Below are 55,637 nucleotides of genomic sequence, written 5' to 3'. Positions count from 1 at the left end.
GCACTGATGGATCGGGTGGCAAGGGCTGGTATGCTCTGCCAAGTGGCGGCGGGGTTCCCACTTCGCGCGTGCTGACGATCAACGGCATTTCACAGGATCTATCGCTGGATAGATCGTGGACTATATCCGCTGGCGTCTCCGGTAGCGGGTCTTCAAATTATATCCCAATGTGGAATGGATCTACCTCTTTAACCAATAGCTTGCTTCAATACGTTGGTGGCGTACTTATCCGAATGAATGGAAATTTCGAGGTTGACGGCCTCACTTTCTTTAAAAGGGTTACGGCTTCCGAGCGCCTATCAATGAGTATCTCATTAGGTGGTCAGGTATACCAAACTGACGGAACGGAGGGTGTGTATGTGTACAAATCGACGGGTTGGGTCTACGTAGGATAATCAATTTTTTCATCAATAAACTAAATCAAGACCAATGCAAACTACTAACAGAAAACTGATCGAATTTTTCAACCTGGCAAATAACTATTTGCAAGCCGCTGAGGAGGCCAAAGAGAAGGATACGCCACTTAGCGATGCGCTTACCGACGCAATCGAAGAATGGAAACCTCAGATTGAAAAGTACAACAAACAAGTTAGCCGGCTCCGCCGTAAGCACGCCGAGAAGGATAAGAAAACGACCGTACTACTTAAAGACGCCAACGGCAATTACCTGTTTACAGAGGAGGGAGAAAACAACCTCGATGATGCTATTGAGGATCTTTTGGATGAGGAAATCCACATTGAAACCAATTGCATCGACCAGGTGCCGGCAGATTTGCACCGGGGCTATCTTAAAGGCTTCAAAGGCTTCGTGATCGCTGCGAATTATCAGCCAGCACCGATTGAATAACTAAGAGTAAATAATAGTAGACTAGTATCATTCATCAACAACTAAAAACCATTTCATGAAACAACTGCTGATAGCGGTACTGCTGGCGTGTAGCCAGTTGGTAACCGCGCAATCGATCGATCAGATCATTGATTCGAAAGTCAAGGCTTCCGAGGCGAAGCAAAAGGCGTACGTCGATAGCCTGTTCAAAATCAAAGGCGATGGCGGCGACACGCAGAACCCGCCGAACGGATTGAAGCCGTGCCCTCGCGGACCAAAGCCCGAGGATATTTACAACATCACATCCACTTCCGCAATGGTGCTATGGGATGGTGAAGACGTGCGCGGATGGGATTATTCGATTTACAAAGGTTCTACCCGCGTAGCTTTCGGATCAGTAAAACCTACCGGCAACCGGGAGCCAATTACTTATGCAGGACTGGAACCAGGCGAATACACGTTGAACGTGCAGGGGAATACCTGCAAGAGCGACGTGTACAGCAAAACGTTTGTAGTTCCGAAGCCAACAGGCGAAGGTAATGGAGGTGACGACGGGAATTCTGGTCCGCCGCCTGTAAACACCGGGGAACGAGGCATTACAATGAACCTGACCGGCTACGGCTTTGATGTTTCAGCGCCGACCGGGATCAATAAGGATTGGCTTCCGCGAATTGAAGCGTTTTGCAATCTGACCTACAACGGGAAGAAGTTCCGGGGAATAGACGCTATCCGGGTCAATATGAAGTGGCACGATTACGAGCCACGAAAGGACGTATTTCGTGATGATAAGCTACTCGATGTTATTAATTACTGTAAGCAAAGAGGCCTCAAACTATCCATTGCGCTCATTCCGTGGCGTGCGATTGGTGATGATTACTTGGGTCGTTCTGAAATGCTCGAACATTTGCCGGATCCAAACTGGAAGCCCTCTGATGACGAGCCGACGCAAGATTTAGTATGGCATGACAAGGATCAAACTCCGGTTAGAGATAAAACCTACCTGCCAAGCTTTAACAGCACCACCGGTAGGGAGAGGTTCAAAAATGCAGCCCGGCACCTGGCCGAGTTCATGGCAAAGTATCCTGAGTACGTTGACTACATTTCGACCGCGACCAGCCCTGGTGAAGAATATGAAACGGTTATTGTGCGCCGGGCAAATAATCAGCTGCTCCTTACTGGATATGGACAAATCGATCTGAATGCATGGCGGGACTATTCCGGAGGTATGGCTGTACCTTATCCAGCGCAGAATAACGAGGAACACATTGCCTACCTATTTACGAATTCGGAAGCTGGCAAAAAGTGGTATGAGTTCAGAACAAAGGGACTGAAAGATTTTCACGCTGCATTTGTACAGGGAGTCCGGGAAGGAGGAAAAGGAAAGGTGCGGAGCATGGGCATGTATGCCGGAGTCGGTGCGCCAAGCGGAACCTGGACCGGGCTTTACAAGCTGAATGAGATTTTCAGCGCTGGTACGGCTGATCAGCCCGATATGATTTACAGTTCCGAGGGTGATGCCGGCAGTCAGAATAGCAAGCTGATGGCAACCGACCTGAATGCGGCCACATTCCCCGGTGCAGCCAAGGTAATCGAATTCGATCCTAACGATTTATCGGTAGATCAGGACTGGCAAACTCGCGAGGATGAAGACGTGAACGGCGACATTCTCTATTATTGGGTTTCTTCCTTTTTCAAACGAGGTGGCGACGATGCGAGTTTGGCAATGGCGTTCTACGCGCCGAAAATCAACGCCCAGCTAGGGCCCGCGCTTTACAGGATCCGTCAAGAATTCATCGACGGTGATAGCGGCATGACGGGCATTGCCCAGGGCGATGGTTTCACATTTACGATTTCCAGGTATGCAGGCTTGCAGGAGTACCGGGAGATGTACAGCCAGCGCGGCGGAGGTGTCAACAAGGTTGTCAAAATCTTACTGAAATGAAGCTCAACCATTGGAAGATCATCGCCGGGCTACTGGCGGTGATTCTGGTTTTCGCCTGCATTCAATGGTACCGAGGGTTCCGACAACCTACACCAAACCCGGATGCGCCCGATTTCGCCGATACAATCCGGGAGAGCCAACGCCGGGCCGATCAGCACGCCGATACGGTCAAAAAACATCATCCAGATTATGAAAACAAACTTGAAGGGTATCGTAAAAGCGCTGTCCCTGATTCTGTGGATCCTTCCGGCCGTGAGCGTAACAAGCTGGGCGCAAGAATCGAATCAGCCGCCAAAGCGGACAGCATTCGAAAGCGCACTCCTCGATAGCGCTTATCGCTACGAAAAATTAAAGCCTACTTTTTTTAGCCTGAAATCAGCCTATGAGTCCCAGACCAAAGAAGTTACAGAGCTACGAACCGCCATGCGTCTGCAAAACCTGCAAAACGAAATGCAGAAACAAAATATTGAAGCCTCGCGCAGCCAGGAGAGGAATACGGGTAAACGAAATTGGTGGCGAGGATTCCGCTTTGGGATCGGCCTCGGGGTAACGGGAGGCATATTACTTGGTTTGAAACTATAACGGATAACCCGAAATGGAAGAATTATTTAAACGGTTTGGCGTGCCTGCGGAGATGTGGATCATTTCCTTTTGTTCCGCGTCTCTGATAACCCTGTTCAGGATTTACGAGACAGAGGTTCCACCATCTAAGAGGCGAGTCATTTCAATGGTGATCATGGGGCTTGTGAGCGCTCTGGTAGTTCCTGGCGTGGTAATCCAAGTGTTCAACATTCAAAACCCGTCTGTTTCGGCGGTGATCACCGGAGGTGTTGTTTACAGCTTCGAGCAGGTAATGCATGTAATCAGGGCAAAAATTGTAAAGAAAATAGATACCGATGATGGAAATCCTGTTTAATGTCGCGCACACAGCATTGTGTGCCTTCATTCTCGTATTGACTATTCTGTCGCATATGACACTGAGGAGGCGCAGAACTGATACCATTGGGCGCAAGCTGTATCGCTGGTTTTTGGTCCTCTTTTGTGTTGCTGGCTTCTGGATCGGGCCTAAGGCGCCCACTTTCACCTTTTTGTTCGCGGCAGTTCTCACAGAGAGGCTGATCGTCTACAAGGGTTGCAGGGCAAAAAAGGACTGGCTAGGGAGGTTTTTAGTAAAAATTAATTGGTAATGAATTTCGAGCAAGCAATAGGCTATGTATTATCCGAAGAAGGTGGATTTACAGCCAAGGAGAGCGACGCCGGCAACTGGACCGGTGGTAAGATCGGCAAGGGCATTTTGAAGGGAACCAAGTTCGGAATATCTGCGGCCAGCTACCCGGATGAGGATATCCGTAACCTGACCAAAGACCGGGCAAAATTCCTGTACAAGCGGGATTTCTGGGATGAAATCAAAGGCGACCTACTGCCAGGGAAAATAAGTCTCCATGTGTTGGATTTCGCAGTGAATGCCGGGCCAGTTGTGGCAATCAGAGAGCTGCAACGTGCGGCCGGCGTAGTCGTGGACGGACTGATAGGCCCGAAAACCTTAAAGGCGGCCGCCAATGTGGATGCGTGGAAGTACTCAGAAATGAGGATTTGGCATTATACCGGCCTCGCAAAAAAGAAAGCAGCCTACCGGGACTTTCTCGCGGGCTGGCTGCTGAGGAATCAAAAGATAACCAGGATATGCCTGGAAAACTGACATTCGATTTAGTTTAGGGAGTAGTACATAAAGAAGGGGCTTCATAGGCCCCTGATTTATTTTGCTCCTTCAAAATTAAGATCGATCCCTTTATCCGATCCGTCTTGCCCCCAATTGCCAATCTTCCCCATTGTCCATTTACTCCTGTCAGTTTCACGAGAAGGAGGTAACATAAACCCTCGCACGTTTTCATTCGCAACTGGTTCTCCGCTGCTCAACGGCCAAAACTCTTCACTGACAGGATATTGCGATTTTTCGTATTGAGAAACCATGTAGAGGAGATCGGAAGCCCTGTACTTACTAAAAAAATTTGTTGCAAGTATCTGTAAGGTTTCCGCATCTCTCGGCTCGCATAGCTGCCGAAGGTCTGTAATCATCGCCCCGAACTCTTCGTGGGAAATTGACGGTATTTTTGTCTCTGGCATGTTGATCACTGTTATGGTGTAACTTATTCAAAAAGGCAGCACCCGGCGCATGAGAGGTTCGAACTCTCGTCTCCCCGATCATGGCCGAGGATCTTACCTATTCCGTGGGCCTACCCATCCATTACGAATGCGCCGGTGTGCTGTTGGCTGTAATTTAACAATGACTACTGTATTTCTCGAACCAAATCATAAAAATCCATGCTGGTATCGTCTTGACCTGTGTACTGTCCATCCTCATAGTACCAAAGTGGACGATACTGATCACCTCTGAATTCTTTTTCGCCGTATTGGTTTACGCGCATTTTGTCAATCTTAACGACCGTTTCGTTGTTATGGGCCCGAACATACCTCGGATCGCGGACTTCATAGGATTTGCCGACTTCGAGTTTGAATTCAACATTCTGGATAGGACCTTCAACACATGGGGCAACAGGCGATGTCGCAGCAAAGAATTCGTGCCCAGGCCTATCCAGAATATACCAGTCATCCATATTGTTGAAATCCGGATTATCAATTTTAGCCATAATTACGTCCCCGTCGAATAACAGTAAACCGTTGAATGTTGGGCATACCTCTTTAACCTCCCAACAGCACCCGGCCTTAATTCGATGAGGTCGGCAAGCAAAAAGCGCCAAGAATACTTCTATGGAGCCGCTCCCTAGTTTAATGGGACTAACTTTTTCCTTTTTAACCCAATTCACACCAGTAAACTCCCATTTGCAGCCCGACTGTGTGCTAAACAAAATGTCCCCGATAGATGGCGGACGCCCCAAAATTGATTCTATTGTTGTTTCCATGGTGTGGCTCCGTAGGTGAGTTCTGGCACATCGTAAACCTGCCCATTATAGCCAATTTTCATTCCTGAAAGCTGGCCGGCAAGATCACTCAGGGCTTCATCAGGCGTGTTCCCATCTGCGGACGCGGCGATAATGTGATTATTAACGATCAAGTCCAGCCCTTCGCAAAAAGTGTAGAACTTGAAATTGCAGTGTTGAGGCGGATTATCCCGGATATGAACCGAGATATCGAAGCCTATTTTCTTTTTATAATCGAGTAAATCCATGATTATTTAGTTTGTATTGGATGATTCATTTAAAGCATTGATCAGCGCATCGGCAATCCTTACACATAAATCAGGAAGGTCTAAGACATATGGGCTAATGCCGCCTCGTATAGATGAATTCAACACTTGAATCGCTATCGACTCTCGCTTTGTGAACCCTCCAAACTGTTTATCGTGGTAGCCCATCAATGGGTGTCCGGAGTGAACAGCAACCTTACACGGTGTCGCTGGATCGTTTGGGTTTGTTTTCATTGGATAATTGGGATTCGATTATTTTGCTACGGCGGCTATTTTGATTTAATGAATTGCTCTCCTTGGAACTCCATCAGTCCTTCCTCGATGATACGGCCACTAAATGGCACATCGAACGGGCCGAATACCTTAAAGTCAGGATGCTCATACAGGTATGTCCATTCCTCCTGAACGTTATTGACCAGATAGCCGTGATCATCCCGGATCGAGATGTTTACAATGTTAGGAGCCCGGAAAGACAGGATTTTATGCACGTCGCGGTCACCCTGCCGGAAAAGGAAAATCTTCCATTTAGTCCCGTTCAAGGTTCGCTGCACCGGCACTATTACGGCCTTCTCCTTGCAGGATGTGGCCATTGTTGCAGACAGGAGGCTGAGGATAAATACGGCTTTTTTCATCGATGTAACTGGTTTTGGTTTGTTGTAAATGCTTCTGATAATTTTCGAGTGACCCGAACTCTTCGATCATGTCATCGATATGTCGGACGATGCTGCCCATGGGATCAATATTTAATCCGGTTGATCGTCCAGGTCGGGTGTTTTTTCCGTAGTTCAGTAAGTGAGCGTTTGGAATAGGCGATGTATGGTCGCTGCCCGGGTTCTATGATCTGGAACTTCGGTAGGCCCTCATAGCGCCGACTGATATTGCCGTCAAACACTTCCTTGTTCTGGATGAAGTTCTGCTTGGGGGCTGGATCTTTTGGTTTTGATTTTACTGTGCCTCGTTTCATGTTGTGCGCGGAATGAGGGTTATGTCGGTGAAATACTCTTCCATGTCTTCGGGATTCAGCGCCAGGCATAGGAATGGAAACCCATGCCCATCACTATATACCTGCATCTTTTTTCCGCCCTCCTTCACAAGGCGGAAAAATTCGATGATGATACGGAGCTGGGCTCCTGCCGGAGCTTGGCAGATTGGCTTAGTCGTTGTTACCATGGCCTTTGTAAAGTGGCCCGGTGCGAGTTGTAGATCCATTGCTTATTGTGTTTGTTGATTGGATGATTGATTGCTTTTTCATCAGGATGAGATAGATAGCATCCCTCTCTTCATCGTTGAGGCGGCCAGTGATGCCGGAATTGTCCTGGATAAACTTGCGGCCTGCTTCGGTCCAGGATTTGCCTTTTAGTGGGCCTTTTGGTAAAGGTTTTTGCTCTATCACCTGGTATCCAGCGCCGGACAGGATTTCGGAAAGGTGTTTCCCCGTAGCCTGGTTTTCTCCGACATTCTTGCTGATCCGGTCAGATTTTCGCTTTGAAAATCCTTTTCGGAAGTTCGATTTTCTGTTGAGCCATCCCGCTTCCAGGATGATTACAGTGTCTTCCTTTTGGCAGAGCATTGTGACGCGCAAAATGAGGTCTGAGAACGAAACAGCCTTGTGGTACACCCATTGGCCAGATACGTCCCAAATGGCAAGGCCAGAGCGCTTTAAATCGGGATCTATCCCGACGATGTGCTTTACTTGCATGAATGATTTTTAAGATTGTTGATGTTCATCGGCAGGTGTTGCCAGTTCAATACACAGGTATTCAACTTTCTCTTTGATTGCGTCGAATAGATCCGTGAGTTCTTGCTCACTGAAAAGCCTGTAAAAATCCAGTTGTTCCCGGATTAAGATTCGTTTTGCCATCGATACGATAGCTTCTTCCCGGCTTCCGTTTTCTGCACGCTGGATCATTTCCATGGTGCTCTCCACTGCGCTGCGGGCGTTGACCAAGTCGCGGCTTTGTCTGGCTTCTTCGAGTAGTTCCAGCTTGGCGGTATCCATTGCCTTCCACTTGTCTTCGCTGTCAAAAACAAGCTGGTCCACCTTTTCGAGGAACCGATAAAGGACATTGCCGTAGTCTTCATAGCTTCCGCCATCCAAAACCCGTTTCATGATGCTGAGAAAGAACTCATGCGACATTTTCAGCTGCTCTGAGTCTGGAATAATCCACTCATCCGGCTTCACCTGTTGGGCGTGCTGTGCTAATTTTTTCATCACCGGCTTTTTTGTCTCCTCGATGTAGGCACGAATCCATTGCACGAAATTGGAGGGCGTGAAAATTACCGGATCGTCTGGGCGTTTCAGGTAAAGTCCATCGAGTCCGTTTTCCAATGCGGTCATAATCTCGCGCTCGGTCAATCCCGGAAATTTCATCAAGTCGTGATTTAATTCCCGGCTGAGGATGGCTTGTTCCTGCGGGTCTTTCGGGCGGCTACCGAGCCGGGTAGCGGCTTTGAGCATGATGGCCGTGATGATCATCGGGATTTGTTGCCCGTTCATCTCCGACAGTCTTGGATTATTCTCAGAAGCTGAGGAGGCTCGGACAATTGCGTTCTCGGTTCTGGTAAGCTTCTCTTCGGCTACGCTCCTGAACGTTGCCGGCTGTGATGTTATCAGCTTGTTCATAGGTTTTGAAGTTCTTCATAGGTGTAGAATCCGCCTTCTTCGGCGATTTGCTTGGTGGCAGCGGCAACGGTGTGAGCGGACTGAACCAGCTTTCCAGCCGAACTACCCGTACCGATTTTGGCCTGCTTTTGCTTCCAAATCGACAGGTAGCTCAAAAAGTGACGCTTGGAATCGAGCTCAGACTTCCACTCGTGCCCCAAAACTCGCTTCTCAGCGATAAACTCTACCAGTGCGGCATCGTAGTCCGGCATGTCTACCTTTCGCGTCATACAGGCCGTTTCTCGAAACGCTTGATTGGTTCGGAGGAACTCTTCGCAGTCGTCGATCGTAAGGGGGGTGCCGCGCAACTCGGGGGGATTAGATTTTTTTTTCAGGTCTTCTAATTCGTCCTGAACATAGGTCGGAATCGCGGTCGCGGAAACCTCTTCCTTCCCTCTACTTTTATTTACTTTACTTTCCTTTACTTTACTTTGTGTACTTAAACCCTGTTTTGACGCACTTTTTGTTTCATTTCTGGCAGTTTCTGCAACATTAACCCGGGTTTCTGCTGTAATAACCTGGGTTATTTCAATCAAGATAAATTCAGGTAAAATGCTGGCGGAGCGCTTTGCTACGACGTATCGCTCCTGAATTTCCGTCGATGTGAGCACCTTATTAATGTCATAAAGTCCGCGATCAAAAAGGTCCAGTGTTACGCAAGAATCGATCACATCCTGTACGTCCTTTTCGGTGATCGACGCACCTATGAAATCCGCGATGTCAAATGCCAATTCGGAGTCGTAGCGGATGAAATACCCATTGCCGCCATAGATGAGGCATAGAAGGTAATCGTACACTACTGCCCCTTTAAGTCCATGGGTAGCCATTAGCCGCCGGATCTTGCGGTCCGAGTACATGTTCGAATCCTTCGGAAAGTATTCTAGTCCTGGTTTTGGTGGGCGTGCCATATTGAAAGGGTTATTTCTTGATTCTTAATCCGAGGCTTACGGCCTCTTCCATGCTCATTACGTCATGGATAATGATGTGGCAGTTCCGGCAGACAGGCCGCCAAAGGCGTTTTACATTTAGTAATATTCCGCGACCGGCGAGATGGTGTACGTCGGTAGACCGTTTCGTGCATCCGTCCAGTTTTGCAAAGCATACCGGGTTGAGGCGGATAAACTCTTTCGCATCCACCCGGTATGTTTCCTGCTCCTTTCGGCGCTTCTTGCTTACTTTCCTGATCGGCTTACGCTTGACTCCTTTCTTGCATGAGTGCTTCATGGCATACCGCTTTCCGCAATGCTCGCAGTACTGCCAGTTTACGGTCTCCGGCATGGTTACTGAGTCGTCGTTTGGGTACGCTCCGCCATCACTTCGCTCAATGGGCGCATGTTGGCAGAAATTTCAGATCCGTTGTTTTCCTCAGCGGAATACGGGAAAACATCGAGGATCGGTGTAAGGTTGATATCAGTCACTTCGTAAGGAATCAGGAAGTTGCGAATGCTTTCGTTGATCCGGTCGAGCGCCTGCTGAATGCCCTCGGCGTTTACGAGCATGTGGTTTACGATTTTCTTTTCCTTACCGCTGCGCTCATCGACTGAGAAGTAAATGAGCTTCGCCTTGAACCATTGCTCGCCCTCCTCGTAGGTGAAAATGTCAGCCAGGCGCATGCGATTGATTGCCGTTACATTGAAATCGCTCGCATCGGTTTCGATCAGCTCGTAACACTTTGCCTCTGCTTCTGTGAAGGATACCGCGTCGATGAGATACGCTTCATCGATCGTTCTTAAACTACCCGCCTCATCCTCCTTTTGATAGCGGATTTTTGAAAAATACCATGATGCCATGATGTTGGTGATTAGTGGTGAAAAGTTGATTTGAAATGCAGCGTCAGGGGTTCGACGCTGTTAAAGTTTACAATTCGATGAATTTGCCGGGGATGCCGCACATGCGTAGGATTTCTTTGTCTCTGGATCCATACGCGACCAGGACTGACGGCGCACCGGAGTTAGCAGGTGCGACGCGGCCATTTACATCGTAGAAATACAACCGGCCTTGAATGAATAACACGGCGCTTGCTTTGCGCCACACCCACCGAAAAAACATATCAGTTTCAGTTCGGGCAAAAATCAACGCCGTGCCCTGGTTGTGATTCGAAAGCTTTTCCAGCCATAGCGAGGCTTCCTTCCCGTATGGAGGATTACACCATACGCGGCCAAACCATTGCTGCGCCAATCCGTCTTGCTCCTTTGAGAAGTGAACACGGGCGGTATTCCAGGGCCGTGCAATCGGACTGCACGGATCCAGATCAAACGTTCCGAGCTTTTCCAAAACAGCAGGCGGCGTAAGCCACTCGTCATTCTTCATCTTTGCGCTCTGATGCGCTCCCATTCCATTTTTGCGGGACATAAAGGTTCGGCTCGGTTAAAGTTTACAATCGTGGAAATGTTGAATTGCTTTGAATATCTGGTATGCGACCTGCGGTACAATCGCGTTGCCTGCGGCCTTTATCGATTCGTTTCGCCACTTTGAAACGGTAATTCCGTCCAGTCCGGAGGGAAACCCATCATTTCCAGAACGAACCGGGGATTGAGTTGGGAAGTCTTCCCAGGCTCCCCGACCATTCCGTGGGTCGAATGCGCCAATGTGTCGTTCTGCCGCTTCTCGTTGGGTCGCGTACAACCTCCTTTCGCGTCGCTGCTGGCTGTCGGAGTCGGAAGCATGATCTTTCCGTATTCCGGACGTTTCGAACTGTGAAACTTCGCCTGTTCGAAATCCTGATAGGTTGCCATCGAATTTGTTGGGGTTGGCAAAAGGCCGTTCACTGCTTGACCCGGTAATCCATTCCTCGGATCTGCTGAAATCTGGCCGCGCTTCTCCGAATCGTTCGCTTTGGGCGTAGGAAGCAGGCCCCTGCGAATTACCGCCTGCCCCAATTTTTCCGCGTGCTTGCTGGCTCCATTGTATTCCTTGCCCGGCGCAAATGTTCCGCTCGCATCGAATACCTGAGGAGTGGGCAACAAACCAAATCCTGTCTCTCCTGTGAGGGGCTCCGACGGCACAAGCTGGAAGTAGAAACGGTGTGACTTCGTAGCCTTCATTTTCCAAGTCAGCCTGCACCTCGTCGAAAACCAACCCTCCATTCCAATTAGTAAGCCCGCGAACGTTTTCGCCCACAACCCAGCTCGGTTGAATCTCTCGAATTGCTCTAAGCATTTCCGGCCAGAGGTGGCGGTTATCTTCCTTTCCAAGTCGCTTACCTGCTGTGCTGTATGGCTGACACGGGAATCCTCCGGAAATAATATCGATTGACCCTCGGTGAATAGCGAAATCTGTCTTTGTAATGTCATTGTACGAAATGGCGTCAGGCCAATAATGATTGAGAACTTTCTGCCCGAATGGGTTCCACTCACAGTGAAATACGTTTATCCAGCCCATCCACTGCGCAGCGAGGTCAAAGCCTCCAATGCCCGAAAACAAGCTACCGTGATTCATAGGGGTTCGGCTCGTTTAAGGTTAACAATTAATCCCACAGCCTTTTTGCTAATTCAACTTTCTGAGTCAACTCCTTCACTTCCTTCTTAGCGTATGTGAGTGAAAACGAGTGGCTGCGTTCGATGCTCCCATCTTTCATGCCCTGATGATTCCGAATCGCCTGTTCAAGTTTAAATTCATAAAATTCTAGGCTTTCAGGCATGGAAAGGTTGATGGTACTGGCTTTCCGCTCCCAATAATCAGCTCGGGCGCCGTATTCAGCCGCTTTGTCGGAAAACTCTACCGATTTGTCCATTCTAGCATGATTTCGTTCTATGAGCGCTCTATGCCTTTTTTCACTATGGTGCCCCACCTTTATCGGCTCCGCAAGTGCAAGAAAGTCCTTTCCTTCGTGAGAGGCTTCCCAATATTCTGTGCTCTTTGAGTTCGCTCTGGCGCTTGCATTGTTCAAGCGCTCTGCCTTGCGTTTTGCCCATTCCTGAACATTAAATCCATCAGCCCGAACGATCGAGTAAAAGAAGAAGCCATCCTTTTGGTAGATCAGATTAAAGACGATACACTCGTGCTCCTGACCATATTTTGTTTCCAGAATAATCGTAGATCCTTTTTCATGCTGTTCCTCGCATTTTGCCAAGAATACATTTGGACAATATTTGCTGTAAGTGTTCATAATTTCTCTTGTTTTCTCTCTGGGTAATATTCCGGGTAATGTCCTTTTATGGTCATCGACATTACCCGGAAAAACAGGGGGCGATTACTGGTAAGGATGTCCTAGCATTACTGGCATCAAAAGCAATTGCACAGACTTTGCATGTTTTGCCTGCGGGATGAGGATAACCGGCTTGTTAGGTGCGGATAGCTGCATTGTGACTGATCCACTGAACGGCGCCAGTGCCTGTGTTACAAACTTTGCATTGAAACCGATTTTCAAGGGCTCCAACGCCTGTTCGAGGCGCAGCGATTGCTTGCTTTTAAATCCGTAATCCAAGTCCTCAGAGCTGAGGCTAAGACTATCTCCCGAGAATTCGAATGCCATTTGCTTTGTAGTAGTGTTCGCAAACAGCATGGCCAGCTGGAGACGCTGCTTCACTTGGGCGATATCAAGCGAAACCTGGAAGAGGAACGACTGAGGCATCACCTCTTTGTAATTGTAAAAGAACGCATCAATGCACCGGCAAAGCACTATGCAATTTTCAAACCTGACAATGGCATTGCCCGAACGATATCCGAAGGACACCTCCTTGTCCTTTAATGACGTGCTGTGCAAAACGAAATCAGCGAAATTTGCATGCAGTAAAAACGGCAGGATGGTTTCCGTGGCTGGTGCATTGGTTTCGTATTTTGTCAATCTGTGCCCATCAGTGGAAACTAGCTTGATACTTCCCTCCGCAATATCGAAGTAGATTCCAGTCATAGCGGGGCGCAAGTCGTCGGTAGAAACTGTGCGGCGAGTCAATTTAAGGCCTTCGCGCAGCTCATCCATGCCGATCCTGAAATGCTCAATGGGAGACCAAGATAGTTTAGGATAGTCGATTACCTTGTGCTGTTCTGAAAAATGGAACTCTCCCCATTCAGTGGTAATAATCATCTCGAAACCGTCCTCTTCTGTCCCTTTGGACTGAAATGCCATTCTCCCCTCCGGAGAAAGCGCAACCAGTGACTTGATTTGACGGTAGGGTAACAGGAATGAACCAGTCTTGCAAAAATCCACCTCCTGGATTGATGTGAAGACCGTGGTAATCAAATTCGATGCCGTCAGGTGCAAGGTACCCAGCTCAAAATGAAAGAGCACATTGTCAAGGATTGGAACAATAGGTGTTTCGCGGATGACTTTGGTAAACAAATTCAGCGCGCGTTTGAGATCGGCGACTTCAACAGTGCCGCCGATCACTCTTACTTTTTCTGCAACCATGCTATTTTATTGGTTTTGTGTTTGGGATTGCACTTCCAGGTCCGCGCAACGCTTAATATCAGCCATTGCAACATCATTGGATTCATAGAAGCGCGTAGGACTTACGCGTATCTCGGATGAAGCTTTGTAGATCATCATTGCGGCAAATGCGGTAGTGGTTTTCTGTTCCAGCTTTCTACCTTCTTCGCCGGCCATAAACACTACCCACCCGGCGCGGCAATGAGTGGTGTCGCACGTATGCCATGACTGCATATCCAGCACATTAGGGGCGGAAACTGCCTCCAATACTTTCTGGTGAATATTTTCTATCACTGGATACCTGGTTCCTTCGGGCGCCTTCGCTGAGGATACTGGCGCTGCATTTGTCAAATAGGAGCAGCGGGAGCAGCGGGAGCAGCCGGAGCAGTCGGAGCAGTTCCAGCAGCCCTTATTCGTCTCGTTCTGCTTCTCGAAATCCGGGTTTTCCTGCGCAAATTCAGCGGAAACTCCGTTCACGGTCTTGTCTTCCCTTTGAATGAATTCAAAGTAGCCTTGGAAAATTTGTGTTGCCATTTACTTGGAAAGGTTTGAAAGTACGTAATTGATGAAATTGTCAGGGATCGAATTCCCCGCGGCTATCAAGGCAAGCCTGATGAGGAAAAACACGCAAGCGGTTACAGCGGCAATCTCGATGGAGTAGAATACATTGATTGCCGGCATCCTCCGTATGGCCTTTTTCATAGAAACCGTAGTTTTAGGGTGATGAAGTGGAATTTGGCACGCTAAAAGGGCAAATCGTCGTCGTCCTCAGCAGCAAACGGCAATGTGGCGGTTTGTGCAGGAGCAGGCATTGTTACCGTCGTTGAGGCAGTCGGAGCATGTGATGGAGCGGCGGCCGGCTGATACGCGCGATTTTCGATTTCCTTATAGTACGCATCGAGCTCTTCATAAAGCTCATCGCCACGCTGCGACATTTCTTTTGAAAGCGATCCGCCAAATTCGAACAATGGCCACGAGAACGGCTTTTCATCATAGAAGTCCTCTCCGTATTCGATTACGGAAATCCATTCGTCACGCTGGCGGCGCTGGTTTTTTCCAACCGTGTCGCCCCATGCTTGTAGTCCTTTTCCGCGGATGCGCAGGCAAATCATATTGCCGTCGGCATCCATCGCGTAAATGATCTTGGTGTAGTGGCCACCGAAGGCGTTAACCTCCTCCTTGATTTGCGACCAGAAGCCACTTGATAGAACATTGCCATCTTTCAGGCGAACGTTCAGTGTTTCTTTGCTGACGCTGCGAACCTCGTTGCTGAGGATTTGCTGGTTTGTCTGCTTATCTACGCCGGTAATCCTGATCGACTGGCGGAGGATCAAAAACTTGAAAGGTAGCGGCGCCGGTATGCGTGCATCCATGTCCTTATCGTAAAAGCAAAATGCATTCTCATCGCTGCGCCAATCGTAGAAGCGCTCGGCAGGGTTTGACGGTCGGAATTCGTCGGCTCTTCCCATGTTGTATTTGGTTATAGATTTAAAATTTGTAGAAAACGGATTTGTATATACGTAAAGACTTTTACGATAATTCTGAGGTGCGGCGCTGGATAAGCGACTTGATTTCTGGTGCACTCAAGAATGTGTACTTCTGCTTTTTCAGCCAGAGGATTTCCCGGAGCAGGAACTTGTTTGCCCGGCACTGTTCATTGGTGTGCTGGCGGATAATTCCCTGCCTGGTCCACATGATCACTGTTGGAGGTGAAACGGAAAGGATACGCTGTACCTCGCTGGCATTGATAAATACGTCTGGGGCCTCTTCTGGCTTTGGCTGCATTCCTTGCAATGAGCTATTCAGCTCCTGCATGAAGGCATACTGCTCGTTCATGTGCTGCTCGATACGTTCAAGGACGCTCATGGTATTTGGTGTTTTGGCTTCAATGAGATTTTTTGAAACGCTCCCGGATGAAAGGGGCGGCTATCGCTGCCGATAGCATGATCACGATTATGAAGGTCCAGGTCATAGCTAAGCGGCTGCGAGTGCGCGGCGCTTTTTTCTGGCCTCCTTTTCCTTTTTGAGCCGGATCTTTTTGATGATACGGTAAATCTGCTCGAAAGAGGAAATGTACGTTCCTCCGATTTTTTCGGAGTGCTGCTGAATGTGCTTTACCGCGGCGTAGGACGGAGTTCCATCCGATAGGAGCCTCTGGTATTCAGAATAGATTTTCTCGTTTCTGATTGCCAGCTTCTGGGTTACGGTAAGTTCGACGGTTGCCTCCATTTTGGATTGTATGGTTGTGAATTAAACTATGATGCCTGTTGACGGGCCGCCTCGGCAAATTCCTTCAAAACAGGATTCAAAAGGCGGTGTATAAATTCCTTGCCGGTTTCAGTCCACACCAGGTAGGTGCGCGTTCGGGTTTCGTTGGTCGACCGGCTGATAAACGGGAATGTTCGTTGTTTGGCCAGTCCCTTATTTTGATAGCGTGCGTAGAGAACGAAACTGCCGTCGTGCCGGTACTGCACCTGCATTTGGCATAGTAGGTTGTTCAATTGTATCGCTGACAGGCCTAAACCTTTGGCGATCGTTGTAGTGGTCCACTCATCCACTGAGGAAAGAACCATGTCGGTATAGGCTGCTTTCGGACGGAGCTCTGCATTTTCTTTCAGTAGTCGCTCTTCCGATTCTACCTTTTCCGCCAATTGGCGTAGGGCCTCAGCGTGTGTGGTCGGTAATGAGTAAACCGGCTGGGCATTCTCCCGGAGTCGCTGCTCACAAGCGATAAAATACTGTCGTGCTTGCTTCCCTCTTTCGCTGCGCTGGATCATTGAAATCTCTTTGGCCATTTCGATGGTGATCACAAAGTCGTCCAGTTCTTGTCTTGCCAGGGTGTTAAAAACTTTACACCCTACGTAATCAGTCCCTTCGATGAATCCGTATCCGAGCTGGCGATCAAACCAGTTATTGAAACGCTCGCTCGGTCCAAGGAACTGGTAAAGATCCCGGGCAGAAACGATATCCCTTCCGCCAGTGCTTTTTCCGATTTGAATTAGTTCTTGCATTATGATGAAGTGTTTGGGTTTCTAAAATTCTAGAAAGGCATCCATTGGGTTACTCAACTTTGAGTAAGGGTTCGCAAAATCGCGAATCCCTGCGGTTCCGGTGTTTTCTGTTGCGGCACACCGGAAAGCCTACTCTCGGTTAATGAGGTGAATGCCATGGTCATTCGCGGTAATGGAGGGGCTCGAACCCTCGACCAATAGGTACTCATGCCAGTTACTAAGATCATCAGCGGTTTCACCGCCTCCCCATTATCATAACTTAAACACATCCCTTGCTCTAACCAACTGAGCTACACTACCACCTGCCTTTACAATCTCCGCCTATTCAACGGCACGCAAAGGACTTGCTCTTTAATTTCTTTATACTGGCAGCATGCAGCCGCCCACTGCCAGTATCACTATTCTTAAACCCTTAACCTTTCAATACATGTGGCCTTGTCCAAGAACTTCCTCTGTATCTTGTTGTTGAGGATGGTCGACATCTACAAATGACTTTCCTTGCTTCGCCGACCAGTTGGCCAAATCTGATTCCAGAGTCCGCGACTGGTTGATCGGCTTTCTGATGCTGGCGCTTCGTTCTTCTGATAGGATGTATTCCCCAAAGGAAACCATGTCTGCTGTTGTGTATTGGCTCATTGTGATATGAAGTTTATTGATGAAATGTTTCTTGATTTTACCTATTCACCATTCATGTCAAAAATACCAATCAACAATCCGCAGTACCGTCTGACCAGAACGTTTGCCTATACGACACCGCCGATATATCTTTGTCAGTAATTCGTTCATGACATATGCAAATATAAGTCAAATGACTATAAAATGTCAAGTCAAATGACTCGTATTTTCTCCTATTTTTTACTACACTTTATAAATGGCTGATAAAGAACCTGTTGCGATTAAAGGTATTAGGTTGAAAACCCTGCGAGATGCGCTCGGTTTAAGTCAGCAGGAATTTGCCGAAAGGATAGGTACGCACCAAGCGAACCTGGGGAAAATGGAAAATGGCAAACGCACAATCGGGTCCAACGTTGAATTTAAAATATTGAATACCTTTAATGTAAATCCCGATTGGTGGCATTTCGGCATTGGAGGGCTTTTCGAAAACGAACAGAAACCAGAAGCGAAGCCGAAACCAGACAGGAAGTTTGAATCTAATGCTGAGCCAATTAACATTCCAGACACGCCGCTTGAAGTGATAAAGCGCCAAGATGGGACCGAATTCCTTGATATAGGAGAGGGTAGGTTTTTGATGGTTACACCTTTGGTAGAGCAAAAAGCCTATGCTGGATACGTTTCCGGCTGGGCAGATACCGAATTTGTAGAAGAGTTGCCTAAGCATGCAGTAGTGGTTAATAAGTTGCATTTTGGAACATACCGAACATTCCGGGTTCAAGGTGACTCGATGGATAACGGCACTAGGGAGTCCATTGCGGAGGGTGATTTGGTAACAGCTAGAAAGCTGCATAAAAAGTACTGGCTGAGTAAGCTACATTTGCACAAGCGTTCGAAGTGGGTGATAGTCAAATATGACGGCATCATTACAAAGGAGATTGTGGACCATGATGTTGACAACGGGATATTGCACTATCGATCGTTGAACCCGGCTTACCCGGACGACTTTGTTCACTTGGATGAAGTACAGGAATTGTATTATATTGTCATCAATACGCGAGAAATGGAATGAGAATTATCCTTGCAATAGTTATGCTTTTCTTTGGGTTAATTAGTTATGGTCAGTCCGTGAATGTGTCGGATGTGACTAAGGGAGCTAATTGCGCTGTATTAAAACCAAAGGTATCTGGTTATGATGAGATTTATAAAGCGATAGGCGCTTATATCACGGATAAAGGCTATGCATTGGGAAAGGCAGATAAAGATTTGGGAATTATCACGACCGAATACAAACAATCGAATTGGGGGCTTTTGAAGCTACAATTTGTCATTAAGGATTCAACGGTGCATTTGACCGCCCAAAGCATGGCCACTGGCCTTGGTATTGACCAGGTGAGCAATATAGGTGCCCGAGGTAGTTATGCGAAAACGCGCTTCATCGAACTATACAAGATAGCAAATGCATTTCCATCCTCGGCTCCGGTAGAATTTATCATTAAGTAGTAACTAGTTTCTGGAAAAACGGGTGACTGGCAAGCTCGTCGGCGGTCTCTTCCTCGGACATATCCAGGTATTTGTTGAAGGCCTCTTCTGTGGCCCATCCTCCGATAGTCATTACTTTACTTCTTGCAATGCCGCGTTTGATCATATTAGTGGCGCCTGATCTGCGGGCAGTATGACTGGTAATAGTTTCGGCCTTTGATTTTACTTCGTGGACGCGCTTGCCTCCTTTGGTGTAGGTAACCACTACCTCGCTGTTGATGCCGGCCAGCTTTGCAATTTCCTTGATGCGAATATTGATGGTCATGCGGTCCACGTGCTGAGGTAGCTCGCCGTTGCGCTTTTTTAGAATCTCGGACACGACCCAGTGAACCGGGATTACGACGTTCGTGCCTGTTTTCTGGGTTTTTCGATAGATTTTACCATCTTGGAAGTGGCCTTTTTCCAACTTGCTATAATCGGATACACGCATTAGGGAGAACGCGCCGATCAGGAAGGTGTCTCGGGTGTCTTCATAGGTGCGCGGATACCCGGAGAGATCTACCTCATATATCTTGATGAGTTCCGACTCCTTTAACGCGTAGCGCTTCACCTTTTCTTTTTTGGCTGAAAACTTTTTGCTACGAAAATGGTTGTACGGGTTGATCCCGTCCTCCTGAGCCTGGATGAGGATAATGCGGAGGGCTGCGAAGTAGGTGGATATGGAATTCTGCTTGTATCCTTTCTCTTCTAAAAAGGAGTTGAATTCGTCTCGAAAGGCAAGTGTGATATCCGAGAAGTTTAGCTTTTTCTTTTTTGCGGCGGCGTATTCCTTGATGTTGATCACCGCCGCCTCGACAATCCACCGATCCGAAGAGCCGATATTTTTCTTAAAATCAACAATGTAGTCGAGGTAGGCCATAAAGGTGCCGACCTTTTTCCTCTTAGTCGCCTTGTCTAGCTCCTGATCCATCAATTCACGTAGCAGCTCTCGCGTAATGGTATCGCCTGCGGCCATTGCCCGGAAATAAACTTGATTGATTGTAGCCTCTACCCGGTTGAGGTAGGCATTGCATTCTGCCGCTTCTGGAACACTTCGTTTTTCCCGCACTCGCTGCTTGTCGGTGCTCCAATCAGAGGGTAGAACCGAGAAGCCGGTTGCGTACTTGAAAGGGGAACCAGCGCCAAATGAAAAGGATAAATTGATAGGTGTTTTTTTGTCGGAGTTCGCCTCCTTCAAGTAGAAATTTACGGTAGCCATTGTGTTTGGTGTTATGTTGATGGGGGACGGTTTCGGGGGAAGCCGCTTTTCAAATCTACATAAAACCATTTCAATCTGGCAATAGTGCTATCTTTTGTAAAGTGCCTAAAAACGCTTCATTTTATGTTTATTTAAAGACTTTTAAGTTTGATTAAAAATTAATTTCACTTTCAGTTCTTAAACTGGTTTAAGAAGATCCTCCGCACGACTGGCGAATTTTGTCATAGTCAAAACAAAATAATGTCAATCATGTCAAAAGTTGTTAAACATCGGCTGGACGTCTGGAAAGAGGAACCTTCTTATTGGACCCACATGGCGGCCATTGAAAAACGGATCTACGCCTCCACCATTCCCCGCAACCTCATCGAACTGATCAAGATCCGCGCTTCGCAGATCAACAAATGTGCCTATTGTATCGACTACCACACCACCGAGGCATTGCAAATCGGCGAATCGGCCCGGCGGATATTTGCGCTCTCCGCCTGGAAGGAAAGTCCGCTATTCACCGACAGTGAAAGAGCCGCCCTGCAACTCACCGAGGAAATCACGCACATTTCTGTCGACGGTGTGGCCGACGCGACCTACGAAAATGTCAAAGCGCATTTCACAACAAGCGAGATCGGTGATTTGATGATCTGTATCAGCCATATCAATTTCTTGAACAGAATTGGGATTTCGACGAAGACGGTGGCGCTTTAACAGCAGGAATGTGAGTTGGAAATAGCCGGGCGTGTGCAACAGCAGGCTCCGGCTATTATTTTGTTGCAAACGAGATAGGCAGGTTGTATTTGACTCTTTTCGGCTTACTGTAAACTCTCCCCGGTTTCCAGCGGGGCATCGATTCAACCAGCCGTATTGCTTCTTCGTCGCAACCGTATCCGAGTCCTTTCAAAACGGTCACCCCGGTGATTTCGCCCGTCGTTTCAATGTAGAAACTGGTAAAAACCCTTCCTGAGATACCTGCTTCTTTTGCCTCTGAGGGAATGTGAAGGTTGGCATCAATAAATTTGTACATTGCTTTGGTACCACCAGGGTATTCGGGTTGTTGTTCGAAGCCGCAGCCAAAGACAGCAGGTTCTATTGCCCCGGCTGTTTTAGCAGGAGTATCATGCGGTACAATCGGTTGCTCAACGTTCAGAACGCCGGTGTCGACTGGCGGCAAAGTTTTGCGAACCTGCGCGTGGGCGCCTGTGAGGGCGCATAGGACTAATGCGAATGATAAAGAGGATATGAAATGGTTCATGATATTATATAATTTACTTAAATATATAATAAAATATAATTCAATCCAAACAGGACTGTTGCTGAACTAAAAAATCCTGATTCCTATGATCGTCCCGCTATTCAAAGTAACAAACATGACCGAAGCCATCCGGTACTACACGGAGGTGCTGGATTTCCGGATGACGGACCCGAACGATAGCGCCGATTCGCCGGTGGTGGATCTGGGCCGCGACGGCTGGAATATGCAGCTGACCACATCCGAGAGCGAAAGGCTGTTCGGGTCGGTCGTTTATTTTTGGGTGGAAGATGTGGATGCGTTGTTCGCGAAATACCTGGAACGCGGGCTGGATACTTCGCTAAGGGCCGGGTCGCCGGTGCATCAGGGACCTGTGGATCAAACCTGGGGGAGGAGGGAGTTTTATGTCACGGATGCGGATGGCAATACGATCCGGTTTTGCAGTAGCCAGCACATTGCCTGACCCGCCAGCCGGAGCGAATGCATACCGGCTGGCGGAGCAATTAACCTACTTTGAAATCACAAACCGGTAAGTCTGCACGGTTTGCCCTTTGCTGATGCGGATCAGGTAGGCGCCGGGTAAATATCCGGTGAGATCGAGACGGGCAATCGGCGTTTTGGAAACCTGTTTCGATGCCAACGTACGGCCATCGGAGCCGATGATCGACAGGGAAGCGCTGGTGTTGTCGTCTCCCAGGAATACATCCAGATGTCCGGACGCGGGGTTAGGGCCGATGGCGAATAACTTTTCCGTAGGTTTCCGCACTGAAATAATGGAAGAAACCGTCGTGGTTCCGTTGTGATCGACCTGCCGGAGGCGGTAGTAAACAGGCCCATTGATAGCCTCGTTATCCATCCATGCGTATTTCCTTGCAAGCTGGGTAGTTCCGAAACCATCTACGCGAGCAATCAAGTGGAAGGTCCGCGCGTCGGCGCTGCGCTCGACTTCGAAATGGCTGTTGTTCTCTTCCGCAGCCGTTTCCCACGACAACATGACCGCATTATTCTCTGCATTTCCTCTGAAATAAACCAACTCGACGGGAAGTGTTGGCGATTGTCCGTTGCTGTACTCGTAAATGAGTTTGGGACGGAGCGCATCCGTAGCGTAATTCCTCGACCGGAACGAGCTGTAAACATCGGTAGTGGCGGCAATCCTGACGGTTAGGATGCTGTCGGACGAGATGCTGCCTAATGCGGAAGTGATATCGAAATAGACATAACCAGCCGTTGCGGGTGCGCTGGCACTGGCAATGGAGCTGCCCGCCTGTGGCTTGTTGTTCCAGTTCACGCCGGTTTCGTTCCATGGTGTGGCGCTGGTGGAATAGTTATTGGAGGCCACCGCGAGGTTCCAGCCCGTACTAAGGCCGCTTTCAATGCCCCAGAGCCGGATTTTGGCATTGGAAACGTGGCGATGCATGCCGTGCAGGTCGAACGCGAGGTATATTTCCTGGGTATCGTCCGACTTGTTGCGGGCGACCAGATAACCCTGGGAGCCAAAGTTGTTCGCCGCATTGCCGTTGCTGCGTACGTAAGAGTCGGCGGTAGTGAGCAGGGAGTCTTTCAATGTTTGCGGAGTTGGGGTATTGCTGCCGTAAATCAGCACTTGCGGCCGGTAGAGTGCATTGGCATTTTCCCGTGCATTGAAACTCGCATCGGTTTTGCTGATAATCGCCGCATCGGTGGTCGTCGGTTCCGAAACGATGTGCAGCGACAGGATTTTGTCGGCGGCAAGACGGCCGATGACCGCGGACGATACATTGAAGCGGATGGTGGAGCCGCTTACCGTGCCGGTCATATCGCCCAGGCGGGTGGTATGCGCCGGCTTGTTCGCCCAGGTGATGCCCGTTTCGGTCCAGCTGTTGTTCTCCACCAGGTAGAATGCCCATTTGGTACTGGTAATCGAAGTATTGGCATTGTTTACCCGCAATTGGAGCACGGCGCTGTCCGGGGTGGAGGTTACGGTGCTCAGGTCGAACTTGATGAAGGTCTCGCGGTCGTACCCGGCACTTTCTTTTTTAACGGTCAGGACGGCATCGGTGCCGTAGTTCGTGGTCGCGTATGCGGCCGTACTGCCGCTGCCGCCGCTGCGTACGAAGGCGTCGGCCACGGCGGCAAGGGTCGAGAGAGGTTCAACCGGTTGCTGGTAATCCGGACTGCTGGTGGTAATATGGGCTTCCACGGAGCTTCCAGCGTTAGCACCTGCCGGCAGGGTGATTGCAGCCGCTTTCATCGTCGCGAACTGGTTATTTTTAATACCCATATAAACCTGCTGCGCACTCTGCGCCGGATCTGCGATATGTACCGTTACGTCGTTGCTGCCCGCATTTTTAAGTATTATTACGCAGGCTTTGTCCACTTTCACGGTCACCTGGTCGGCGGTGAATTCACCTGCCTGGTAAAACACGATCTGCCAAATGCCCAGCGCATTATGCCGTACCGCCTGAACCGCCGGGGTATTGCTGAGAATGCTGATGTCGGATGCATTGTAGGCCTGCATTTCAGCCGCCGAAGTTTTGCCAGGGAGTACGAAATAGGCGTAAGAGGCATTACTCGGCGCAATGCCATGTTTGAACCACAATTTAAAAACATCGGCAGAGACCGATGCCGTGGAGCCTGTGGTGTTAATGGACGACCAGCTGCCGGTCTGCGTCTGATTGCTCAGCGAAACGAGTCCCGCCTGGGGGAAATAATAGCCCACATTGCCTTGCAAAGCCCATTTCAGGTTGCCGGCATAGTCGCGTGAGCCGCTTGCCAGCACGCTTACGTTGTTAGAGGCGTCCGATACCGTTACGTCGGTTTGCAGAAGGCATTGGTTGACGGTGGTATTGATGGCCTGGGCGGCCGACGAAGTGATGCCCGATCCGAGGCAAACGATCTCATTGTCAAAATAAAACCATGCCTTTTTGGCGGTTGTGCCGTAGTCGTTCATGGCGAATGCGCTGGCCCCGTAAACGCCGTCGGATACACCGCCTACGAACGGCACAGTGCCGAAATTTACGCCCCAGGAAGCTCTCACGGGGTAGGTAGTGATCTCAGGGACCGTGGTGCCGGGAATTTTGTTCCATTCCCAAACCGGGAAAATATTGTAATACTCATCCCCATTTACGGCAATGTAATTCACGCCCTCCGTCAGATAATACCCCTTGATATTCTCCCCGTTGCCCATTTCCGATTTGGCATTCCGGTTGGAAATGCTGCGCTGCCCGAACATGTAGCCCGGCCGGTGGTGCACGGTGTAATCGGTGCGCCAGTAATGCACGTGTTCGGGCGAGACATTATAGGAAGGAGGCTGCAACCCGCGCATCCGCTGGATCGCATTGTCGTACTCGGTGGCATATGCGGGAAGATCGAATGCTTTTACTTTTTCGATAAGCGCGACGTCGGCCTTGCCCGCATTGGCACGGCTCACACCGCGTCCGTACAGGTTATAGTCGGCATAGGCGCCGCGGGAGGGTTTTACAAAACCTTTTCTGACAAAATCCGAGAATATAGCCAGCTTGTCGCTCGAAAATGCGTAGGACGTACCGGCCACATACACCGCGATGTTGCTGATGCCCGACACATACTCGCGCCCGTACCCGTACACATACAGCTGCGGGCCATGCGCGGTGTAGGAGTTGTCGTTCTGGATGCCCTCGCCGGTCGTAATAACGATCGAATTGGTTACCGCGGTAATGGCCTGGTTGAGCAGGCTCTGGTTTTCGGTGAGGCAGGCACGCATGATGTAATGCTGGGCGACGTCGGTGAGGTTGGAACCGTCCTTAGCGGGCGAGACCGTGATTGATACCCCCTTGGTCATCCAGGCAAGCATCTGGTTTTCCAGGGTTTGGGAAATGCCTGCGGGTGATTTACGAAGGCAAATGAGCGTATTGCCAATGTCTTTGGGCACGCTGATCGACAGGTAGAACCAGTTGGTGCTACTGGGCGTGGGGCTCAGTCCCAGCCAATAGTTCATCACACCTTCGATCTTGGCTTTCAGATTGGCGTCGCCGTAATAAGTGCTGGTGGGTTTGGAATAGGCTTTGGCGAGGGTGCCCATTCTGACCAAATGGTTGCCCGGTGCCCAGTCGGTTTGGGCCGTGGATGCGTAATTGATATCCGGCCAGGAGAAATCGGGTTGTAAAGTGCTGAGAAGGGAGGCTACCTGCGTGTCGACCGTCGAAGCGCTGGTGGTTTGGAAATTGTCAAAAATGCGGTCAGAAATGGTGGTGAAATCGTTCTGGCCGTGCGCCTTGTTCCCCGGCAGGAAGGTGATCACCGCCAAGAGGAAAAGCATTTTGGTAAAGGACTTACATTGTTTCATGATGTTTTGAAATTAAATGGATAAGCCTGTTTTTGACAAAATATCAAGAGCGGGGCCGGACAAAGCCGTACTCCGCTCCTGGCAATATAGTTAATTCATCCAGCCGGGATTTTGCTGCAAATTGGTATTTCGTTCGATTTCCGATTGCGGGATCGGCCAGGTGTTCAGGAAGTCGCCGGACCAAACGTAAGGTACGACCACCGTTCCCCAAACCTGTTTCACCCCGTTGCCGGTGTAAAAGACGGTTTCTTTCAAAGTACCCCAGCGCAGCTCGTCGAAGTAATCGATGCCCTCGTTGACGAACTCGGCGCGGCGCTCGTTGCGGATGCGCTCGCGGAGGTTGGCCTGCCCGGTCACGGTAGTGGCTGCGTTGGAATTGAGCAATGCCACACCCGCCCGTGCCCGGACCTCGTTCACCAAAGCCACGGCGTCGGTGGTGTTGCCTTTTTCATTCAACGCTTCGGCCCACATCAGCAGGACATCGGCGTAGCGGATCAGCGGGAAGTCGGTGGCGCCGTAGGTACGGTTCTCGATTTCCACCCCTGGCGCGCCTTCGTAAACGAATTTGCGGTGGAGGTAATAGAAGAGGTTACCGGTGTCGGTACGCAGATCGGCGATGGGCAGCCCGTTGGCGACGCGGTAAGGCCAGCGTGACACGACCGGTGTGGTGCCGTTATACGAAGCATATGGCGTGATGACGTTGGCCTGCAAACGCGGGTCCCGGTTTTCATAAGCCTTCGAAATCCTTTCTTCATTGCCGGTAGGCAGGTAAAGGCTCATATCGAGGCCTTTGGCGGTCATGGCGGCGATTTCCGTTGCGGTGAGGTTGTTTCTCAGGAAGTAAACCTCCCTTTTGGCAACAGGCATGGCATTGTAGCCGGGGATCACCGAGTCCCAGTTGAATGGGCTGCCATCTTTGTTTTCATACAAATCGACGACATTCGGCGATATCAGGTAAGTGTTCCAGCAGGAGCCCGTCGAAGAGCGGGTACCGCAGAAGAACTGCGTGGTGGAGCCGTAACCGCTCACGCCCATGTGCTGAATGGAGAAGATCATCTCATCGCTCTGCTCATTGGCCTGCTTGAACAGCAAGCGGTAGCTGTCGGCACCGGCGCCGGAGAACAATGCGTACCCGGCCGCTTTCACTTTCTCGAAGTCGGCAATGGCGAGGTCCCATTGTTTGGTATACATATAAGCCTTGCCTCTCAAGGCATATGCCGCGCCTTTGGTCACATGCCCGAATGCCGCATTGCCCTTGGCATATTTGGCAGGCAATGCAGGCTCGTTAATGGCGTCGGTGAGGTCCTTCACGACCTGCTCCCATACCTTGGCCTCTGTTTCGCGGCCTTTGGTGATCTCTTCGAGCTGAACCGGTTCGAGGTAAATCGGCACGCCTTTGAAAAGCTGGTTGAGCCTGAAATAATAGTAGGCGCGAAGGAATTTGGCCTCCGCCATGTATCTGGCCTTCTTTTCAGGCGATGATGGCGACTTTTCGGTGAGGTTCCTGATGGCGTCGTTCGCGCGGTGTACACCTTCGTACAACTCCGACCACACACTGCTGACATTGCCATTGCCCACCGTGGCCGTACCATTCATGAACGCGTCGCCATCGCGCTGCTGGCCACTCATGCCCATGCGGTCGAAATGATAAAGCTCTCTGCCCGAAGCGGAGCTGGTGCTGATACCGAGCCGCAATGCGTTGTAGATGCCGGTCATGCCGAGGTCGGTGAGATTGTCGGTCGTCCACATGGTGTTCGACGAAATGGAGCCATAGGGGCTGGTGTCGAGCAGGTCAGGCTCGCAGGCGCTCAATGCGAACAGCGAGAGCGCCGGAATACCGATTTGGCAGACTTTTCTTTTGAATATATGGATAGGGAAATTCATGATACGGATTGGAAATTAAAGGGTTACATTCACTCCCAGTGAATATTGCTTCATGGTAGGATAACCTACGCCGGCGCCGATCTCCGGGTCGAGGCCCGGGTATTTGGTGATGATCAGCAGGTTTTCACCCGAAAGGAACAGCCTTGCGCGGCTTATTTTCAGCTTTTTGCTCCAAACGTCGGGGATCGAATAGCCCAGTTGCAGGTTTTTCAGCTTGATGTAGGAAGCGTCGTAAAGCCAGTTGGTGCTGGAAGTGGTGTTAATCGCGTCGCCATTGTATTTCAGCCTCGGGAATGCGCCGGTGATGTTGTTGTTCGGGTCGTTGGGATTGGCGTCGTTGTAGTAGTAATGGTCGTCGGCCACGCGCTGGGCAATGCCGTTTCCGTCGCGGACGATGGAATTGTTATATCCCTCGAAGTTGTAGTAATACTGCATACCCGCCGAACCGGCCCAGATCATCGACAGGTCGAAGCCTTTCCAGCTGGCATCCATATTCACCCCAAAAACATATTTCGGGTTGGAGGTTGTGCCGGTAAACTTCCGGTCGTAACTGTTGCCGTAGTTGCCGTCGCCATTCAGGTCGGCGAAGATGAAGTCGCCGTAGTAAAGCTGCGCCTTGCCCACGCTGTTCACAGGCGAGAACGAGTAGCCTGCCGCTTTCATGGCGTCTACCCAGGCGAGGTCGTCCTGTGTACGGATCATACCGTCCCCGGGGCCTGCATTGATATCCACTTCACCGCCAGCTTTGTAGGTGCCGTTTCCGTGGTAGCGCTCGCGCAGGTAGAACTCATTGATCGCACGGCCTTCCAGGATGCGGTTATCGCCGCCGGTCGAAACATCACCCAGGTTACTCACGTAGCTCCGTGTTCCGTCGGCATTGGTCACCCATTGTTCGTTGAGTTTGCCTTTGTAGGTAGTCACCCGGTTGATGTTATAGGCGAAATTTCCGTTGATCGAGTAGTTTACGCCCCCAACCTTGTCGCGCCATCCGAGTGAGAATTCAATCCCGCGGTTCCGGACGGCGGCGGTGTTTTGCGTAGGCGCGGAGACGGTTCCGGCAGTAAGCGGAATGGGCGGGGTGGTGAGGATACCGTCGGTGTATTTGTCATACCATTCCAATTCGAAGCTGGCGCGGTTGTTCCAGGCATTACCGTCAAGGCCGATATTGGTCACCGTCGTCGACTCCCATCTCAGGAACGGATTGGCGATTTTGCCCTGGGCGAGGCCGGAAGCGATGGTGCTGTTGAACGAGTAGTTGACTTTCCCGTAGTTGGCCTGGTAGTCGTAATCGCCGGAGGCGTTGTTACCCAGTTTACCCCAGGAAGCGCGTAATTTCAGGTTCGGAATGTGGTTGCGGAGGCCGCCGAAGAAGTTTTCCTCCGAAATGCGCCAGCCTGCCGAGAAGGACGGGAATGTTCCCCAGCGGGTGTCGGGCGAGAACCGTGAAGATCCGTCATAGCGGATATTTGCTTCAAACAGGTATTTCGAGCGGAACGAATAGTTGAGCCGCCCGAACCACGAACGCATGGCGCGGTCGTACTCAGTGCCGGTGGTATTGGTCATGTCGGTCGCCGAGCCGAGGGTAGTGACGGTCCAGTCGATGAGGCCTGTTTTCGTCGCGTCGATATCGTAGTAATTGTAATAATACTGGTTGTAACCTGCCAATGCTCCGATTTCGTGATCGCGTCCGATGGTAGTATTGTAGCGGAGCACGTTATCGAAGGTGATCTGGTAGTTCTTGTTGTAGGTATACCGGGTGCTCATCGTGGTCGGATCGTTGGTTTGGTTCACGTCGTCAGCCACGTTGTTGGCAAAATTCCAGCGCAATACCGGGATAGCGTGCGAATTGTATTCCGCAAACCGGATCTGATAGTTCATTTTGGTTTCAAACTTCAAGCCTTTGAGAATGTCGACATTCGCGAAAAGCGTGGAGTTGAACCGGGATTCCGAATCTTTCCCGCCGGTGGTGTTCAGGTAGGCCAGAATGCCGTTGGCGGTCTGGATTTCGTCCGCAGCGGCAGGAAGTCCGTAACGGCCGTCGTAATAGGGTATAATGCCCGGCACGGTCTGGCGGAGGAAGTTGAATGCATTGGCCGTATTACCCATGTCTTTGGATTGGGTCTGGGCAAACGTCTGCGTACCCACGGTCACGGCATTGCCGATCTTGGTTTGCACGTTGGCGCGCAGCTGGTAGCGTTTCAGGCCGGTGTTCTGCATCACGCCCGGGTTGTTGAGGTAGCCCAGCGAGATATTGAACAGCGACTTTTCGCTTCCGCCATTCACGGAGATATTATGGTTCTGGACCACATTGTTTTCAAAAATCACCTTTCCCCAGTCGGTATTAGGGTAGGCGAGCCAGTTGGGAACGCCGTTTACATTCAGTTCGTCGGGGTGCTGTTTGGCATATTCCCAGGTCTGGATGGTCTGGTCGGAGTAAATCGGTACAGCGCGGCCGATATTGGCGGCACCTTCATTGAAAAGGCGCATATGGCGCGGGTAGTCGGACACAAATTGCGGCAGGTTGCTGGGGCTCGCAGTCGAGAACAACCCGCTGTAAGAAACGGTAGTCCTGTTTTTCGAGCCTTTTTTGGTGGTAATGAGGATCACCCCGTTGGCAGCCTGGGAACCGTAAATGGCCGAAGAGGCCGCATCTTTCAAAATGGAAATGCTTTCCACATCGTTGGGGTTTACGGCGTCCATAACGCCTATAATGCCGTCGATGAGTACCAATGGGCTGTTGTCGTTGAGGGTACCAGTCCCCCGTATGCGGATCGTCGCGCCGTCGTCGCCCGGCTTGCCCGAGCTCTGGCGTACATATACACCCTGGCCCAGGCCCGCCAGCGAAGAGGAAAGGTTGGTCACGGGGCGACTTTCGATGCTTTTGGAGTCGATCGTGGCCACGGAGCCCGTCAGGTTTACCTTTTTCTGTTCGCCATAACCGACCACGACAAGCTCGTTGAGGTTGCTGGCCAGGGGCGCGAGGCTGATGCTGAACTCCGTCTGGCTGCCGATCTCTTGTTCTTTGGATTCATAACCGACAAAACTGAACACCAGCGATTTGCCGGCGAGGTCGGTGACCGTCAGCTTAAACCGCCCTTCGGCATCGGTTACGGTCCCTTGCTGGGAGCCTTTCAGAATGACGCTCACTCCGGGAAGACCCTCGCCTTTTTCGTCTGTTACTTTACCGGCCAGTTCGGCCAGTGCTTTTTGAGCGAATGTCCTGTTCGAAGTTGCCGGCGCGTCAGCCGCCAGCGAGGCAGTGCCCGGGGCAGACAACAGGGATAGCGCTACGAACGCTGCGCCCGCGCGCCCGCGAAGGTGCCGCATGGGCGGGAGCGGGGAGGGTGGGGTATTTTTTGTTTTGGTAGAATACTTCATCGTATTTCCCGGGGTTTGAAAGTGGATTATTTTGTTTGATAGAAAATTGTTTAAACAAAATTCCGCGAACCGGGCCGTCTCACGGGGTGAAAATCCATTTCGAATAGGGGTGTTTTTCAGCGGCGGGATAATTTTATCGTATTTTAGTACCAAAAAACAGTGGGCAGAAATGTGCCTTGCAGGCGACAAATGATGAGGTTAAGGACATTGCTCCTGGTAATAATTGCTTTCTGTTCCGGATCGGGTTTAACCGCGCAACGACAGCGGCCGCCGGAACGCCGGGCGCCGGATCGCCGGGCGCCGGATCGCCGGGCGCCGGATCGCCGGCCGCCAGCCCATCGGTTGGTCTTTAACAAATTGAATGCGGAAAACGGATTGTCGCAGAACTCGGTGCTGGCCATCGTGCAGGACCCAAAGGGATACATGTGGCTCGGCACCAGCTACGGGCTCAACCGTTTCGATGGGCGTAACTTCAAAATCTATCAGCATGAGCCTTCCGTAAAGGGCAGTTTGAGCGGAAGCTATGTCCTGTCTGCGCTCAGTGATTCGAAACGTACACTGTGGGTCGGTACAAGCCACGGCCTGAACCGCTATTTACCCGAAACGGACACATTCGAGTCCGCGCTGGCGGGGAAACCCATGGAGCCGGGCAGGCTCAGCAATAATACGGTTAACTGCCTATTCCAGGATAGTCGCGGGATCGTATGGGTAGGGACGGGCAATGGCCTGAACGAACTCTATGACCGGAAAAACTTGCGTTTCAGGCATTACTACTCGGGAGGATCCGAGCCTATACTTGCCGGGGACGATATACGTACCCTATTCGAAGACTCCCAGGGGCGCCTCTGGGTGGGTACCACTACGGGATTGACCAGCATCACATTTAGCCCGAAAGAGATGCGTTTTAGGAGTTATGTGGCCGGGATGTCGGCAGGGGAGCCCGCGGTCAACGAGGCTACGGATTACCCGGTCGTCGGAGGGTTAAACGACGGTTTTGTCACTGCCATTGCCGAAGACAAACAACATAACATCTGGATCGGGACGAAGCATGGCGGGCTGAATTTACTGGACAAGACCGCGGGGAGATTCACATATTACCAGAAAGGGGAAGGGGTTAACGGCCTCGTTCACAATAATATCCGCAAAATATTCGCTGATAAGACCGGCAAGCTCTGGATCGCGACGCTGGAAGGGCTTAGCATTCTGGACCCCGCCACGCGCACATTCACTACCTACCAGCACGAGCCGGAGAACCCGACGAGCCTCAGTCAGAACTCGTTGTACGATATTTTTCAGGATATCAACGGCTCGGTGTGGCTGGGTACCTATTACAATGGCGTGAATATTGTGTATTCGCACGAAACGCCATTCAAGGTTTATCAGGCGGGAAAATCGAAATACAGCATTAACCATAATGTCGTGAGCGCCGTCGAGAAGGACCGGGCCGGAAACCTGTGGATCGGTACGGAAGGGGGCGGTTTCGACCACGTCGATGTCCGCACCGGAGCCGTCCGGAATTTCAGGAGCGGAGCGGGCGCGACGGGCATGACGTCGAACCTGGTAAAAGCCATCGTGCAGGACAAAAAGGGCGATTTGTGGATCGGCACGCACCTCGGCGGTTTGAATTATTACGATGCCCAGCGACGCGCATTCCGCGCATTCCAGAACGACCCGGCGCGGTCGGGATCGCTTAGCTCGGATAACGTCAGTGCGGTTTTCGAAGACAGCCGCGGGCGGTTGTGGGTCGGGACGGATCAGAAAGGAGTGGACTTGCTGGACAAGCAAACCGGGGCTTTCCGGCATTTCAATGTTGGCACACCGGCCCCATTTAAGCTCAGCGGAAATTTTATCCGGAATTTTTACGAAGATTCGAAGCATAACCTCTGGATCGGTACCAATGAGGGCGTGAATGTCCTGCGAAGCGATTCGGGCGGTATCGAATGGATCAAACCGCGGGGAGAGACCCCGGAGAAGCGGTTTCCGAAAGTGATCAACTGCGTGTTGGAGGACCGCCGCGGGATCGTCTGGATCGGCTCCTACTACGGTGGGCTTACGCGCTACGATCGCGCCGGCAATACCTTTATCAATTTCACCCGGAAAAACGGTCTGCCGAACGATAATGTGCTGGGAATCCTCGACGACGAGCGGGGAAATCTCTGGATCAGCACTTCCAACGGGCTGTCGCGGTTCGATACGGGCAAGATTAATTTCAAGAATTACACAGTCGCCGACGGACTACCCGGCAATGAATTTATTTCCAATACCCATTACAAAGACGCGTCGGGGGAGATGTTCTTCGGCGGGCTCAACGGGCTGGTCAGTTTTCTGCCTGCCGCGATTGAGACCAATGATTTTGCCGCACCGGTCGTTTTCACAGGCTTGAAACTGTTCAACACATCCGTGCGCATCGGCGGGCCCGACGGGTTGCTTCAAAAGGACATCGGCCTCACCCGTGAAATCACATTCACGCATGCGCAGAACATTTTTACCATCGATTTTGCCCTGCTGAATTATATCAAACCCGAAAAGAATGCCTACGCTTACCGGCTCGACGGCTTTGAAAAGGACTGGAACTATGTGAAGACTTCGTCGGCTACCTACACGAACCTCGCGCCGGGGACCTATACTTTTCTGGTGAAAGGGGCCAATAATGACGGGATATGGAGTAAATCGCCTAGCAGGATCACGATACACGTACTGCCGCCGGTTTGGAAAACCTGGTGGGCTTACGGCCTGTATGTGCTCGCGGCGCTGGCAGTCGTACTTTTTGTAACCCGGTATTTTTATATGACGGCGCTTTTTAAGCGGGAACACGAGCTGCACCAGGTCAAACTGAATTTTTTTACCAATGTCTCGCACGAGATCCGCACCCACCTTACGCTCATACAGGGGCCGGTGGAGGGGCTTATGCTGGCCCGCCAACACGACGAAGAGGTGCAAGCGAACCTATCGCTGGTGCGGAAGAATGCCAACCGCCTGCTGCGGCTGGTCAGCGAGCTCATGGATTTCAGGAAGGCGGAGACCAACCATCTCGCGCTGCATGTGGCGCGCCACGACCTTGTGCCTTTTCTGCGTGGTGTTTTTCAGGATTTCAGCTTCGTTTCGCAGCACCGGAACATCGAATCGGTGTTCGAGTGTGATACCGAAGACATTCCGTTGTACTTCGACGCCGGCCAAATGGAGAAGGTGATTTTCAACCTGCTCAGCAACGCTTACAAGTTTACGCATGACGGCGGGAAGGTTTCGCTGAAAGTCTCGGTACATGACGATCGGGTGAAGATCCGGATCGAAGACGACGGCATCGGCATTGCGCCGCAATACCTGGGCAAACTGTTTGCCAACTTTTTCCAGATTTACGACCACGGCAAGCAGAACACCGGCTACGGAATCGGGCTGGCGCTTTCCAAGAGCATTGTGGAATTGCATCAGGGAGAGCTGACTGTCGAAAGCACCGTAGAGCAGCAGAACCGCAAGGGGAGGACTTGCTTCACGATTCTGATGCGGAAAGGCAATGCACATTTTGCGGCGGAACAACTGGAAACGCAGGTGACCGTTGCGACAGACGATGGTAATTTCCTGGCTGAATCCGACGCGTTACCTGTGCCGGAAACCGATGGGGAAAAACCCGTGATACTGCTCGTGGAAGACAATGAGGAAGTGCGCGCGTTTATCGCCGGTGCGCTGGGCGACCGTTATCGCATTGTTCAGGCTGAAAACGGTGAACAGGGCTGGACGACAGCGACCGAATGCATACCCGAGCTGATCATCAGCGACATCATGATGGCGGAAATGGACGGGCTTGCATTGTGCACGAGATTGAAAACCGACGAACGGACAAGCCATATTCCGGTTGTGCTGCTTACGGCCAAAGCCTCGCTGAACCACCAGCTCAGCGGTTTGAAAACCGGTGCGGATGCTTACATATCGAAGCCATTCAGCATTCAGTTGCTGGAACTGAATGTCAGGAACCTGCTGGCGTCCCGGAAATTAATGCAGCAGAAATACAGCCGGCGGATTACCCTGGATCCGCAGAATGTCGTGATTGAGTCCCTGGACGAGCAGTTCTTGTCCAGGATCGTTGCTATTACCGAGGAGCTGATGGATAATCCGGATTTCGGGGTGGCGATGCTGGCCGAAAAAATCGGGATGAGCCAGTCGGTGCTATACAAAAAGCTTAAAGCTGTGACGGATCTGTCTGTCCATGATTTCCTGAAATCGATCCGCCTGAAAAGGGCGGCGCAACTGTTGCAGTCGCAGAAAATGACCATCTATGAAGTCGCCTATGCCGTAGGATACGACGATCGGAAGTATTTCAGCCGGGAATTCAAGAAGCAGTTCGGGAAAACACCTACTGAATATGCGGTCGGGGCGCAGGGGTAAAATCTGTGAATTAAAGGGGAAAGGGAGGAAAGGAGTAGTCAGGAGTAGTCAGGTGTTGTCACGTGTTGTCACCTGTTGCGCGTGTTGTACAATTACTATTGCTGTTGATTGCATAGAATCACGAAAGACCTCACTACACTTGACAAAACTTGACCAAACCTGACAAAATCTGACCAAACCTGACAAAACCTGACAAAACCTGACAAAAATCTGGCCAAACCCGACCAAACCTCCTGTCCCCCTTCTCCTCCCTTCCCAACAAGTGTAAACACCTGTTTTTGAAAACACGTGTTTGTAGTCGTTTTTGAAGAATTATTTCTACGAATCTTTGTCAGGCAAAAGCTTTTGTACGGTGGAGCTCAGCAACCACTTGAAAAAACGGGCTTACCTGTAAAAGGATCGATTACAGGGACGGATCCTGCCGTCTTACAACAGGGGATTATTCATACGTCACAATGAGCAATTTTCTTGATTTACAAAACGGCTGGTACAATGGTTTGATCCAGGGATTGGGCCAGAGCCAGGACTCTTTTCAGATCATTCAGCCAGCACCTCCGATCGCTAGCGGCACTGCGGCAAACCCGACTTTCTGGGCCTACTACAACAATATCCCTCCCAAAACACTAACCGCCCAGTTTGTTGCCAGCGGTGGTAACCAGTTTTATAACAATTACAGAGGTTTGCTTTCGGCGCTGGTGCCGTCGCGTCAGATTGACGTGAAAGCCGACATCGGAGCGGAAAACTTTGCCGCGTGGCATGCATACGTGCAGACACAGCCTGCACCGAGCATGAATCAAATCCCGACCATGTTCAGAAACTGGGCGATGTTCAATGCGCCGGAGGTGGCCAATATCGGTTCATCCGACTATGCAGCCATTCTGCTCGACCCGATCGCTACGGCCCAGAATGAGCTCACATTAGTGTATACCAACGAAAAGGGCTTGCCGGTAAATTTCGATTGGCAGCTGAATTACGCCGATATGGTAAACCAATTGGCCAGCGCTCCTTCCCGCTCTTTCAATTTCAATAGCGGTACGATGAACAAAAATGTAAGCACTTCATGGGCAGGCGGTTCGACGTCGGGCTTCTTCGGCCTGTGGGGCGGAAGCAGCTCTACCTCAACACTTAGCGAGCAATTCGCTTCCAGCACTGTCAACGTGGATGCCAGTTTTGAACACATCCTGGTGTTTTCCAACACGCCGGGCGCATGGTACTATTCATCGGCGATGGGCCTGGCATATGCCAACCGGACCGGTAACCCATGGAGCGACAAGTCGTCGATCAACTGGAACAATACGTTCGGGACGAACGGTAACTTACAGTATTTCGCCGCGAACGTGATCGTTGCGTCGGGTATGTCCATTACCGTTACCTCGAACGCCAAGTATTCTTCTGAGGATCAGCAGACGATTACTTCCAGCGGTTCGGCGGGTTTCTGGCCGTTCTATTCGGGCGATAGCGGTAGTACTTCCACCAACCGCGTTTCGTTCAACCAGGCAGGCAATATGACCATCACCACCAGTAGCATTCCGGGGGTACCCGTTGTGCTGGGTGTGAACGTATTGTCGGCCGGCGAATTTGTAGGCCACTCTTCGAACCTGGGCATTTCGCTCTTCGAAACGGCCCGGGCTTTTGCTGCCGACAGCCTGGCTGCTGCCTGATGTTTTAACAGGAAGGCTGGTGACACCAGCCTTCTTTCTTCTGCTATTACCGTGTGCCGGGAAACCATCTTTCAGGAAGCAACATGATCACTATCTACGATACGCCCACCGAAGCAATGACAGCCGTTACCGACGGATGGTACAACCGGTTGGCCGCCAGTCTCAATTTATCCGTCCAGCATTTCCAGTTGCTGCAACCGCCGGGGCTACCTGCAAGCGACCAGGGCCTTTGGGATTGTTTCAATGTGGTACCACCCGTGACGCTCAAATACAACCGCTGGTACTATCAGCAGCCGACGTTTTTCAGTCAGTATGCAGCTGTCGTGAATGGGCTCTCGTTCCCGGAAAGCGACTTCGTGAAGGACGTCGGTGCTGATACTTATGTGCAGTGGCAGGCCTATCTGAAAACCATTTCGCCCCCTCCGCCCGCCAACACTTTGCCAACGGTGTGGTTTCAATGGGCGATGGTGAATGCACCTTCCGTGGCCAACATTGGCCGCTCGGATCTGTCGACCCAACTGCTGATCAGCAGCGCGCAGGAGGTACTGAAACCCTATGAGGGCACCGACGCCAGGCCCGCCGATTTCTCACCCTCTTTTTCGGACCTGAAAAATACATTGCAGGCCTCGTCCGGCGCGCGTTTTTCGTTCGACTCGACCCATGACGATCCGGACGTTTCCAATTCCTGGGTGCCGGGCGACGACCCGAATTATTTCGGCATTTGGACGGGCAGTTCGGCCGCGTTTCACATAAGCCGGAAGTTCGCGTCGAGCAAGATTACCGTTTCCGCAGAATTCGACCATTTTGCGACGTTAACCGTCACCCCTGGACAATGGTACAATTCCTCGTTGTTGCACCAGGCCTGGGCATCGCAGTCGACCCCGCCGTGGATAGATAGTTCCGACTGGCAAACCTATTTTGGGCCCGACGGAAGCTTTACCCACGCGGTAGGCTCGTTGGTTGCAGCCGATGGCATTACGCTTACCCTCGACTCGGATGCCGACTTTACTCCGACGGAGCAAACGCTCATCAAAGGGCTTGTAGCAATGGGTGACTGGCCTGTTTACTGCCCCATAGCGTCGTCGGCCGTTTCTAATAGTATCACCACCGGCCCCGGATCGACGACGATACAATTCAAATCTGTGCCCGGCAATCCTGTCGTATTGGGCTTTAATGTTTTTGACATCCGCAGTTACGTCGGGGCGGGTTAAGAAATGGTATATTTTGAAGATTATGAAAAGTCTGTGACCTGCCTGGTTACGGACTTTTTTGTGTTGTAAACAGATTTGTTTTTGTGGATAGAGGAAAGTAGGATATGCGAATTATTCTTAACGATATATAGTACTAATTCTACTTTGTAGGGCATGATCTACGATAACTATTTCTTGTATCGACAAGTCGAAATAATCGGGGGATAGTAGGTTTGTTCTGTTTCAAACTCAACCAAAGTTCCACAAACAAATCACTACATGAAAGCAATTCGACTCTTTTCAGCCCTGGCGATCACCATGACCCTGGCAACTAGCGCTGCCACTTTTGGTCAGGTCAAGATCGGTTCCAATCCGACGACGATCGATCCGAACAACAACCTCGAGGTTGAGAGTACGGACCCTACCAAAAAAATCAGCATTCACAAAACCACCGGCAAACTGACTATCGCCGACGGTTCACAAGGTGATAAAAAGGTACTGACCTCCGACGCGAACGGCGTCGCGACGTGGCAGAGCCAGTCGGACCTTGCCATTCCGGTAACGGCATTCAGCGGGGCCATCACCGGCCTGGCGACGATTCCAACATTCACCACCCATGACCAGATCGACCAGCGGCTTCCGCTCGTGCCTACGCTGGGAGCGGCCAGCTGGGATGCCGGCAACAAGCGGTTTATTGTCCCGGTGGCCGGAACGTACTCGGTACAAGTCGGTTTGTCGTGTATCAGTACCACGGGTGCCGGCGTAACGTTGTGGACGCGGATCTGGGTAGTTTCAGAAAATGGCGGGCCAATCTTTAAAGGTACCAGCCCGATGGGCCTCACCGCCGGTGACTGGCAATCTGTGGTTTATACCGGAAAATTAAATCCTGGCGATGGAATCTCGCTGGAAGGTTACACGATGCAGACCGACGGCAACCCGCCTGTTAACCCTATCTGGACTGGTACCTGTGGGCGTGCATACATGACCGTTACGAAGATCGACTAACAAGCTTACTCAATAGCATACCTTACCCGAGTTTACACGCGGTTGTTCCTGCGACTATCATTTTCAAAAAAACACATTATGAAAACAAAACAATTACTATCCGCTATTTCTTTCGCTGCCGTTACAGCTTTGTCGACGACGACAATGGCACAGGTGAAAATCGGCTCAAATCCTACCACCATTACGCCCGGGGCTAACTTGGATGTGGAAGGCCAAAACAGCACGCACACAGTTGTGCTGCAATCGGGCCACGTCGGTATTAATCATCCAAACCCGCCGACTACATTGCACGTCCAGGCCGTCTCGAACCTGGATCTTCCTTCGGCAGCCAACGTGGTGGCGCGATTCGATCCGTTGGGCGGTTCCAATATCGACTCCGCTGCATCCATTGCGATCAACGCGGGACGCGCCGTGGTGGGGTTTGACATCGACCCAGAGCAGAGCAAGTATGCCTTTTTGCGGTCGAATTCGGCGACCGATCTTCGGTTGCAGGTAATAGATGAAGGCCTGGTTCTTCAGGAGAACGCATTCTTCATGCAAAGTTCGGGCAGTCGCACGGGTTACATTGGTCTTAATACCGAAGCGCCGCAATCACGTCTGGATGTCAGAGGCGACATGAAAGTTATAGCCAACCCCGGCGCTCAAACGGGTAACATCTGGAATGGCACTTCCAATGTCAACGGTTTTGAGGTGCGCAGTACCCCGGCGGGTGACGTTTGGGTGGGAATCCAGCGTTCTGGATCGGTTTCTCCATTGCACGTTTCTAAACCGGCGGGCACTACTACGGGAGAGATGATCAATTTTGCTGTTGGCGGCGTCGGCATGGGTAACATCACCCACTCCGCCGCAGGCATCCAGTACAATACCACTTCCGATGCACGTCTGAAAGAGAATATCCGTACCTCAAAATTCGGCCTGGAAACCTTGAAAGCGGTTAAAGTGTACGACTACAATTTCAAGGCGGATGCTCAAAAAACGCTGTCGACGGGGGTGCTCGCCCAGGAACTGTATAAGATATATCCGCAAGCTGTCCGGGTAGGGGGCGCCGACGCCAAGACCGCACCGTGGGTGGTGGATTACAGCAAGCTTATTCCTATGCTGGTTAAATCGGTACAGGAGCTTAACGAGGAAGTAGAACTGCTGAGAAAAGAAAAGGCACAGCTAAGCGCAGAGCTGAAACTGAAAGAAGCGGCTTATACGGAGCTCGACAGCCGGGTAACCCGGGTAGAGAAGATGCTTAATGCCGGTGAGGAACAAGCAAAATCCGTGAGCCGGTAGGTACATCAATCATTTTCGGGCATGTCGCAATGCCGCGAGCATTGCCAAAATGCCTGTCATTTAACCAACGCGAAACAATGAAAGGACTTTATAACAGTTCATCCGGAAGCGGATGGCGCAATGTGGCGGTTTCGGCCGCATTGCTTCTAGTCGGGCACCTGGCCCAGGCCCAGGAGGGCAGCCAGGGTAATACCACGATTTTCGGGGGTGCCCAGATGACGTTTTTCAGTAACCACAACTTTGTGACCGGGGGCGGCGGCGCCCAGCCGGGCGTAATCCTGACGGAACGCGCAGCAGGGAATTTCGGCGTGCTTAACTTCTCGGGCGATAACCTTACTTCAACAGGCGCGTCCGATGCGGGCTATGTGGATGGCTACGTGCGTAAATACGGGGCAGGTGCATTTATCTTTCCTGTGGGCGACAATGGCGCTCTTGGCCAGTTTGGTGCTTCGGCCGACGGGGTTATGGGCGCTTACTTTCACGCCGACGCCAATACGGCCGTCACCAGCAACCTTTTTACCGGCTCCAACTATGCCCCGCTGCCAAACGGCGGCCCTTTTCCGACCAGCAGCATGGGGACCAATGTGGAAGTGGTGAGCACGGTCGAGTACTGGGATATCGACGGGGCAAATGCGACGCCGCTGACATTGACCTGGGACGCGGGAAGCGCGATCGGAACGTTGACCAGCAGCCAGCTCAACAAGCTGTCGATCGTAGGATGGGACGGGACCCAATGGGTTGCCATTCCTTCCAAAGTGGATGTTACCTCCATATTGGGCGGTACCAGTGACCTGGCGGCGGGTTCGATCACCACCATTTCACCACTGGCACCGGATACTTACACCGCTTACACTTTCGCTTCGCTGACGTTGCCGTTGCCGGTGACGCTGACCCGCTTTGCGGCCGTCGCCGAGGGGAAAACAGCGCTGCTGTCCTGGGCTACCACCGAGGAAACCAACAGCGACCGGTTCGAAGTAGAGCGCAGCGCCGACGGTAAAAAGTGGGCGATGATCGGTTCCGTGGCTTCAACGGGCGAAAGCAAGGTGCTCGTGAACTATACCTACACGGACAATGCCCCGCTGTCGGGAGAGAACCTTTACCGCCTGAAAATGGTGGACAAGGACGATACCTACGCGTATAGCGCGATCCGTAACGTGCAGATCAAGGGCGAGACGGTCCGGCCTTATCCTAACCCGGTATCGGACAAATTGCGGATCGACAGTTATGCGAACGTAAAGGAAGTATCGGTCAAAAATATCTCGGGACAGAACCTGATGCGGGTTCAAAAGGTGTCAAACGAGGGAATCGATGTCAGCAAATTAACGCCTGGCATCTATATCGTATCCCTGACCCTGTTTGACGGCACTATCAGCACACACAAAGTAGCCGTTACCAGGTAAGGCAATGATTATCCGGCTTCTCCCGGGCCTGCTTGTGAGGCCCGGGAGAGTAATCTGCACCCATTAAAAAGAATAACCTCGCGTCAACAACATGGCGATATTGATCGTTACGGATAACCCCACTCTGAACATCGGCTTACGCACCATTATCATCGGTGAATTTCCTGATATTACTATCTTTGAAGCGGAAACGCTCCAAAAAACACTCGCATTAAACTTTGGCCAGCCCGTGAACATCGTGGTACTCGACGCCGGTGTTGCCGACGGAAAGAATATCGCTTTGCTCGATACATTTAAGAGGGCCTATCCGCAGGCAGCGGTGGTCGTGTATCTGGGTGATGAATTTGAGTATATTTATGCATTCGCGAAGGCAGGTATTACGGCGCTGATTTCCAGAAAGTCCGACGCAGTAGAGGTTGCCGAAGCATTGCACCGCGCCCACAAACGGCTGCGGTTTGTCAGTTTTGATATTCAGCAAATACTCCTTTCGGACATTGCTGCCGGCCCGAAAGTCGCCGGAAAAGCAAAACACTGATTCGGTAAAATTTGACAGGTTGATTTGCGAATTATTACTACAATTATACATTACTTTGCCCGAAAATCCACTAATTACGCTTAGCCCATGAACATTCTTGTCGTTGAAGATCATTTTCTGGTTCGGATGAGTATGAAGATTGTGTTGCAGGAACTTTACAGCCAGGCCAATATCGATGAATCGGATAGTTTCGATCACGCTATTGCCCGCATGCGAGGCAATCCGTATGAGCTGATCCTGCTTGACATCGAACTTCCCGGCGGACAGGGGACCGGCATGATCAGCAGAATCCGGCAGTTCCAGCCCGATACGCCCATTCTGGTGTGTTCAGCGGCCGATGAGCAGCAGAATGCGCTGGCATTCATCGCTGCCGGCGCCAACGGGTTCCTTTCCAAAACCGCGGAAAAGAGCGAGACGATCAAAGCCATTTTGACGGTGGTTAAAAAGAGCCGCTATGTGAGCCAGGCAGTGCAGGAGCGATTGCTGGACGTGGCGACGTATGGCAAGCAAAAACGGACGCGCCCATTCGGGATCAAAAGTCTTTCGGGGCGCGAAAGGGAGATTACCGAAATGCTCATCGCCGGCAAATGGGTAAAGGAAATAGCCGCCCATCTCGACATTCAATCCAATACCGTCAGCACTTACAAAGCAAGGATCTTCGAAAAACTGGGCGTCGATAATGTCATCGACCTCGCCGCCAAGCTCAGGCAGCCGGAAATTCCTGAAAAGCCCTGAGGTCAGGCGTCCTGAGGTCAGGCATCCTGTGAAAATGCGCGGAACGTAAGGGTAACCCTCGTGCCGGGATCGAGCCGTTCCATTTCAATGCGATCGGTTACGGACGGCGCCAGTTCTTTGATCATCACCAGCCCGATCCCCGTCTGCGGCGATGAGGGCGGCAATGCTTTGTCTTCCATAAACCAGGCCAGCAGCTCCCGGGAGATCCCTCGCCCGGTATCTTCGATAATCAGTTGCAACCGGTTGTCGTCATATGCGGTGTAAGCCCTGATCTCGCCATTGTCGGTGTACTTGTTGGCATTGTCGATGAGGTTATGAATCACGATTTTAAGCAGTTGCTGGTGGGTTTCGATAAACGTATCGACGGGTATCAGATTCCGGAAGGTATTGGAATTGATTTTTGTGTTTTTACCGTAGAGTTGCATATTTTCTTCCAGCAACTCGTGCAGCGCCACCGTCTCACTCTTTGGCTCGTGTTTGTACACCTGGATTTTTACATAGGCCAGCAGATCTTCCAGTGAGCCTTTCACCATGCGCAATGCGTCTTCAATGTTTTTGCCGAAAAGCGACACCATGTCGAACTGTTGCCGTTCGATCATTTTCTGCATTTCGCCGGCCACGATAATGGCCGCCCCGAGCGGGGAGCGTACGTCGTGCGCGATGGAAGCCATCAGGCGCGATTGCAGGTGCATCTGGTCCAGCAGTTCGTTTTGGGAACTTTCCAGGTCGCGCAGCGTGCCCTGCAACTGGCTGGTACGCTCGCTGATCTGAAGTTCGAGGAGCCGGCTCCTTCGCTGTACGGACCGTATCCGGTATTTGAGGTAGAAAAATGTTGCCAGAAATGCTGCGATCAGGATCGACAGGTAAAACCACCACGTCTCATACCAGAATGGGGGTACGTCGATGTCGAGGGTTTCGTAGCCGTAGTTACCGATGCCGAAACCATTCATTTTCCGGACATACAGGGTGTAATGTCCTTTTCCGAGCGTGGAAATGTTGATCGTCGCTTTATTGGCAACGGGAGCATCGATGCCCAGCCAGTCTGCGGCACCGGGCGTGCTGCCGCGCTCCGCGAGGGCATAGGAGAATTCGACATTGTAATCATTTCCGAAAAACGGCGTATTGACCTCAATTTTCAGCTGTTTTTGACTTTGCAGGAAGGAAATGTGCTTCTGAGGGGTAATCAGGGTTTTCTGATCGATCTCGATCCGGTCGATCACAATTTTCTTATCAGGCATTTCCGCCGGTATTTGTTCAGGCTTGAACCACACCAGTCCGTTAATAGAGGGCAGCGACACGATTCCGGAAGGCAGCCGGACGGCGCAGGGTTCACACCCTCCATTGAATTCGTTGCTGTTGAACCCGTCGGTTTTCGAATAGTGGTGATAATAGAGCTCAGCGGGTTTGTCGGCATAATCCCACAAGTCTTTTTTCAATACCTGAAACAACCCCCGGTTGGTGGGAATCCAGAAAAAACCGTTCCTGTCTTCGACGATGCAGTGTGCATTGGCCAGATAGCCCTTGCGGTCGAGTGGAAAGTGGGTCAGTTTTCCATCTCTGAGAAGAAAAAAACCATCTTTATAGGTCGTTATCCAAAGATCGGTATTGTTGGGGGAGGTGTACAGACTCCTGATGTAGATGCCTTCCAATCCCTTAACTTCCGAGACTTGCTTCGTTTTCCGTGCGACCCTGAACAGGCCCTGGCCGGTGCCGACCCAGATCGTTCCGGCCGGTTGTTCCACCACCCATGATATGTTGGTGAAGGGGCCTTGGAGGAACAAAGTAGGCTGGCTGTTGGCATTGACAGGCGCATTGATGAAAAAAAGGCCTTTCGTGCGGGTAGCAATCCAGATAGTCCGGTCCGGTCCCTGGTAGAGCTGGGAGATTTCCGAGGGTAATGTCCAGGAAAATTTAATCGCAGACGCGTCCGGTTCAAGCATCATCAGCGTCGTGGCACGTTTGCACCAAATGAAGCCGTTCTGGTCTTTCAGAATACTGGTTTTGTCCCAGAATACGCTGCTAGTGATCAGCGGGACCTGCCTGCTGGTGACATTTCCGGACGGGTCGGCGGTGTACGCGATGCCCTGGTTCGATAGAATGGTGTTTTTGTCGAGCAGCGTTTGCCCGTAGTAAACCTGGTCGGTGCCGGGGTAGGGCGATGCGTGCGTGCTGAACTTTTCGCGGGTAAGCACAAAAAGACCGCTGAGCTGGCTGCCTATGAAGATACGCTGGGCCTTGAAGTCGTAATAAATTGCATTTATCTGCTCTTTTCCGAAATCAAACCCGGTCAGGATCAGTTCGGAGTTTAAATCCCCATTCCGCTCGGGCGTCAGCCGATAAAGAGATGGTCCCACGCGAATAAACGTTTGTTCCGTCGCATTGTTCCAGTACATGTCGTATTTCCCCTGCCAGAACAGTGCCTCATTGGCCAATGCGCCTTTTAAAATGGCTGGCCGGGACCTGAATGGTGTCGAGTCGAGGGCGAACCGGTTGAGCTTGCCGTTTTTGAGGTGGTAAAGGCTGTTCCCGGTCCGGAAGAAGTGCCAAGGTACGTCATCGGCCCAGCCTATCCTCCCTACACGTTTTTTCTGCCTGTAATATTCGAGTGTAGTGCCGTTGAAAACAAAAAAGCGATCGTCGCCGACCGGATACACGGCGTAGTTGGGGTACGGGTTGCCGTAATACAATCTCGGGTGACGCTCCATGATGTGCCCCTGGTGTTTCCGCGGATAGAGGAATGGTTGCTGCCTGACGTATTGATGCAGCGTGGTGTCGAGCACAGCCTTGCCCTGATATACATGAATGAACTCCCAGTCGTCGTTCAGCGCGAAAAAGCCGACGGGTTTCGGGCGCGGGTCGATATGGAACGACGCTATAATTGCAGCGGAATAGGTTTTGCCAAAATCGTCGAAAATCTTGAAATTTTTGCCGTCAAATCGGGCAAGGCCCCGCTGGGTCGAGAGCCACATATAGCCCAGTTCGTCCTGCGCGATGGCATACACGCTGTTTTGGGGCAGACCGTCCTCGTCGGTGAAGTGTTCAATGCGGAACTCCTGTAACTCCGGTCGTCGCGTATTTTGAGACCAGGTACAGAGCGGATTGCAGAACGAGAAAAACAATAAAAGATAAAAAGGACGGGTGCTTTTATTCACTGGTAAGACTAATGCGTACGGAATGATCGACAAGATAGAAATTATTCTACATATTTCGATGAAATATCCATAAGGTAGTCGCTCGTTTGTAGAGAGGGGCCCCTAAACAAAAAATCCTCCCGGAAGGAGGATTTTTTGTTTGCCAGGTCAAGCGACTGATCAGGCTAATGTAACGTTGACAGCATTGAGTCCTTTCCGGCCGTTCTCCACTTCGTAAGTCACTAGATCGTTTTCACGAACGTTATCTTTCAGGCCTGATGTGTGTACAAAAATGTCATTTCCCCCATCTTCAGGAGTAATGAAACCGAAACCTTTCGTTTCATTAAAAAACTTAACCCTTCCCTTGTTCATACTTTTACTTTTTTGTTAAGCTTCAAAGGTAAAATAAAATTTCGACGTTGTAACGTAAATATGATTTTTGTAAAATTAATGACGGACGGCGGCCAGCCTTTCGTATCGCTCGTCATACAGTTCTCCTGAAAGCCAGTCTCTTGTTATGTATTTAAAGAATAGCATCGGCGGCTCGTGCTGGTCGATCGCCGCCTGAAAGCAGGCAATTGCTGTCTCCGTTTCGCCGATCGAAGCGTTTACAATGCCCAAATCGTATTGCGCCACGACGCTGGTTTGTTGGAGTGTCTTCATTTGGGTGAGAATATCCCTGGCGCTTTCAATTTCGCCCGACAACCCGAAAAGTACACCGCAAGCACTGAGTGTAATGCCGTTGTAATTGATTTCCAATGCTGCTTCAAGCGCCTCCTGGGCCTCCGGATATTGTTTCAGGGTGATGAGGTTCAGGCCGGTGATCATATGGCCGCCCCAGAACGACGGATCCAACGCCACCAGTTTACGTCCTTGTCCGACAGCCAGGTCGAACCGCGCCGAGATCCAGTACACATAGGCCGCATAGAAATTGTTGATCAGCGAGAATGGTTCAAGGGCAAGGGCCTGGGCCGCTTCTTCCTCGGCTTCGGCAGGGCGGTCGGTGAGGGCCAGGTACAATGCGTACTGCGCATGCAGGTCGGCCGTATTCCAGTTCAGCTCCAATGCCTTTTTGAACGATGCGGAAGCGGCGCTGAAATCCCACTCGTACAGCATTTGCATGCGTGCGAGCGCGAGGTAACTTTCCGCGATGGCATCGTCCAGGGCGAGTGCCTGTTCGGTAGCCTCCTTCATCAGCGGCAGGGCCTTTGCGGCCGGCATATGGCGGTAAAACCACATGTTCAGGTAGCAGGAAGCGATGCCGGAATAGGCTATCGCATAAGCGGGATCGATTTTCAGCGCTTCCCGGAAATATCCGATGGCTTTGAGGTAATCATCGCTTCCGCCGAATTTATTGTGGTAAAACCGGGCCCGGAGGTAAAGCTGGTAAGCCTCCTTGTTGTGGGTATAGCGTTTAAATGCGAGTGCGGGTTCTTCGCCCAGTAACCTGATCTTTACCGCGTCCAGTATCGCTTGCGCGATCTCTTCCTGCACATCGAATATGTCCTCCAACTCCCGGTCGTACTTTTCCGACCACAGGATGGTACCGTCTCCGGTGTTGACCAGCGTGGCGGCGATGTGCAGCTGGTCTGCCGATGTCCGCAGGCTGCCTTCGAGGATATGGCCTACTTGCAGTTGCTCTCCGATCCATTGCGGGTCATATTTTTTGCCTTTGAATGTGAAAGACGATGTCCGGCCGGCGACTTGCAAGCCAGGCACGCGGCTCAGCACATTGATAATTTCCTCCGTGACGCCGTCGCTGAAATACTCTTCTTCGGGGTCGCTGCTCAGGTTTGTAAATGGGAGAACAGCGATGGTTACGGGTGCGGACGACAGGTTTTCAGGCAACATAAATCATTATTTGAAGATAGGTGCCGTCACGCCCAGGACTACCGAGGCGCCACGATTGTGAATTTTGAGATCATCGGCAATTAACAAAAAAACTTAAGGTAACCGTAGGCAATTCAGGTTTATTATGCCACCACGCCTTTGCGGTAGAGCATCCCCCAGCCGGCGATTTCGTTGATGATCGGTTCCACGGAGCGGCCGTATTCGGTGAGCTCATATTCGACCGTTACCGGCTTGGTATCGAGCACCCGGCGGGTGATGAGCCGGTTCATCTCCATGTCGTGCAGTTCTTTGGAAAGCATTTTCGCGGCAATGCCATCCACTTCGCGCAACAGGTCCATAAAGCGCATTTTATCATTGAGCAGGAGCGTCCCCAATATATGGAACTTCCATTTTCCCGAAAGGATCTCCATCGCATCCTTGATCGCGAGTATCTTTTTCCTGCATTGCGGCGAGGTGTTGCACGAAGCCTGTTTTTTCATTCCGGTGACTGAGCTGTTGCTGTGTAAAGGTAAAGCTGGGCCTGGTAGTTTCCAAGAGGTAACCGGTTACCAAAGGGAAATGCATAACAATTGGAAACTATATGGAAGGTACTTTCGTGTATGAAAAACAATCCACTGCTCTGCGACACCGAAAGCGGCATTTGCGAATTGCCGTCGGCACCTGCCGAAAATATTGAAGGCACTGTCGAACCGGGAACGAAACCGGTCAAAATCATTTATTTCACAGATCCGATCTGTTCCACATGCTGGGGGATCGAGCCGCAGCTGAGAAGGCTGAAACTGGAATACGGCCAGTTGGTGGAGCTCGAATACCGGATGGGCGGCCTGTTGCCCGACTGGTCCTATAACAGCGGGGGAATCAGCAAACCGAGCGATGTGGCGCCGCATTGGGACGAGGTAAGCCATTATTACAAAATGCCCATTGTCGGCGACGTATGGCTGGAAGATCCGTTGCATTCGTCTTATCCGCCTTCGGTGGCTTTCAAGGCGGCACAGATACAGGATGAGGACAAGGCTATCGCGTTTTTGCGGAGAATCAGGGAGATGGTGTTCCTGGAAAAGAAGAATATCACCCGATGGGAGCATTTGTCGGAAGCGGCAGGTTATGCCGGATTGGACGTTGCCCGGTTTGAGCGGGATTATCAAACCGACGCGGTCACGATGTTCCGCGAGGATCTGAAACTGGCAGCTCAATGGACTGTCCGCGGCTTTCCAACGCTCCTGGTTTTCAACCGGGAAGGGCTGCATGAAAAAGTGTATGGCTTTAAGCCCTATGACGTGTTCGAAGCTGCGATCGCCAAAATGCATCCCGGTGCGCCCAAGGCCTGGTACAGCAAAAACTGGCAGGACTTGTTCGGCAAATACCCGACCCTCACCACACAGGAATTTGCCGTGCTGGCGGGCCAGGATTTCGACGCCGCGGACCAGCAATTAGGCGCGCTCGCCGGGGAAGGACTTCTGGCAGCCTTTGTCACACCCAATGGTACCCTCTGGAAATCGTGATTCCCTGATCAGAGCGCGAAAAGGAAGCCGATGCTCAATGCCTGTGCAAACTGGATTTTCGTGCTCTGGTCCTTATCGTAAACCACGATAGCGCCCAGGTTCACATTCACGTACTTATTAATTTTGGCCGTCAGCTGCGCATCCAGGCGGTTGTCAATCTCCAATGGGTCCTGGAAGGTTGAAAACATCAGATACCTGAATTTCAGATTGACATCCTTGGCCACGTCCTTGTCGAAGTTGGCTACGAGCTGGATCAGCGCGGCTTCCGTACGCACACGCTTGCCTATGGGAACACCGTAGTTTTTCTGATCGGGTGTGTTGACGTACAAGTCGCGGTCGACGACGATGGTCTGCCGCAACGCGCCGGGCGCGAGGTCGACGAAGAAATAGGGCGCAGGGCGGTACTCAATACCGATGGCTTCGGTGAGGTAGGCAGGCGAGAGCAAGCCGGAGACCTTTTTCTTGAAAGCGACCGAATCGGTGGCGGCGCTGTATTCATAACCCGCCGCGAACTGCGACAGGAAGTTGATGTTGGCGAAGAGGCTCCATTTCGGGGAGAGCTCGCGGTTGTATTTGGTATCGAAGAAAATCCGGTCGACGTTCTTGCGGCTTTGCTGGCCTTTGTTGCGCACAATACCATATTGCGACTGGAAGTCGTTTCGCCACGAGTTCTTACCCGTCTTTTTTTCGTTCAAGGCATTAAAAAATACACCGAGCGCGACGGAGTTGACACCGCCGCCCGTCCAGTTGGAGCTAAACGATCCCTGGTTGAGATTGGCACCGAATTCGATCTTGTGCCAGGCCGTATCCTTGGCTGTTTTCAGCCGGCCGGCATTGATGGTATTGGAGAAGTCGGCTTTGTTTTGTGCAAATGCTGCTGATAATGAGAAAATAAGGAAAAAAACTACAACCGGAATTACCGTCCTTGTGCGCATACCCGAAAAAATACTATTTAATAATCGGGCGAATATATTCGTGTTGTGGCGTTTCAAGCAAGTTTTTTGCTGGTAAAATTTGCTTGAAAAGGGCTCGCTATCGCAGTGTGGCCCTATATTTTTACTTTTTTGCCACCGATTTCTTTTTCGAAGCGTTGGCCTTCGGGTTATGGGCAAGACAAAGATTGATCCAATATTGAAAATCTTCACGGGTACGCATGCCCTCGTCGCTCACGTACACGTAACCCTTCATAGGCCTGCTGGCAAAATCCATTTCGCGGCATCCCGGACGCTCGATGGCCGCGTCGAAGGCCTCTTCGCCAACCCGGCACATCATTTCTTCTCCAATCACCCCGACACACATTTTGTCGTTGACCATGTAACAAACCCCTCCGAACATCCGCTTCTCGATTACGTTTTCCTGTCCTGACAACGCTTCCCGGATGCGATCGCTCAATTTTTCGTTGAATGCCATAATATGAAAGATGAAATGGTGCTATTTAAGGTAGTTATATTTTTTCAAAACTTAAAATGCCCAAATTCGAATACAAAGTCATTGATCAAGAATGTGTTTTTGTTAATGAGAGTAATTTCTATTTTAAAAATGCAGCTTATTGTTGAAATAGATAATAGAATTTTGGCTAATGCGAATATGGAATAGTTATTTATTCACGTTCTGTGATAAACTGACTCACAAATCTCCATTAGTTCATGAAAAAAACGATACAATGCTCCATTCTTTTCGCGGCATTATTTTTATTTCTTCACCTGGATGTTGCTGCCCAAATAAGTGTTGGTCTCCGCGGCGGTGTCAATTTCTCGAATTTGAGAGTGCCTACTCCCATTGAATATAAATCAAAAGCCGGTGTCAACGCAGCATTGCTGTTCAATATGCCGGTTAACCGGTATTTCAGCCTGCAAGTGGAACCGGGGTTTTCCCAGCGCGGCGCGAAATTTGATTTTGACGGGGTATGGCTTGCGGGCCCTGCCGGACAGAGAACCCGGACTTTTGGGGAAATTTCGTTGGGCTATGTTGAAGTGCCCGTGCTGTTTCAATATAAACCGCGTATAGGCAAATTCGAAGGTATTGTGTCGCTGGGCCCCGAATTCCGGTTCCGTTTAGGGCCGCAGAAAATAAAATCGACTACCCAGAAATATCAGAATGGAGTATTGTTGGAGGATAGTTATACAGAATATGATCTCACACAACCCAATGGTTACCGGGCATTCGATTTTGGTTTGACAGGAGGCGCCGGAGTGGCTTATCCCCTTCAATTTGGAAAAATATTTACCGAGGCGAGATACCATTATGGGCTAAGAAAAATGTCCGATGCAGATTTATACAACAAAGGGGTTTCCATACATTTAGGCGTTTTGATACCACTTAAAAAATAGTATTGTAAAAATTCGTGTGCTATTTGTTTTGGACTTAATTCCGAAAATGAATTTTTAACTAATAGTTCGGACGGCGTGTAGCCTACAATTAGGTTCTGTTTCAAAGCCTCCCTTCGGGTAATTTTCCCGCCTTCATCGACTGGATTTGCTGCGGTGTAAATGCGTCGGTATAAAGCGCCGGATCGAGGTGGTAACAGCGGAACAGTTCGGCGATAAAATGCATGCGGTCCGGCAAATCGGCCCAGTCGATCGCGCCGCTTTGAGCCAGGCTGTCGGGGGTGGGATCTATTTTCGAAAGCAACGCGGTCAGGTCCGTACACGACAGGTGCAACAATGCGGCCGGGTAGGACTTGTTCAAATCCTTTCCGAGCGAGAGGTGCAGGTCCGGTGGAATTGTCAATGTCATGAGGTGCGCGGTGAGTTGTTCCCTGACAATGCTTTGCAAGCGCGTCATCAATAGGTCGATAGCGACATCCAGCCGGGACGTTTTGCCAGTGATTTTCAGATAGGCGAGCCGGATGCGCGCCATCCTGCTGTCGGGTGGGAAAAAGGCATCTATGATTTTCTTCCGGACAAGCTCCTTGTCTATGGTAAACGCCGCATTCAGCGACGCGGCAATTTCCGGTTGCAGTCGCGTCTGTTCATGGAACCCGATTTCAAGATTGGCGAGCAGCTGCAATTCCGTCCGCAACTGCGCGTCTTCTTCAAAAAATGCCTGATGGTAGTGGGTAAACGCCTGTTTGAGATATTGCTGGCCGTCGGGAGGGTTACCTGGGCGCAATGCGGCACAGAATGCATTTAACCGCTGCTGGTCAAATGCATTATCTCCGAACCCGGCATCAAAGAACCGTGCAAATTCCCAGCCGATCTCCTCGAAAACCTTGCGGTTACCCTGGGCAACGGCTTCGCTCGTCGCATCGATGATGCCCGCCAGCCAGGTATTATGGATAATGCCGGGCAGTTTTTGTTGCAAAGCACCGTCGATCCCCAGTTCCCTTGCAATGCGCCAGATCAGTTTCAATTCCTCGATTTGGCCGAGGTTCAGCCTGGCTTCCAGGCTCCGCAGCAGGTCTTCGCGGCGGATGCTCTGCCCAGCCTGCTTCGAGGCCCATGTAGCGAATGTACACCAGTTGGCAACCAGACCGGTGCGGCTAACGAACGCCGTTGAAAGTTCGCAATAGCACTGCGTAATGCGTAAGTTGCGGATCGTGGCATCGGAGATCGCCGCGATGGCCCGTACTTCGTCCGGGGAAGGTATATGCATAACGGATTGTTTTCCTTGTGGGATTAAAAATAGCAAAACGGCAGAGGCGGAGCGAAATAACCTAGTGAAAGGTGCGGAGGTATCCGCCATTACGATAATATTGCGAAGGTTTCGCTTCGAAAGGCGACAAAATCACGATATTCCGATATGACTAATCCCAAAGGCCGTTTTCTGGCAAATGTGTTCCCGCTGGTGGCTGGCCAGGCCTTTTTTCAAACGGCGGGAATACTGGTCGCGGCATTATCCGGGCTTGTCGGGTACAACCTGGCCGCAGACAAAGCCCTGGCGACGTTGCCCGTCGCGGTGGTTAGCATCGGCACGGCCTCCGCGCTGATTCCCGCGTCGATGTTGATGAAAAAATACGGACGAAAGCGTGGCTTTATGGTCGGGATCGGGCTGGGGTTTTTGGCAGGTGCATTGACCTCGCTGGGTATCTACCTGGTCGATTTCCGGCTGTTCATCATCGGCAATATGTTTGTCGGGGCATACCAGGGCTTTTCGCAGTATTACCGGTTTGCGGCGGCGGAGTCTGTGCCGGAGGCCGACAGGAGCAAAGCCATTTCGTGGGTTGTTTCGGGCGGTGTGTTTGCCGCCGTTGCCGGGCCGTCCATTGCGCGGCTTACCAGGGATATTGGTGACATACCATTTCTGTATTCCTACATATCGATCATGGCCTTGTCGGTTTGCGCTTTGGCGGCAGTCTCCCGTATCCGGCACGATACGCATGAAGCCGCTATTCAGGAGCCTGCACACGACGGACGTCCGCTTTCGGAGATACTGAAACGGCCTGCATTCATCGGTGCCATTACTTCTTCCGCAGTGGGGTCTGCCGTGATGGTGATGGTAATGACCGCCACGCCCATTACCATGAAATTATGCGGGTATAACGCAGACGATTCGTCGCTGGTTATTCAATGGCACGTGCTGGGCATGTTCGTGCCTTCTTTTTTCACCGGTAATCTCATCCAGCGTTTTGGTGCAGTGCGGGTTATTTCCTGCGGTATTTTCATATTTCTGCTGCATTTGTCGCTGGCCTTATCGGGAACCGCCATTTTTCATTTTACCACCGGGCTGATCTTCCTCGGCATAGGCTGGAATTTCATGTTCATCGGGGGCACCGCGCTGCTGACAAAATCCTACGCGAATGGCGACCGGGCCAGAAGCCAGGCGTTTCATGACTTCCTGGTATACGCAGTGGCCACTTTGTCGTCTTTCATGGCTGGGGCCGCCCTCGACCATTGGGGATGGAATGTCGTGAACCTGATCGCCGCTCCATTGTTGATCGCTGCTTTTGCGGTCCTGCAATGGTATGCCATGACGGAACGAAAGTCGCAAGTTACTTAATAGGAGGGCGATCGGCTCCGGTTAGAGAGGGTTGTAAACGTGCTATTTCTTTTCTGCAATCCTGTCGCCCAGCAGTTTGGTTTCGGCTTCGGTAAGCTGATCGACCAATGCATATCGTTGCGTTTTCGTAATGGCCATCTCATCCATAGCATCGACCATGTTTTTATAGCGCGAAACAGCGGTTGGTTTGATTACCACAATCAGCGAACGTTCATCGTTTCCTTCGCGAGGCAAGGCGGCGACACGTTTTTTCGCGGCGAAGATCACATTCCTGAGGTCGAAGCCGGGACGAGTGGTTTTGAGTGACAAGGCAGCTCGCTCATCCGTTGCGGCAATGCCGTCGAGGTAATAAACTGCATCGTGATTGCCCAGGAAAAGGGTCAAAACTCCGGATGCACGGATGGGCTCGGTGTCGACGACGGTGTTTTTTTCGGGAAAGAAGACCGACATCGATGTAGGCTTGCTCATGGTGGTCGCGAGCATGAAGAACGTGATCAGCAAAAAGCCGAGATCTACCATGGGTGTCATATCGACGCGGGTCGAAATCCGGCTTCTCATTCGGCCGGCACCCGCGCTGCGGGCATTGCCGGATACTTCAATTGCTGCCATTGGTCAGGTTGGTTAGTGGTTGAAAAGAGTGGTTAACCTTGTTGATCAAATATATAATTTAATTTAATATAAAAACAAACTTTGCGTAGTCTTTTTTACAAGGCCTTACACTGCGATTTTCGGCTGGCGGAGCATTTTAAGATGTTCGGAGGGCGTAAAACCGGTGATTTCCTTGAAATAACGATTGAAGGAGGATTTGGCCTTGAACCCGGATTTGTAGGCGAGCGAGAGGAAGTTGACCTCTTCCGGCCG

Annotated in this window: 57 protein-coding genes and 1 tRNA gene (1 of these 58 cut by a window edge); 21 read left to right on the top strand and 37 right to left on the bottom strand. The window is 51.0% G+C overall.

All coding sequences use genetic code 11. The features are described 5' to 3' along the window. The 3 genes from J7619_RS12000 to J7619_RS11990 all read left to right on the top strand — a co-directional run. Positions 1 to 395 (top strand): hypothetical protein (locus tag J7619_RS12000; RefSeq protein WP_291198281.1); only part of this gene is annotated, 395 nt, incomplete at its 5' end. A gap of 34 nt (positions 396 to 429) precedes the next feature. Next, positions 430 to 846: a hypothetical protein gene (locus tag J7619_RS11995; RefSeq protein WP_291198279.1), complete on the top strand. Its 417-nt coding sequence runs from the start codon at positions 430 to 432 to the stop codon at positions 844 to 846. Between the two features lie 55 nt (positions 847 to 901). After that, positions 902 to 2,767, top strand: coding sequence for a hypothetical protein (locus J7619_RS11990; protein WP_291198277.1), 1,866 nt, complete (start codon positions 902 to 904; stop codon positions 2,765 to 2,767). 29 nt (positions 2,768 to 2,796) lie between these two features. On the opposite strand, the gene J7619_RS11985 is transcribed toward J7619_RS11990, so the two are convergent. Continuing rightward, positions 2,797 to 2,949 (bottom strand): hypothetical protein, encoded by a 153-nt coding sequence (locus J7619_RS11985; protein ID WP_291198275.1) that lies wholly within the window; start codon positions 2,947 to 2,949, stop codon positions 2,797 to 2,799. 7 nt (positions 2,950 to 2,956) lie between these two features. On the opposite strand from J7619_RS11985, the gene J7619_RS11980 reads away from it, so the two are divergent. The 3 genes from J7619_RS11980 (at position 2,957) to J7619_RS11970 (ending at position 4,466) form a co-directional block, all read left to right on the top strand. Further along, positions 2,957 to 3,349, top strand: coding sequence for a hypothetical protein (locus J7619_RS11980; RefSeq protein ID WP_291198274.1), 393 nt, complete (start codon positions 2,957 to 2,959; stop codon positions 3,347 to 3,349). A gap of 13 nt (positions 3,350 to 3,362) precedes the next feature. After that, on the top strand, positions 3,363 to 3,683 hold the full coding sequence (locus tag J7619_RS11975; protein WP_291198272.1) for a hypothetical protein: 321 nt from the start codon (positions 3,363 to 3,365) through the stop codon (positions 3,681 to 3,683). A 270-nt stretch (positions 3,684 to 3,953) separates the two neighbouring features. After that, on the top strand, positions 3,954 to 4,466 hold the full coding sequence (locus tag J7619_RS11970; protein ID WP_291198270.1) for a glycoside hydrolase family 108 protein: 513 nt from the start codon (positions 3,954 to 3,956) through the stop codon (positions 4,464 to 4,466). 56 nt (positions 4,467 to 4,522) lie between these two features. On the opposite strand, the gene J7619_RS11965 is transcribed toward J7619_RS11970, so the two are convergent. From J7619_RS11965 to J7619_RS11860, 22 genes are all read right to left on the bottom strand, one after another. Further along, entirely contained in the window at positions 4,523 to 4,891 is a 369-nt protein-coding gene (locus tag J7619_RS11965) for a hypothetical protein (protein ID WP_291198268.1), read from the bottom strand. Positions 4,892 to 5,055: 164 nt separating this feature from the next. Continuing rightward, on the bottom strand, positions 5,056 to 5,688 hold the full coding sequence (locus J7619_RS11960; protein ID WP_291198266.1) for a hypothetical protein: 633 nt from the start codon (positions 5,686 to 5,688) through the stop codon (positions 5,056 to 5,058). Beyond that, complete coding sequence (locus J7619_RS11955; RefSeq protein ID WP_291198264.1) at positions 5,673 to 5,954, bottom strand: hypothetical protein; 282 nt, start codon at positions 5,952 to 5,954, stop codon at positions 5,673 to 5,675. Before J7619_RS11955 ends, J7619_RS11960 begins: the two co-directional genes overlap by 16 nt. A gap of 287 nt (positions 5,955 to 6,241) precedes the next feature. Continuing rightward, a complete protein-coding gene (locus tag J7619_RS11950) occupies positions 6,242 to 6,604 on the bottom strand; it encodes a hypothetical protein (RefSeq protein ID WP_291198262.1) in 363 nt (120 codons plus the stop codon). A gap of 104 nt (positions 6,605 to 6,708) precedes the next feature. After that, a complete protein-coding gene (locus J7619_RS11945; protein WP_291198260.1) occupies positions 6,709 to 6,936 on the bottom strand; it encodes a hypothetical protein in 228 nt (75 codons plus the stop codon). 189 nt (positions 6,937 to 7,125) lie between these two features. Beyond that, positions 7,126 to 7,671: a hypothetical protein gene (locus tag J7619_RS11940; RefSeq protein ID WP_291198258.1), complete on the bottom strand. Its 546-nt coding sequence runs from the start codon at positions 7,669 to 7,671 to the stop codon at positions 7,126 to 7,128. 9 nt (positions 7,672 to 7,680) lie between these two features. Then, entirely contained in the window at positions 7,681 to 8,595 is a 915-nt protein-coding gene (locus J7619_RS11935; protein WP_291198256.1) for a hypothetical protein, read from the bottom strand. Then, positions 8,592 to 9,542: a DUF4373 domain-containing protein gene (locus tag J7619_RS11930; RefSeq protein WP_291198254.1), complete on the bottom strand. Its 951-nt coding sequence runs from the start codon at positions 9,540 to 9,542 to the stop codon at positions 8,592 to 8,594. Before J7619_RS11930 ends, J7619_RS11935 begins: the two co-directional genes overlap by 4 nt. A 10-nt stretch (positions 9,543 to 9,552) precedes the next feature. Continuing rightward, complete coding sequence (locus J7619_RS11925; RefSeq protein ID WP_291198252.1) at positions 9,553 to 9,912, bottom strand: hypothetical protein; 360 nt, start codon at positions 9,910 to 9,912, stop codon at positions 9,553 to 9,555. Positions 9,913 to 9,914: 2 nt separating this feature from the next. Next, on the bottom strand, positions 9,915 to 10,424 hold the full coding sequence (locus tag J7619_RS11920; RefSeq protein WP_291198250.1) for a DUF4494 domain-containing protein: 510 nt from the start codon (positions 10,422 to 10,424) through the stop codon (positions 9,915 to 9,917). A 67-nt stretch (positions 10,425 to 10,491) separates the two neighbouring features. Further along, entirely contained in the window at positions 10,492 to 10,986 is a 495-nt protein-coding gene (locus J7619_RS11915) for a DNA N-6-adenine-methyltransferase (protein WP_291198248.1), read from the bottom strand. 15 nt (positions 10,987 to 11,001) lie between these two features. Beyond that, on the bottom strand, positions 11,002 to 12,015 hold the full coding sequence (gene dcm / locus J7619_RS11910; RefSeq protein WP_291198309.1) for a DNA (cytosine-5-)-methyltransferase: 1,014 nt from the start codon (positions 12,013 to 12,015) through the stop codon (positions 11,002 to 11,004). 85 nt (positions 12,016 to 12,100) lie between these two features. Next, positions 12,101 to 12,742 carry a DUF3560 domain-containing protein gene (locus J7619_RS11905; RefSeq protein WP_291198246.1) on the bottom strand — a complete coding sequence of 214 codons (642 nt, stop codon included), beginning with the start codon at positions 12,740 to 12,742 and terminating at the stop codon, positions 12,101 to 12,103. 84 nt (positions 12,743 to 12,826) lie between these two features. Further along, positions 12,827 to 13,984 carry a DNA polymerase III subunit beta gene (dnaN, locus tag J7619_RS11900; RefSeq protein ID WP_291198244.1) on the bottom strand — a complete coding sequence of 386 codons (1,158 nt, stop codon included), beginning with the start codon at positions 13,982 to 13,984 and terminating at the stop codon, positions 12,827 to 12,829. A gap of 6 nt (positions 13,985 to 13,990) precedes the next feature. Beyond that, the gene (locus J7619_RS11895) at positions 13,991 to 14,536 is read right to left on the bottom strand and encodes a hypothetical protein (RefSeq protein ID WP_291198242.1); all 546 of its coding nucleotides are present in this window, start codon (positions 14,534 to 14,536) and stop codon (positions 13,991 to 13,993) included. Continuing rightward, positions 14,537 to 14,704 (bottom strand): hypothetical protein, encoded by a 168-nt coding sequence (locus tag J7619_RS11890; RefSeq protein ID WP_291198240.1) that lies wholly within the window; start codon positions 14,702 to 14,704, stop codon positions 14,537 to 14,539. Between the two features lie 41 nt (positions 14,705 to 14,745). Continuing rightward, positions 14,746 to 15,471 carry a hypothetical protein gene (locus tag J7619_RS11885; RefSeq protein ID WP_291198238.1) on the bottom strand — a complete coding sequence of 242 codons (726 nt, stop codon included), beginning with the start codon at positions 15,469 to 15,471 and terminating at the stop codon, positions 14,746 to 14,748. 61 nt (positions 15,472 to 15,532) lie between these two features. After that, positions 15,533 to 15,868 carry a hypothetical protein gene (locus J7619_RS11880; protein WP_291198236.1) on the bottom strand — a complete coding sequence of 112 codons (336 nt, stop codon included), beginning with the start codon at positions 15,866 to 15,868 and terminating at the stop codon, positions 15,533 to 15,535. Between the two features lie 108 nt (positions 15,869 to 15,976). Then, positions 15,977 to 16,231, bottom strand: coding sequence for a hypothetical protein (locus J7619_RS11875; RefSeq protein ID WP_291198234.1), 255 nt, complete (start codon positions 16,229 to 16,231; stop codon positions 15,977 to 15,979). A 26-nt stretch (positions 16,232 to 16,257) separates the two neighbouring features. After that, positions 16,258 to 17,013 carry a phage antirepressor KilAC domain-containing protein gene (locus J7619_RS11870; protein WP_291198232.1) on the bottom strand — a complete coding sequence of 252 codons (756 nt, stop codon included), beginning with the start codon at positions 17,011 to 17,013 and terminating at the stop codon, positions 16,258 to 16,260. Between the two features lie 167 nt (positions 17,014 to 17,180). Beyond that, positions 17,181 to 17,313, bottom strand: a tRNA-OTHER gene (locus J7619_RS11865). A gap of 120 nt (positions 17,314 to 17,433) precedes the next feature. After that, positions 17,434 to 17,649 carry a hypothetical protein gene (locus J7619_RS11860; RefSeq protein WP_291198230.1) on the bottom strand — a complete coding sequence of 72 codons (216 nt, stop codon included), beginning with the start codon at positions 17,647 to 17,649 and terminating at the stop codon, positions 17,434 to 17,436. A 235-nt stretch (positions 17,650 to 17,884) separates the two neighbouring features. Between J7619_RS11860 and J7619_RS11855 the strand changes: the two genes are divergently transcribed. Together J7619_RS11855 and J7619_RS11850 are read left to right on the top strand one after the other, a co-directional pair. Continuing rightward, positions 17,885 to 18,697: a helix-turn-helix domain-containing protein gene (locus J7619_RS11855; protein WP_291198228.1), complete on the top strand. Its 813-nt coding sequence runs from the start codon at positions 17,885 to 17,887 to the stop codon at positions 18,695 to 18,697. Further along, positions 18,694 to 19,128: a hypothetical protein gene (locus J7619_RS11850; RefSeq protein ID WP_291198226.1), complete on the top strand. Its 435-nt coding sequence runs from the start codon at positions 18,694 to 18,696 to the stop codon at positions 19,126 to 19,128. Before J7619_RS11855 ends, J7619_RS11850 begins: the two co-directional genes overlap by 4 nt. Here the strand turns inward: J7619_RS11850 and J7619_RS11845 are convergent. Next, on the bottom strand, positions 19,121 to 20,365 hold the full coding sequence (locus tag J7619_RS11845) for a phage integrase SAM-like domain-containing protein (RefSeq protein ID WP_291198224.1): 1,245 nt from the start codon (positions 20,363 to 20,365) through the stop codon (positions 19,121 to 19,123). The two genes, J7619_RS11850 and J7619_RS11845, sit on opposite strands and share 8 nt — an antisense overlap. Positions 20,366 to 20,614: 249 nt before the next feature. On the opposite strand from J7619_RS11845, the gene J7619_RS11840 reads away from it, so the two are divergent. Then, positions 20,615 to 21,064: a carboxymuconolactone decarboxylase family protein gene (locus J7619_RS11840; RefSeq protein ID WP_291198222.1), complete on the top strand. Its 450-nt coding sequence runs from the start codon at positions 20,615 to 20,617 to the stop codon at positions 21,062 to 21,064. A gap of 55 nt (positions 21,065 to 21,119) precedes the next feature. On the opposite strand, the gene J7619_RS11835 is transcribed toward J7619_RS11840, so the two are convergent. Beyond that, positions 21,120 to 21,608 (bottom strand): energy transducer TonB, encoded by a 489-nt coding sequence (locus tag J7619_RS11835; protein WP_291198220.1) that lies wholly within the window; start codon positions 21,606 to 21,608, stop codon positions 21,120 to 21,122. 85 nt (positions 21,609 to 21,693) lie between these two features. Between J7619_RS11835 and J7619_RS11830 the strand changes: the two genes are divergently transcribed. Then, the gene (locus J7619_RS11830) at positions 21,694 to 22,068 is read left to right on the top strand and encodes a VOC family protein (RefSeq protein ID WP_291198218.1); all 375 of its coding nucleotides are present in this window, start codon (positions 21,694 to 21,696) and stop codon (positions 22,066 to 22,068) included. Positions 22,069 to 22,113: 45 nt separating this feature from the next. Here J7619_RS11830 and J7619_RS11825 read toward each other — a convergent pair whose 3' ends face one another. The 3 genes from J7619_RS11825 to J7619_RS11815 form a co-directional block, all read right to left on the bottom strand. After that, positions 22,114 to 25,908: a polysaccharide lyase family 8 super-sandwich domain-containing protein gene (locus J7619_RS11825; RefSeq protein ID WP_291198216.1), complete on the bottom strand. Its 3,795-nt coding sequence runs from the start codon at positions 25,906 to 25,908 to the stop codon at positions 22,114 to 22,116. Between the two features lie 90 nt (positions 25,909 to 25,998). Continuing rightward, a complete protein-coding gene (locus J7619_RS11820; RefSeq protein ID WP_291198213.1) occupies positions 25,999 to 27,792 on the bottom strand; it encodes a RagB/SusD family nutrient uptake outer membrane protein in 1,794 nt (597 codons plus the stop codon). Between the two features lie 15 nt (positions 27,793 to 27,807). Continuing rightward, positions 27,808 to 31,170 (bottom strand): TonB-dependent receptor, encoded by a 3,363-nt coding sequence (locus J7619_RS11815; protein WP_291198211.1) that lies wholly within the window; start codon positions 31,168 to 31,170, stop codon positions 27,808 to 27,810. 357 nt (positions 31,171 to 31,527) lie between these two features. Between J7619_RS11815 and J7619_RS11810 the strand changes: the two genes are divergently transcribed. From J7619_RS11810 to J7619_RS11775, 8 genes are all read left to right on the top strand, one after another. After that, positions 31,528 to 35,550: a two-component regulator propeller domain-containing protein gene (locus J7619_RS11810; RefSeq protein WP_291198209.1), complete on the top strand. Its 4,023-nt coding sequence runs from the start codon at positions 31,528 to 31,530 to the stop codon at positions 35,548 to 35,550. 455 nt (positions 35,551 to 36,005) lie between these two features. After that, entirely contained in the window at positions 36,006 to 37,211 is a 1,206-nt protein-coding gene (locus J7619_RS11805; RefSeq protein ID WP_291198207.1) for a hypothetical protein, read from the top strand. Positions 37,212 to 37,294: 83 nt separating this feature from the next. Continuing rightward, positions 37,295 to 38,422 carry a hypothetical protein gene (locus J7619_RS11800; protein WP_291198205.1) on the top strand — a complete coding sequence of 376 codons (1,128 nt, stop codon included), beginning with the start codon at positions 37,295 to 37,297 and terminating at the stop codon, positions 38,420 to 38,422. 258 nt (positions 38,423 to 38,680) lie between these two features. After that, entirely contained in the window at positions 38,681 to 39,406 is a 726-nt protein-coding gene (locus tag J7619_RS11795) for a hypothetical protein (RefSeq protein WP_291198203.1), read from the top strand. Between the two features lie 78 nt (positions 39,407 to 39,484). Continuing rightward, positions 39,485 to 40,684 carry a tail fiber domain-containing protein gene (locus tag J7619_RS11790; RefSeq protein ID WP_291198201.1) on the top strand — a complete coding sequence of 400 codons (1,200 nt, stop codon included), beginning with the start codon at positions 39,485 to 39,487 and terminating at the stop codon, positions 40,682 to 40,684. Positions 40,685 to 40,761: 77 nt separating this feature from the next. Further along, positions 40,762 to 42,084: a T9SS type A sorting domain-containing protein gene (locus tag J7619_RS11785; protein ID WP_291198199.1), complete on the top strand. Its 1,323-nt coding sequence runs from the start codon at positions 40,762 to 40,764 to the stop codon at positions 42,082 to 42,084. Between the two features lie 91 nt (positions 42,085 to 42,175). Then, complete coding sequence (locus J7619_RS11780) at positions 42,176 to 42,619, top strand: hypothetical protein (RefSeq protein WP_291198197.1); 444 nt, start codon at positions 42,176 to 42,178, stop codon at positions 42,617 to 42,619. Positions 42,620 to 42,706: 87 nt separating this feature from the next. Then, on the top strand, positions 42,707 to 43,354 hold the full coding sequence (locus J7619_RS11775) for a response regulator transcription factor (RefSeq protein WP_291198195.1): 648 nt from the start codon (positions 42,707 to 42,709) through the stop codon (positions 43,352 to 43,354). Between the two features lie 17 nt (positions 43,355 to 43,371). On the opposite strand, the gene J7619_RS11770 is transcribed toward J7619_RS11775, so the two are convergent. From J7619_RS11770 to J7619_RS11755, 4 genes are all read right to left on the bottom strand, one after another. Further along, on the bottom strand, positions 43,372 to 46,506 hold the full coding sequence (locus J7619_RS11770) for a two-component regulator propeller domain-containing protein (RefSeq protein WP_291198193.1): 3,135 nt from the start codon (positions 46,504 to 46,506) through the stop codon (positions 43,372 to 43,374). A 159-nt stretch (positions 46,507 to 46,665) separates the two neighbouring features. Beyond that, positions 46,666 to 46,857, bottom strand: coding sequence for a cold-shock protein (locus J7619_RS11765; RefSeq protein ID WP_106593716.1), 192 nt, complete (start codon positions 46,855 to 46,857; stop codon positions 46,666 to 46,668). Between the two features lie 75 nt (positions 46,858 to 46,932). After that, positions 46,933 to 48,336 (bottom strand): AraC family transcriptional regulator, encoded by a 1,404-nt coding sequence (locus tag J7619_RS11760; RefSeq protein ID WP_291198187.1) that lies wholly within the window; start codon positions 48,334 to 48,336, stop codon positions 46,933 to 46,935. 122 nt (positions 48,337 to 48,458) lie between these two features. Further along, complete coding sequence (locus J7619_RS11755) at positions 48,459 to 48,815, bottom strand: helix-turn-helix domain-containing protein (RefSeq protein ID WP_291198185.1); 357 nt, start codon at positions 48,813 to 48,815, stop codon at positions 48,459 to 48,461. A gap of 120 nt (positions 48,816 to 48,935) precedes the next feature. Between J7619_RS11755 and J7619_RS11750 the strand changes: the two genes are divergently transcribed. Beyond that, positions 48,936 to 49,838, top strand: coding sequence for a ClpXP adapter SpxH family protein (locus J7619_RS11750; RefSeq protein WP_291198183.1), 903 nt, complete (start codon positions 48,936 to 48,938; stop codon positions 49,836 to 49,838). Positions 49,839 to 49,846: 8 nt separating this feature from the next. Here the strand turns inward: J7619_RS11750 and J7619_RS11745 are convergent, their stop codons facing one another. Together J7619_RS11745 and J7619_RS11740 are read right to left on the bottom strand one after the other, a co-directional pair. Beyond that, positions 49,847 to 50,773, bottom strand: coding sequence for a DUF3078 domain-containing protein (locus tag J7619_RS11745; RefSeq protein ID WP_291198181.1), 927 nt, complete (start codon positions 50,771 to 50,773; stop codon positions 49,847 to 49,849). 121 nt (positions 50,774 to 50,894) lie between these two features. Further along, positions 50,895 to 51,248 carry a TfoX/Sxy family protein gene (locus J7619_RS11740; protein ID WP_291198179.1) on the bottom strand — a complete coding sequence of 118 codons (354 nt, stop codon included), beginning with the start codon at positions 51,246 to 51,248 and terminating at the stop codon, positions 50,895 to 50,897. Between the two features lie 236 nt (positions 51,249 to 51,484). On the opposite strand from J7619_RS11740, the gene J7619_RS11735 reads away from it, so the two are divergent. Further along, complete coding sequence (locus tag J7619_RS11735) at positions 51,485 to 52,168, top strand: porin family protein (protein WP_291198177.1); 684 nt, start codon at positions 51,485 to 51,487, stop codon at positions 52,166 to 52,168. Positions 52,169 to 52,268: 100 nt separating this feature from the next. Here J7619_RS11735 and J7619_RS11730 read toward each other — a convergent pair whose 3' ends face one another. Beyond that, the gene (locus J7619_RS11730) at positions 52,269 to 53,432 is read right to left on the bottom strand and encodes a hypothetical protein (RefSeq protein ID WP_291198175.1); all 1,164 of its coding nucleotides are present in this window, start codon (positions 53,430 to 53,432) and stop codon (positions 52,269 to 52,271) included. 147 nt (positions 53,433 to 53,579) lie between these two features. On the opposite strand from J7619_RS11730, the gene J7619_RS11725 reads away from it, so the two are divergent. Continuing rightward, complete coding sequence (locus J7619_RS11725) at positions 53,580 to 54,776, top strand: MFS transporter (protein WP_291198173.1); 1,197 nt, start codon at positions 53,580 to 53,582, stop codon at positions 54,774 to 54,776. A gap of 42 nt (positions 54,777 to 54,818) precedes the next feature. Here the strand turns inward: J7619_RS11725 and J7619_RS11720 are convergent, their stop codons facing one another. Next, positions 54,819 to 55,385 carry a biopolymer transporter ExbD gene (locus J7619_RS11720; RefSeq protein WP_291198171.1) on the bottom strand — a complete coding sequence of 189 codons (567 nt, stop codon included), beginning with the start codon at positions 55,383 to 55,385 and terminating at the stop codon, positions 54,819 to 54,821. A gap of 105 nt (positions 55,386 to 55,490) precedes the next feature. Then, positions 55,491 to 55,637, bottom strand: the end of a protein-coding gene (locus J7619_RS11715) for an AraC family transcriptional regulator (protein WP_291198169.1). Its footprint extends 999 nt past the window's final position; the window shows 147 of its 1,146 coding nt (coding positions 1,000-1,146); its start codon lies off the right edge, out of view; it ends in the stop codon at positions 55,491 to 55,493.

The sequence above is a fragment of the Dyadobacter sp. genome (assembly GCF_017744695.1).
Lineage (GTDB): Bacteria > Bacteroidota > Bacteroidia > Cytophagales > Spirosomataceae > Dyadobacter.
The sequence above is the reverse complement of the archived record's forward strand: the minus strand, read 5'-3'. Positions and strand labels throughout refer to the sequence as shown.

Coding starts and splice junctions, on each gene's coding strand:
- J7619_RS11780 (WP_291198197.1), top strand. CDS start 42,176: ATGGCGATATTGATCGTTACGGATAACCCCACTCTGAACATCGGCTTA.
- J7619_RS11925 (WP_291198252.1), bottom strand. CDS start 9,912: ATGCCGGAGACCGTAAACTGGCAGTACTGCGAGCATTGCGGAAAGCGG.
- dcm (WP_291198309.1), bottom strand. CDS start 12,015: ATGGGCTGGATAAACGTATTTCACTGTGAGTGGAACCCATTCGGGCAG.
- J7619_RS11790 (WP_291198201.1), top strand. CDS start 39,485: ATGAAAACAAAACAATTACTATCCGCTATTTCTTTCGCTGCCGTTACA.
- J7619_RS11775 (WP_291198195.1), top strand. CDS start 42,707: ATGAACATTCTTGTCGTTGAAGATCATTTTCTGGTTCGGATGAGTATG.
- J7619_RS11830 (WP_291198218.1), top strand. CDS start 21,694: ATGATCGTCCCGCTATTCAAAGTAACAAACATGACCGAAGCCATCCGG.
- J7619_RS11750 (WP_291198183.1), top strand. CDS start 48,936: ATGAAAAACAATCCACTGCTCTGCGACACCGAAAGCGGCATTTGCGAA.
- J7619_RS11845 (WP_291198224.1), bottom strand. CDS start 20,365: ATGGCTACCGTAAATTTCTACTTGAAGGAGGCGAACTCCGACAAAAAA.
- J7619_RS11835 (WP_291198220.1), bottom strand. CDS start 21,608: ATGAACCATTTCATATCCTCTTTATCATTCGCATTAGTCCTATGCGCC.
- J7619_RS11960 (WP_291198266.1), bottom strand. CDS start 5,688: ATGGAAACAACAATAGAATCAATTTTGGGGCGTCCGCCATCTATCGGG.
- J7619_RS11825 (WP_291198216.1), bottom strand. CDS start 25,908: ATGAAACAATGTAAGTCCTTTACCAAAATGCTTTTCCTCTTGGCGGTG.
- J7619_RS11840 (WP_291198222.1), top strand. CDS start 20,615: ATGTCAAAAGTTGTTAAACATCGGCTGGACGTCTGGAAAGAGGAACCT.
- J7619_RS11795 (WP_291198203.1), top strand. CDS start 38,681: ATGAAAGCAATTCGACTCTTTTCAGCCCTGGCGATCACCATGACCCTG.
- J7619_RS11905 (WP_291198246.1), bottom strand. CDS start 12,742: ATGAACACTTACAGCAAATATTGTCCAAATGTATTCTTGGCAAAATGC.
- J7619_RS11975 (WP_291198272.1), top strand. CDS start 3,363: ATGGAAGAATTATTTAAACGGTTTGGCGTGCCTGCGGAGATGTGGATC.
- J7619_RS11730 (WP_291198175.1), bottom strand. CDS start 53,432: ATGCATATACCTTCCCCGGACGAAGTACGGGCCATCGCGGCGATCTCC.
- J7619_RS11815 (WP_291198211.1), bottom strand. CDS start 31,170: ATGAAGTATTCTACCAAAACAAAAAATACCCCACCCTCCCCGCTCCCG.
- J7619_RS11805 (WP_291198207.1), top strand. CDS start 36,006: ATGAGCAATTTTCTTGATTTACAAAACGGCTGGTACAATGGTTTGATC.
- J7619_RS11950 (WP_291198262.1), bottom strand. CDS start 6,604: ATGAAAAAAGCCGTATTTATCCTCAGCCTCCTGTCTGCAACAATGGCC.
- J7619_RS11745 (WP_291198181.1), bottom strand. CDS start 50,773: ATGCGCACAAGGACGGTAATTCCGGTTGTAGTTTTTTTCCTTATTTTC.
- J7619_RS11995 (WP_291198279.1), top strand. CDS start 430: ATGCAAACTACTAACAGAAAACTGATCGAATTTTTCAACCTGGCAAAT.
- J7619_RS11735 (WP_291198177.1), top strand. CDS start 51,485: ATGAAAAAAACGATACAATGCTCCATTCTTTTCGCGGCATTATTTTTA.
- J7619_RS11870 (WP_291198232.1), bottom strand. CDS start 17,013: ATGCAAGAACTAATTCAAATCGGAAAAAGCACTGGCGGAAGGGATATC.
- J7619_RS11785 (WP_291198199.1), top strand. CDS start 40,762: ATGAAAGGACTTTATAACAGTTCATCCGGAAGCGGATGGCGCAATGTG.
- J7619_RS11920 (WP_291198250.1), bottom strand. CDS start 10,424: ATGGCATCATGGTATTTTTCAAAAATCCGCTATCAAAAGGAGGATGAG.
- J7619_RS11880 (WP_291198236.1), bottom strand. CDS start 15,868: ATGAGCGTCCTTGAACGTATCGAGCAGCACATGAACGAGCAGTATGCC.
- J7619_RS11820 (WP_291198213.1), bottom strand. CDS start 27,792: ATGAATTTCCCTATCCATATATTCAAAAGAAAAGTCTGCCAAATCGGT.
- J7619_RS11985 (WP_291198275.1), bottom strand. CDS start 2,949: ATGATGTTTTTTGACCGTATCGGCGTGCTGATCGGCCCGGCGTTGGCT.
- J7619_RS11885 (WP_291198238.1), bottom strand. CDS start 15,471: ATGGGAAGAGCCGACGAATTCCGACCGTCAAACCCTGCCGAGCGCTTC.
- J7619_RS11800 (WP_291198205.1), top strand. CDS start 37,295: ATGATCACTATCTACGATACGCCCACCGAAGCAATGACAGCCGTTACC.
- J7619_RS11725 (WP_291198173.1), top strand. CDS start 53,580: ATGACTAATCCCAAAGGCCGTTTTCTGGCAAATGTGTTCCCGCTGGTG.
- J7619_RS11765 (WP_106593716.1), bottom strand. CDS start 46,857: ATGAACAAGGGAAGGGTTAAGTTTTTTAATGAAACGAAAGGTTTCGGT.
- J7619_RS11990 (WP_291198277.1), top strand. CDS start 902: ATGAAACAACTGCTGATAGCGGTACTGCTGGCGTGTAGCCAGTTGGTA.
- J7619_RS11940 (WP_291198258.1), bottom strand. CDS start 7,671: ATGCAAGTAAAGCACATCGTCGGGATAGATCCCGATTTAAAGCGCTCT.
- J7619_RS11945 (WP_291198260.1), bottom strand. CDS start 6,936: ATGAAACGAGGCACAGTAAAATCAAAACCAAAAGATCCAGCCCCCAAG.
- J7619_RS11855 (WP_291198228.1), top strand. CDS start 17,885: ATGGCTGATAAAGAACCTGTTGCGATTAAAGGTATTAGGTTGAAAACC.
- J7619_RS11875 (WP_291198234.1), bottom strand. CDS start 16,231: ATGGAGGCAACCGTCGAACTTACCGTAACCCAGAAGCTGGCAATCAGA.
- J7619_RS11755 (WP_291198185.1), bottom strand. CDS start 48,815: ATGAAAAAACAGGCTTCGTGCAACACCTCGCCGCAATGCAGGAAAAAG.
- J7619_RS11740 (WP_291198179.1), bottom strand. CDS start 51,248: ATGGCATTCAACGAAAAATTGAGCGATCGCATCCGGGAAGCGTTGTCA.
- J7619_RS11760 (WP_291198187.1), bottom strand. CDS start 48,336: ATGTTGCCTGAAAACCTGTCGTCCGCACCCGTAACCATCGCTGTTCTC.
- J7619_RS11980 (WP_291198274.1), top strand. CDS start 2,957: ATGAAAACAAACTTGAAGGGTATCGTAAAAGCGCTGTCCCTGATTCTG.
- J7619_RS11860 (WP_291198230.1), bottom strand. CDS start 17,649: ATGAGCCAATACACAACAGCAGACATGGTTTCCTTTGGGGAATACATC.
- J7619_RS11915 (WP_291198248.1), bottom strand. CDS start 10,986: ATGTCCCGCAAAAATGGAATGGGAGCGCATCAGAGCGCAAAGATGAAG.
- J7619_RS11890 (WP_291198240.1), bottom strand. CDS start 14,704: ATGAAAAAGGCCATACGGAGGATGCCGGCAATCAATGTATTCTACTCC.
- J7619_RS11935 (WP_291198256.1), bottom strand. CDS start 8,595: ATGAACAAGCTGATAACATCACAGCCGGCAACGTTCAGGAGCGTAGCC.
- J7619_RS11930 (WP_291198254.1), bottom strand. CDS start 9,542: ATGGCACGCCCACCAAAACCAGGACTAGAATACTTTCCGAAGGATTCG.
- J7619_RS11895 (WP_291198242.1), bottom strand. CDS start 14,536: ATGGCAACACAAATTTTCCAAGGCTACTTTGAATTCATTCAAAGGGAA.
- J7619_RS11970 (WP_291198270.1), top strand. CDS start 3,954: ATGAATTTCGAGCAAGCAATAGGCTATGTATTATCCGAAGAAGGTGGA.
- J7619_RS11720 (WP_291198171.1), bottom strand. CDS start 55,385: ATGGCAGCAATTGAAGTATCCGGCAATGCCCGCAGCGCGGGTGCCGGC.
- dnaN (WP_291198244.1), bottom strand. CDS start 13,984: ATGGTTGCAGAAAAAGTAAGAGTGATCGGCGGCACTGTTGAAGTCGCC.
- J7619_RS11955 (WP_291198264.1), bottom strand. CDS start 5,954: ATGGATTTACTCGATTATAAAAAGAAAATAGGCTTCGATATCTCGGTT.
- J7619_RS11965 (WP_291198268.1), bottom strand. CDS start 4,891: ATGCCAGAGACAAAAATACCGTCAATTTCCCACGAAGAGTTCGGGGCG.
- J7619_RS11850 (WP_291198226.1), top strand. CDS start 18,694: ATGAGAATTATCCTTGCAATAGTTATGCTTTTCTTTGGGTTAATTAGT.